The sequence below is a fragment of the Butyricimonas sp. BSD2780061689_150309_C8 genome (genome assembly GCF_015560935.1).
Taxonomy (GTDB): Bacteria; Bacteroidota; Bacteroidia; order Bacteroidales; family Marinifilaceae; genus Butyricimonas; species Butyricimonas paravirosa.
Map to the genome: position 1 here is coordinate 115,344 of NZ_JADMSV010000005.1, position 57,671 is coordinate 173,014.

A 57,671-nucleotide genomic window follows, 5' to 3' on the forward strand; every position below is an offset into this window, starting at 1 on the left:
ACCATCACTATTATACTCGTATGTTCTTTCTCCATCCGTGTATAGAATAGCGATGACTTGACCTCCGGAATATTGATATTCAAGATTCAACCTCTCACCAGAGACTTGTGTCAACAATCCCCCGGAATAGGAAAAAATATATGTATCATTCAACTTATAATCCTCCCCGCTCCCATAAACTTCATCGGACTGATAAAGAGCCACGGATGTTACCGTACTTCCGCTAAACTCCATCACGGCCTTATAAACGAGCCGATCAAAGTTCTCGTTATCTTTTATCTCCTTCTTATAAGTATCTTCCAACACCCGACAAATGACCAAATCTCCCCGTTCATCATATTCATATATATAACGAATTCGCTTATTTTTCAAATACTTATTATTAAAATCCTTCCCACTCCCAACGTCTTCCCTAGCCTTATTATACACGAAGGTTTGCGCCACCAATTCCTCATGTTTATACTCATTAGTCAATGCAAACAATTCCCTGCCAATCAAAGGAATACTATCCTTTGCATCAGCACCGTATTTATCATACAGCTTTTGAATCGAATCAGCATCAATATTCGGAATATAATCTTCCAAACTATATTTCAGTCCATTATCCACGTCATAAGAAGTCATTACAGCAAGCTTATTATTCTCTTTATCACGCACCACGACAGAATCAAGCGTTTCATAATAATAAACCATATTCATGACGTATTCTCCCCAGTGGCTATTTTTACCCGTGATCTCTTTCACACGAAATTTATTCTTGGGAGTCACTTTAACATCTACATCATCGTCAGAGTCGCTACATGCAAACAATCCTGCACCTAACAACAAATATATTATCCATTTTTTCATTTTCGTATCTACTTAAAATTCAACCCTAAACTGTCTGAGGTGTAATACAAAGAATACGTCCGAACCCTTCATATACCTGATGGAAATCTTTATCTTTCTCCAAGATACCACTACCGATGTTCATGATCGGGATAGCAACAATCTTACCTTCCTTCGTACTCTCATTGTAGATCGTAATCACCATCATTCGATTCATCGCCCAATCCGTAGTATATCCCTCACCACTAGAAGAATCTTTAAACTTCATTTTTCCCTGCCATCCTTTTCTCCAAACCATAATAGAAGTTATCTTCTCATCCGGATCTTCCACTTCATACCTCTCAAAAGCTTGCGGATTAGTTCCCTCCAAAAGTAAAGAGTACACCTTCTTATCTGTCGCATAATAAAGAACATCTTCCAATGGAGAAGAATCAAAGCCTACTGTATTCATTATTCCAGGGTATGAAGTCAAATCATACAATTTTAAAGCCGTACAGGTTGGTACATAAAGAGTTCCTCCATCAAAAGTATAGAGATACCGTTTCCCACCATCTTTTGTCTCAAATACAGTATAAATAGCATCATCTTTTCCTGGAGCCATAAACAAGGCATTCATCTTACCGACATTATTTATATCGAATGGTCCCGATCCTGTTTGTCGCACAACCTGTAATTCATTATACTCGTACGGACATTTCAAAAAACGACCATTCAATTCATCATACACATAAAGTGACCGAGTATTGGAACCTTCTATAAAACTACACCCTAATGTTGCTCGATAAGGTGAAAGATCAGAGGTTTCCAAGCTAGCTGAATAATTCTTATTTCCCCACCGGGTACGACGAGCATACACCACGTGATCCATAATCAGTAACTCATAATAAGCCGAATTGTCATACATCAAGCACATCGGTTTAAACTGCTCCTCCGGTACTGGAATAAAGAATATCTCATTATCTACCATCCCCTGTACATAATCAAACGGATCCATTTGAAGAACAGAATGATCTGTTGTTACTGTTAGAATACGATTATCATCATAGAAAGAAGTAACCATTCCCGTTGCCAAACCTTCTATCAACTTCCCGCCGTTTGTCGTGGAATACACGTTTTTGAGGATTGTATTATCTTTCTCGTTAAATGGTTGTAAAAAGTTTTCCGTAAAATTCTGCGACATGATCAAATTCAAGTCTGTATTTATCCCGTCCCTCGTGTCAGCAACAACCAGTCCTTTTCCCAAATTACTATACACAGACAAAGAGAACTGTTCGTAATTCTGCAAATTCGTCCGGTTATCCGTCACGGTAAGAATAATCGTATAGGGATTCGAATTAGGAGCCACAGACACAACCGCTTTCAATGTCATCGTGGAATCCAATACAAAAGGCATTATATCATTCCCCGAAATCTCCCACTTATAACTTAGATCCGCATCATCAGAGCCGATCTTATAAACAACCGGTTTTATTTCCAAGGTATCCAATAAAAAGGCTGACATAGAGGTAGGTACTCCCCCCATATCTATAACCAAAGGATTGATCGTTTTTACCGAATCGTTGGATTTATCGTCATAACAAGACGTAAAACAACCAACTATCGCAAGCATCAATATAATAAATCTTATTTTCATAGCATTCTGCATATTACAACACATTAGTATAAAATCTGAACCTCTTTTCCCTTACTTGGTCCATCATCATGAGTCAATGGGGTTTCATGTGTCTCGTTATACTTCTTCAATTCCCGTTTCACAACCACCTGCAAAGCTTCAAATTCACTATCGGACATCCACCAAGTATCCTGATCTGCATTTCCCGGCCAATAAGGTATTGAAGTTCTATCCGTTGCCTCCTTGATAAATTTCCACCAGCAAGTAGAATAATCTCCCCAGAAATACCTCAAATAACCATTCCAATTGGCTGGTTGAATCTCCTTCGCCGTGAACAAAACTTCCACAATTCGGCTATTGTAAGACACATCCTCGAAATCGTCATTCGGCACAATTCGCACATAAAATGCATAAACCGTATCTTGCAATGCATCAGCATACTTTAATTCCAAAGAAACAGACCCCAATTGCTCGTTAGCCGGCACGACACCTCCTATCAAACTATACAATTCTTCAGGAGCCGTATTCACCTTACTCGTATCATCCGTCACCAACTCAATTTTCACCAACCGATCAACATCTGCCGTCTTTCCAAAAATCTGAACTGGCAATTTTATCGTATCTATTTGTTTTCCGGGATAGTCCAAGAAAGAATAAGAATAATCCGATGTCGTAAAATACACACTTCCATCCGTCTCAAAAATCATGGTTTCTTCCTGATCACAGGAATAACTCATTATCCCCAAAAACACAAGTACCAGTAATCTATTTAAACTATTGATTGTTTTCATATCTACCTATTTTTTCTCATCCGTACTACTACTGTTAGGTTCTCTACCTCCCACGTTGATCTCATCCTCCGGCATCGGTAACACGTACACTTTCTCGTTAATCAACAATGAAGAATTCGGAAGCTTCGTGTAACCTAAACGTTTATAGAAATAGAACATCTGTCCTTCTCCCAAAAACTCTTTTTTCCACTCTTTTTCGATCTCTTTAGTTAGTTCTTTGGAAGCAATTCCCTCCGAAATCATTTTATCCTCAGCGATCCCCCGGTTACGACGGACAATATTCAACAATTCTACCGCATCTTTCGTTTTTCCCTGTTGGTTCAAACATTCTGCTCCCATGTAATACATCTCAGACATCCGGATTAACGGCATCATATTCGGATATTTATACTTCTCCATATCATAAAACTTACGGATACCGTATTTAGAAGATGTTTTCGTGTACAAACGGGTGTAACGATAATCGGAATTCCCAACATGATCAGCAATCTCAAACAATGTCTGAGCATATTCAGAAGTGTGGAATAACAGTCTGTTATTCGGATTGGGACTATTATAATCAGGATCAATCAAATCCCTCAATCCATCATACAACTTATGCACGTCCAACCGGAAAATATGTTCCGTAGAAAACGTCAAGTCACGTTCAATCTCTGCCTCATTATTAATCGTTTGATCTTTAATCCAATCTAAGTTCTTAATTTGAGAACGATTGTTTATAAAATTCTGTACAATTGCCAAAGCCTTTTCCCGATTACCTTCCCACATATATACACGAGCCAACGTTGCCTGCAATGCCCAATAATTAAAACGAGTCATCCGGTTCGTGTAAAACTGATCATCATTAGGCAAAGTATACGACTCATCTCTCTTCGCCGTAGACCACGGATCATACTTTTCCAACAACACCGATGCCTCCTCTAAATCCTGATGGATATATTGTAACACTTCCTCTCCTGTATTTTGTTTCGTAATTTCCTTATTATAAGACTTCACATAAGGAATACAAGCCCGTTTTTGATTTTCCGGATGGTTCTCCACATCCCCCCATCCGAACATCCGCAATAACTCAAAATGAAGAAAAGCACGTAATCCCAAAGCTTCCCCCTTAATAATATTATAGTGGGTAGGATGCAGAATATTCTCCTTATTCTCAATATTTTCAAGAATATTATTGAGATTCGCTATTGTCGTGTACGTCTGGGACCAAATATTATTAATGATCGTCTCGGCCTTATCGTACTCAAAATTTTTAATCCGGTAGTAATCTCCACCATTCTGATCAACACTATATTGCTGAGCTATAACATCTAAAAAGCCGGTTGTGAGCTCCCGCCCGTACATAGAAGAATTACTCATCAATATATAACAACCGATAATTGCATCCTTAAAACCACTTTCCGACTCAAACATGATATCAGACTTCACCTCTGTCTTTGGCTCCACATCCAGCCATCCCGAACAAGACATCGAGATTGACGTGAGTAAAACCAAAGATATTTTTATGATCGCTTTCATATTATTCTATTTAAAAAGTTGCAGACAATGAAAAATTAAAACTCCGGGCAAACGGATAAGAAGTACCCCTCTCCACACGAATGGATGACCACGTGTACACGTCATTCATATAAAAAGAAAAACGTAATACCTGCAGACCAATCTTGTTTATAAAATCGTGATTCATCATATCATAAGATAAATTCACAGAAGAAAGCGTCAATTCATTCCGGTCTTGCACGAAACGGGAAGTCGCTTGTGTTTTGATCATCTTACTCTCCCACTCATTCGTTCCCGGTTTCTGCACATTCACATATTTCAATGCTTTATAAGGCTTAATATCACCCGGATTTCTCCATCGCCCATCATACACTCTTTTGTCCACATTATAATTCAGGTCAGCATTCTCAACCAAATCTACTAATGTCTGATTATACATCTGTCCTCCAAACTGATAACGAAACACACAATTCAAACTCAATCCTTTCCACGTGTAATTAAACCCGAAGTTTCCGGAAAAATCAGGTAACTCATCCCCACAGATCACCATATCAGCTGCACTCCAGGAATTTGTCCGCTTCCCATCTTTATTTAAGAATATTTCTTCACCTGTTGCCGGATCAATCCCCAAAGACTTTACAGCCCATATAGCCGTCATGGAAACACCCTCATAATACTTTTGTACCGGGCGATTATCAAAACGATCACTAGCAATCTCGTCCTGTTTCTTGTTATATTGTTTCATTGCATCGGAGATACCAGTGATTTTATTTTTATTATGAGACACCGCAGCCGTCAACGTGAAAAAAGAACGATCTTTTATATTTCTCCAAGGTGTATAAGTCAAGTATGCATCAAATCCGGTATTTTTCACGTCACCAATATTCTCTTTCACAGAAGTAAAACCGGTGGAAGGAGGAATTGTAAAATCCAGCAACGTATTGGTTGTCTGAGAAATATAATAGTCAAACTTCAAAGTAAAATTATGGGCTATATCCACATCAATACCGATATTATAGTCTAGCTTTTCCTGCCATTTCAGATCATCATTCTTCATACCTTTCAAATAAGCACCCAAAAACTGATCATAAGTCTGATCCATGAAATATTTGTATGATGCAATTGATGCGTATGCCTCCGAACTTTGTGAACCGGTATAACCGACAGATCCTCTTAACTTCAACAAATTCAAATGTTCCCATCTATCCTTCATCCAACGTTCGTTATGAATATTCCATCCCATTCCGACACTCCAGAACTGTCCCCAACGGCTATTACTACCGAATTGACTTGATGCACTCGCCCGATAAGAACCGTCCACAAGAATACGATTGTCATAAGCATAGTTGGCAACACCCAAAAAACCCATATCGCGAGTGGTTGATTCCACCCCGGTCGGTTTCATATCTTTGGTATATTGCTTAGCAAAAATGATATTATTCATCTTATCATTAGGAAAACCTTCCGCATTATAAATATCCTCTTCAAAAGTATTTTCCGAAAGTGTATATCCAAGATTACCAAACACAAAATGCTTTCCCCACTCTTTCGACCAGTTTATATTCAAATCCCCTGTCAGAGTCTTATTATCTCCCTCGTTGATTTGATAAGAACCTCTACGGAAATAATCATCATTCGAATAAGATTTGAATTTTAGATGATTAGCCGGATAAAATTCATCCGCCTTTGTTCGTTTCTCTGTAATCCCAAAACGTCCTGTAGCCTTCAATCCCGGTCTTATCATCCATTCAATATAGGCATTATTCGTCACGTCAATATATTCCTGTTGCAAAAGAGTATTCAATGAAGCATTATACAACGGATTAGCCACAAATTCATCAGACGTTTCCTTATCTTTATCATCAATAAATTGAAGTGCAATATTCTGAGATAATAAACCATTCTCATCATAAGGAGACCAATAGGGATTCAGACGTGCATACTCGCTAAATTGTCCGTAAGGGGAATCATTACTCACATTCGATGTCACAGTCAAAATATTTCTGAAATTGAATTTCTTATGACGATAAGACACCATTAGAGAACCAGCCGTATTCACACGTTCGGAACCCTTCATTACCCCTTGTATATTATTATACGACAAATCAGCAATTACCCGTAGATCGTTACTTCCCAGTTCCACAGATAATGTATGCTTGGTTCCAACACCTGTACGTAAAGGTTTAGCTAACCAATCCGTATCCACTCCGGCCAAAACTGCCGATAAAATACGATTATATTTTTTAGGCAAACCCGTGGGATCATATTTATCACCATCATATAAACCGGCATCTTTCTCCACTTCCAACTTTTGAGCCGCATTTGTCAGATGATAGGAAGACAAATCCGGGATAGAAAGATCAACACTTCCGGTATACGACACTCGTAACTCCCCGTCTGTCGTTTTCTTGGTTTCAATAACAATAACCCCGTTTGCCGCCTTCGAACCATAAATAGCCTTTGCTGATGCGTCTTTCAAGATCGTCAAACTCTCCACCCGGTTCATATCCAAGTCCATAATTTTTTGTACCGTTGCCTCGAAACCATCCAGGATAAACAACGGGGCATTAGGGTCAGTTCCATACGTTCCTTTCAGATCGACCTCTCCACCACTCAAATTAAAAGAAGAAGTTCCTCGTAATTGCATCTTTGGATTACGGTTCGGATCCGAACCGTAATCCATATTATCAAAGATCATCAAACTCGGATCCAGATTCTTCAAACTCTGGAAAACATTCTGATTACTTACTTGCAATAACTTTTCTTTCGTCACGGAAACAATGGATCCCGTGAAACTACTTGCTTTTCGGGTAAAAATACCGTTCACGACAACCTCTTCCAAATTCTCGACATCCTCCTCCAATACCACATTGATCTCGGTTTGATTGGTTACTTTTATCTCTTGAGAAACCATTCCGATAAACGAAAACAACAACGATATTTCTTTTTGATCAGGTAACGTGATTGTGTAATTACCCTCCACATCAGTCACGACTCCGATAGTTGTCCCCTTGACCAAAATTGTCACCCCAGGAAGAGGCTCTTTCTTGGCGTCTGTTACCTTACCCGTGATACTTTTCTTTTTTACTTCGTCCTTTTTCTGTTCCAAGTCAGTTAAGTTGCGAATGATAATAGTTTGGTCAACAATTTTATATCCCAACTTCGTATCTTTCAAACAAGTCTCCAGAATATTTTGTACGGAAACATTTTTCAACTCAACCGTCAAATTAACCACTTTTGCCACATCACCATAACTATACAAACAAGTATACTCACTTTGTGCCTCGATCGTTTTTAAAATATCGATCAATGTAGCATTCGTCTTCTTAATACTCAAGAATGTTTCTTGAGATCTCACCTCGGCATTCACTTGGAATACCGCAAGTAACATGAACAACACAAAAAATTTCATAGAACGAAAGTTTCCAAGACCGGAACACCAGCCTTTGCATTTAAACTTCTTTTTCATACATTTGTGAATTAGATAAATTATTTTCCTGAATCCTTTTTCAGGGACTACGACAGGTGATATTGCCAGTATCACCTGTTTTGTTTACTGACTATTTTTTACAAAAACACTATTTCCATTGATTTCTATATCTATTTTATTGATTAATCTCAACATTTCTACTACTTGGTCTAAATCTTCATATCTTCTAATATTACCCGTAAACAGGATATCCTTCATCGATTGATTTTCATAAAAAACATTGATATTATACCACCTTGAAATCGTATTCATAATCTCTTCTAAACGTTGTTTTTCAAAAGCAAAACGTCCGTCTTTCCAAGAGCAAAACAATCCGACATTAACTTCTTCAACACTTGTTTCTCCACTATTTTTATTCAACTTCAATTGTTCCCCCGGACTTAAATAGGTATCTTTACCTTCCGCCTCGAAAGCAACTTTTCCAGAAACCAACGTCGCAGCCATAAATATCTCATCAGCATAATTCCGTACATTGAATGAGGTTCCCACCACTTTTATTACTCCTTGATTTGTATGAACGATAAAAGGAATAGTAGTATTATGAGCGACATCAAAGTAGATTTCTCCCGTCATGTACACGTCCCGGGAACTCTCGTTAAAATGTGCAGGAATTCGTATTTCTGACTCGGAATTCATTCTTAAACGACTTCCGTCACTCAATGTCAAAGCATACTCTCCACCCCGCGGTATCGTAATCGTATGAAAATGTTCCCGTTTCTCTTTTGTCGTCACCTTCTCTTCTGTAGAGAAAGTATTCACTTTTCCTGTTTCAACAAAAGCCAAATATGTTGTATCTGAAATATCCACCGTCGTTCCATCCGGACAAGTCAAGATAGCTTTCATACCACCCGGATGAATCTTTTGAGTTACCACAGGCGACGCATCCTCATTCCGCTTATTCTTGAATAAATAAAAAGAACCACCTAAAATGATTAACACTGCTATAATTCCGGCATATCGATAAAATATCAAACTCCTTTTCCGACGCTTGATACTTCTCGTTTTATCTTCAAAATTCTGATAAGCCTCCTCCCAATGATTCTGCCCGATAAAGCGTATTTTTCTCTCTAAAAAAGCCCGCGATCGATATTCCTCGTATAAAGCTAAATTTTCTGTAGATGCAGCTTTCCAACGCTCCAATTCCTTAAGATCAGCATCATCAATCTCTCCTGTCAATTCTGCTGTAATCAAATCCGCAAGCCGGGTAATCTGCTCAAATCGTTCCGTCATAATCTTTATCATTTTATCTTATGACACGAACCGATTTAAAAAGTGACAAAATTTTAAATGAAATTTATCAGCAAAAGTAAAAATGGGTGAGTTAACTTTCCCTTCAACTGTTCTTTTCCTCTCTTTTTTTGCTGTTTCACAGCATCTATCGTGATATCCAACTTCTCTGCAATTTCTTTATCACTCAATCCTTCCAAGTTCAAATTAATCACGTTCCGATATTTTTCCGGAAGTTCATCAATCGCCTGCCTCAGGCGAATAAAAATTTCTTCCTCTAGCAATGCGTTATAAAAATAATCTTCTGTAATTACCTCTGTTTTATTCCGGTAATTATCCTCTACCTTTTTATCCCGAATATAATTAAGACACTGATTTTGAACCGAACGATACAAATAGAAGCGCATATCATTGATGTGCAAGAATTTTTGCGGGGCACTCCATAGCTTGAAAAAAGTATCCTGTACAATATCCCTGGCCTCCTCTATCTCCACGTACTTACACGCAACAGAAAGCAATGCATGAAAAAACTCTTCATACAAAATTTTAAACGCCTCTTCATCTCTCTCCGTGACACGTTTAGCTAATAAAACATCATCAACATTCATCATACACTTTCATATTGCTAACACAAAGGTATGACTTTATTTTATACAGACAAGAGTCGTCCGAAATTCTCGGACGACTCTTCTCGAAATATAAACAACCACGTCCGTGTTCTTTTAACGTCTCTTTCTCTTGATCAAGAATACAATACTCCAAACCATAATCGCCAACGGGATCAACCAGATAAAACCAATCTTCACCCAAATCATGGCATCTTGAGAGATATACAGATCATCATCCGGCGGACGTACTCGATCCGTGTTAATCGGATATTCATCATAAGACAAGCTACGGAACATTTCTGTAATCATACTGAAGTTCGCACCGTTCAATCCGGCTCGACTAGTGGATAACTCTTTTACGGACAAACAGTCGGCATCACCGATAACAAAGATACGCTGTTCCGGCTTATCTTTTATAGAACGACTCAAGTAAAACATGACAGAATTAGATTTCTCCACTTCACCTATTTTAGGATTGATTGTAGACTTCTCGTTTAAAAAATCTGTTGTCTCATATTCAATCCATGAACCTTGCGGATTAGTTGCCAACACTTCTGATATTTTAAACCCTTTCGTCGTATCAACAACCTCTACCGCACATGCAGAAGGAGTTATAACGGTATAACCTCTCCTTATCAACTGATTGAAATAAAGCGATGCATTCAAAGCACCCTCTGTAATTCTCGCCGCAATAATATCATCTAGATATTGCTTGCTCGGAGCGACCAATATTCCATCCACAAAACGTAATCCCAACACCTCAACCAAAGGATTCATATAAGCCTGTCTTTTCGGCTCTCCTAAAACAATCAGATTTCCTCCTCGTTCAACAAATGCGTTATAATTCGCAAACTCTTCCGCAGTCAATGAAGATTTCAAATCGGATAGAACCAATACATCTACATTCTCCGGCACGGGTTGATCTAATGTCACTTCCTCGACCTGAAATCCTTGATTAATCAAAGAATTTCTAAATGACGGATTTTGAGCAAAAGCAGCATATCCCTTATCACTATAATCACCACAACCACGTTCACCATGTCCGGTTACAAACGCTACCATCGGAGATTTATCAACTAAAGTCTTTAAGGCTGCCGTAATCTCACTCTCAAACGGATGTACGAAATTATCTTGATAAATTCGTAAATATGCCTTTTTGCCATTATCACGTTTGAAAACCCTTACAAAACGACCATTTTCTCTTGAAAGATCATCCATCTTGCTTACTTCTTCTGCAGAAATAAACATTTCCGGATTATAATCATACCCTTCACACACTTTCACCATACGTTCCTTAAGACTCAATCCCTCATAAATTTTGTCATAATGAGCATTAGTTCCCGGGCCATAATAATAGACATAGTTGATCTTCATATCCGGCTTGAAACGCACGTAACGGTCAAACTTCTCCATATCATAATTCTTCCCTTCAGGAGATCCATTATACCAAGTCTCATCCAATAAATTCACATAAGTAGTCAAAGTTAGGCCTCCGTCCATTTTTTCCATGACCTCCTGACTATTTTCCGTTAATGTATTCCGTTTTGTCGCAGTTGCATCGTAATAGGCAATCATCATCGGACGAGAAGAAAAATAACCCACGATCAACACGATCGCCAAAACAGTCACGTAACTCGTACAACTTCTCAATGCCGAACGTTTCAATCGCTCTCCTTGTAACTTGATAAACGTGAATGCAAGGAACATAAAAATGACTAACACAAAATAAAATATATCCTTACTACATATCATCCCTTCCAGGAAAACTTTTGAACGTCCTGATATAGATAACCAATAAGTCAAATCACGAACGAAATCTATATCTTGCCCCACTTTTCCAATAAAATTCAAGACGGCTAAAACAGCCAAAGTCCCAATCGCAGCGACAACCTGATATTTCGTGATCGTTGACATAAACAATCCAATTGCAGCATAGGCACAAACAGTAAGAAAAACACCCAACAACGCTGTAAACATAAAGGGTATATCAGCATCTTTAACAGAAAACATGGTAAAAATCATCGGGATTAACAACATCACCACAAGAATCAAACCATAAACAACAACCGACAAATATTTACCTAAAACAATCTGTAAATTAGATACCGGAGAAGAATAAAGTAATTTTATCGAACCGCTACTTAACTCCCGACTCATCAACCCCATCGTCAACAAAGGTATATAAAGATACAGATTATTCAGCATCTCTGCATATACACCATCATACCCTCCAATCAGATTAACAGTTGTGTTAAATGGTTTATATCCCATTGCCAAACTGCGCAATTCATCACTAAACCCTCCACAATATGCTAACCCGGCTTGAAATGCAAACACGATCAATACCATCCAGGCAATCGGGGAGAAAAACAGAACTCTCAGCTCTGTTTTCATTATTCTCATTATTGTCCTCATGAATTCAAATACTTTTAAAATTTACCTGACAACTTAGCAAATACCTTATCCAACGATTCTTTCTCCAAAGAAATCTCTCGTAAATGCCAATTATTACGAACCGCTTCATTAACGACACGACTCACAATACTATCATCTCCTTTAAAATGAAGACGGAAACGAGTACGAGTCAATCGTTCAACTCTTTCCATTCCTTCTATTTTCAACAATTCGCTATCGCCAACCGGAGCATTATGCATAATAACCATTAATACACTCGGATCCATGTAATTATTAAATTCTTCAATAGACCCCTTGAACACCATATTGCCATGCTCGATCATCATGATATAATCACAAGCAGCTTGTACTTCTGGTAAAATATGCGTGGATATTAACACTGCACGTTCTTCTGCAATCTCCCGAATCAATCGTCTGATCTCGAGTATCTGGTTTGGGTCCAGTCCATTCGTTGGTTCATCTAAAATAACAAACATCGGATCATGAATAATTGACTGGGCTATCCCAACCCGTTGCTGATATCCTCCGGAAAGGTTACTAATAACCCGTTTACTAAAATGAGCTATACCACACTTTGCCTTGGCCCGTTCTACGGCTGCAGGAATTTCAGACTTTGGCATCAAACGAATGTCTGCACAATGATACAAGTATTCATCCACCGTCATATCTGTATGTAAAGGAGCCTTTTGAGGTAAAAATCCAATAAATTTTTTAGCTGTTATAGGATCTTTTCGTAAATTCACTCCATTAATAAAAACCTCTCCTTCAGTCTGAGTCAACACGTTACAAATAATATTCATCGTGGTTGACTTTCCCGCACCGTTAGATCCTAACAATCCAAACACTCCTTTTGTACTAATTTCAAAATTAATATCCTTAATTGCCCAATCCACACTATAACGATGTGAAAGATGCTTTACTTCAACTATTTTATTTACCATAATCCTCTTATTTTCGTTGTCTCCGAAATATTATCATGATCCCTAAAGCCGCAATACACAATGGGAATATTGCCATACATCCCCAACTTACCAATGAACGACATCCCCTAGGCAGCCTTATACTTGAATCAATGTAATCAGCTCTTCTCGTATCAATCGGGAATTCATCATAAGATAACCAACGAAACGAACCATTAATAATACTATAATTCGATGCACCTATACCTGTAAATCCTGACGTTAACGCTTCGTTTCCAATCACATCCGAATCCCCGGAGATAACAATCCGTTGTTCCTTATCCCCCACTTTCCGACTCATAGTAAGTAATAATGTGTACACATCTTTCTTTTCTTCGGCCTCCGGATTAAACACAAATTCTCCATCGACAAAATCCGTAGTTTCCTTTTCCAACCAAGCATCCTTATCTGAAATCAACACCGGAGTAACCTCAAATTCCCGAGCTTCAGAATAATCTAATGCCACAGAAGTAGGTAAACCTACCACGTAATCATATTTCTTCAGCTTTCCATAAGTTGGATATTTTTGAGCTGCTTCTTCAGTAAAGAAACCTACCGCCACCGTCGGAGAGGTATATTCATTTTCATTCACCAACACACCATCGGAAAACTTTACACCCAAGGATGATGTCACTTTATTCATATTTTCACTCCGTCCATATTCTCCCAAAATGAACAAATTACCACCTTTAGCTATATAGTCTTGTACCTTCGCCATCGCTACGCCTGACAAAGAATCCCGTAAGTCCGAGATAACCAGTACATCCACAGAACCATCAAGAGATTCTTTATCCAAATCAATCGTTCTCGTATCAAAACCATTATTCATAAGAGCTTGACGGAACCATTTATCTTGAGCAAACAAATAATATCCGCGTCCTCCATAATTATCAATTTCACGGGAACCATACCCAGCAGAAAAAGCAACTTTAGGTGCAGGAGAAGTAAAACGTTTCAATGCAGCGGATATTTCTGCCTCATCCGGATGTTTCCTATTATCATGAAACATTCTCAAAAATGCTTTCTGCCCATTATCCCGCTCCATGATACGAAGGAACTTGTTCTGTTCCGGCCCTAAATCTATAATCTTTTTCATCTCCTCCGGAGACATAAACATTTCACGATCCAGTTTATTTGCCTGACACAACAGTTCAACTCTCTCTTCGTCCGTTTTATTCGGGAAACGCCACTCTAAACTTGAATTTGTCGCCTTATCGTAATAATAAACATACTTCATCTCAATATCCGGCTTAAAACGGATATATTTCTCAAAACGTTTTAAATCATTATTTCTATTACGAGGCACTCCATTATAGAAATCTTCATCCAACAGATTCACGTAAGTCGTGATAGTCAACCCTCCCTCCAAATTTTTAATCACTTCTTGACTCTCTTGGGCCAACGTATTCTCTTTCGTATAAGAAGCATCATAATAGAATTTCGTGTAAGGAGTAGAGGAAACATAACCTAACACTAACGTTACTAATACAATTCCACTATATTTCAAGACCTTCGTCTTCAAGGGCATGATACTCTTCTCCGTGTTTAACTTCAGTATAGATAATGCCAAGAAGAATCCAATAACAATCAAGAAATAGAATACATTATCACTGGCTATCAATCCATCAATAAACGGATAAGCACGTCCGGTAATAGACAACCAGTATGTAATGTTCCGTACCAAATCATACTCCTGCCCTACATCCCCAATAAAATTTAAAACTGCCAAAACAGCTAAAGTACCGATAGCTGCAACAACTTGATATTTGGTAATTGATGACATGAATAAACCAATAGCCGAATAAGCCAAAATCAACAGATACAATCCCAACATTCCTGATAACACCAATGAATAATCAAAATTCACGATAGTTATCGCAGAAAACAGCACAAACACACCTAAAACTGCAATCAACGCAAAACCGTAAACCATCATGGATAAAAATTTACCAAAAATGATCGACGTATTTTTCACTGGGGAGGAATACAATAACTTTATTGAACCACTTTGATATTCTCTACTCATCAATCCCATAGTAATCAATGGAATATAAAGATAAATATACCTCTGTATCGGAGGTAATATTCCTCTCATCCCAGTAAAAATACCTGTGGTCACCTGCCATAATTCGTATCCCATATCCTGGTAACGTAATTGGTCTCCAAACACTTCGGCAAATGACATTCCGATCTGGAAACCGAATATCACTAAAACAAGCCAAGCCACGGGAGAATAGAACATAGAGTTCAATTCAATTTTGGCAACACGAAGGGTTGTTTTTATATTGTTATTTACTTTCATCTTACTTACTATTTTTTGTTTTTCCCGATAACTGTGCAAAAATTTCATCCAAAGAACAACGCTCAACCAGCAAGTCTTTTAGCTCCCACCCATTGGCAACACTTGCTTCTACATACCTTTCGGTAATAGCCGTATCATCCTTAAGAAATATCCGAAAACGTCCGTTTCCCAAGACCTCCACTCCTTTATTGTCGCATAACGTTTCCAATACAGTTTTATCAGGAGATTTTCCAAACTCTATCACGAAACTTTCAGGAGCCACATAATTATCAAAATCCTCCATACTACCCGAAAATACCAACTTACCATTTTCAATCATCTTAATCTCATTGCAGATAGCTTGTACTTCAGATAATATATGTGTTGATAATAAAACCGCATGATCTTCTGCTATCTCCCGGATCAGATTCCGAATATCCACGATCTGGTTCGGATCTAACCCGTTTGTCGGTTCATCCAGTACTACGAATTTCGGGTTATGCACAATGGCCTGTGCAATTCCCACCCGTTGTTGATATCCTCCAGACAAGTTTTTAATCAAGCGATCCCGAAAGTGTGTAATTGCACATCGCTCCAAAGCACGATCTACAGCCTTTCCAACCTCTTCAGCCGGCATCAATCGTAAAAAAGCCGAATGCTTCAAATACTCTTCAACCGTCAAATCCGTGTATAACGGTGGCTGTTGAGGTAAAAATCCAATATACCGTTTTGCCTCGACGGGATCCTCTCTCAAGTTAAGCCCATTGATAAACACATTGCCCTCCGTTTGATTCAAAACCCCACAAATAATATTCATTGTAGTCGACTTCCCTGCACCATTCGAACCCAACAATCCAACCACTCCATTCTCACTAATTTCAAAATTAATATCTCGTATCGCCCACTGCACAGAGTACCTGTGGGACAAATGTTCCACTCGAACAATAGAATTTTCCATACTTATAATTAATGATTTACATACAATACATCACCTATTCCACATTATAATCTCTCGCTCCGGTTGTAGAAACATCTACAATTTCACCACCCACATTAAAGACTGATTTCTTTATAATAAACGGATTATTTTTATCCCGAATATCTACTCGCATAAAATCACCATTTGCCAAACCCACACCAAACTCTTTATGATTATTCGAGTAAATATCATAATGAATTGCCGTTATTGGTGCATCAAATGTCATGAACAAACCTTCTTTATAATTAGTTGCACAATCAATATAACGTAATTCATTTCCTTTAGTATAGAAAATATATTTAGCATAATTACCTGCCGAGTTACTAGAAGTTATCAAAATCTTATTATCCTTTGTCAATTGTACCGGACTCTCCGTTTTTTTCACATATGAATTATTTATAGCTAATGCATAATAAGCAGGCGGATTAATATCCAACACAAAATCCCCGATATAAGTTTTCCCATCTTCATTATAAATCATCCTATACAACTTTAAGGTATAAGGGTTTAGCCACTCATCTCCTTTTTCGCTTATAGCTAATACTTCAGAATTTTCACCCATATCCCAAGGTGTAACAGCATGTCCTGTTCCGACAAAAGTTACCGGAAAAATGGCCCCCATTGACGCAGCAACTACTGAATGATTAATTGTTAATACCCTATGATTTTTCCGGTCATAAGCTAAGCGCTGTGAAGTCCAGTTACTTGTTTGTCCATTACCTATAAAATCAACTTCATATCCCTTACTATCTATTTCATAAGGTTCTGTCAAGAATTTTCCCCCTAAATAATTTTCTGAAAACAATCGACGAAACAAACGTCCATCTTCCGCCACCAAAAAAGTAATCCGATTGGAATAAAAAGCATCTACAATACTAAAATTCGCCGGTGTTCCATCTAAAAATTCATCTTTCAAATCACTAGCTTTTTTCAAATTTTCATTACTAACTTCATAGGCAACCTTATCAGTAAGTACTAATGTCGCTAATGAATAAACAGAAATAGAAGGAGCCAAATGGTCTAATAGCTTCCGAGGATTTCCAGGAATTATTTCTCCATTCATCTTCTGAAAAATCCCGATTGTATTCTCAAAAGTCGTATCCACCTTATTCCCATTATTTTTCTTTATCAATCGCTGATAAGAAAGTTTTGAATTTTCCCCGTCTTTAGAAAGAATCATCCAATTCCCCTTACCATATTTAGGAATAAAATTATATAACACCTTCGTCATATACCGTAGGCCTGTGGAATTTTCTATCACACTATAAGTTCCGGTCAAAAATGATGATGGATATTCAGTCAATCCTAACTTATCCATTGCCTCATTTGTTGGCACATTAAAATCTTTTTCAGTACATAAGACAACCCCATTAAGCTTCCATTCATAACTCAAATCAGCCATTCTCTCCAAAGAATCTGCAGTATTAAAACGAAAACTCCCTTTCATAATCGTTGTATCATCTTCATAACAATAAATATGATTAGGCGATTTAAACAAGAAAGTTGGAGCTGATTCCGGCAGATAGGAATAATTTCCCTCATCCTCAAAACATCCTGCTAACAACCAAGCAGAAAATAACGACAGTAATATATATTTCGTCTTCATAAAATAATCTATAAAAAAATTATAACGCAACCTCCATTGGTTCATTGTCCTCATCCAATATCACTGGATTTTGCCGTAATAACCAATTTTTAAACTCTAATGTCAATTGAATTGCCTTATCTGGATGCTCTCGTATCAACTCTTCACTCATCTCCGCTTTTTTATCAATCTCATTCAAAAACAATTTATACTTTTTAGTAGAATAATCTCCTAATAAATTGCTTGTCACTTCATCATTCCACCATGTCGGTTTTGCTGTCGCTGTCGTTAAAATTAATTTAGCCCGAGTACGTTCAACCTGTCCCAATTTCAAATTTTCATTAGGAATAATCTCCACAACTAAAGTTACTCCATTCTCCATCACCTCCAACCGAGTACTACGATGAAATTTTATATAAATCACATCTCTTATATCATTAGAATCCTTACTGATAGTATTTGTATGAAACGTGTATTCTGGATCAATTGTATATTCATCAGCATTTGCAGTTGTCTCTTCTTCAACAACTTTCAACCGAAACGTTTGGTCTTCCTTTAAAGAGTCACCGGAAAGTAATATTGCCAAAGGAGCTTCAATATTTTGTGTTCCATCAGGATAAAAGAAAAAGGAAGCCACAGTGGAATCAGCCTGAGCCAAGCCAGGATATACTTCATTTATATAAAATTTCTCAAAATAAATTTCATTTCCATCTGTAAAAACCTCGATCTCTCTTTCGTCACATGCCCCAAATACAACGACGAACAAGACTACCAATACAATATATAGTTTTTTCATCTCACTTCATTTTAAGTTTTACATTGATTGACTTTCCGGCATGGGCACAACAGCCTCTTGACGTTTAAAAGAACGTTTTATTCCTTTTCCAAAATCTACTTCTGCATTCAATCGTTTATAGAGATAGAATAATTGTCCTTCAGAAATCCACTCCCTACGAGCATCGATAATTAGTTCTTTCACAAAATCATCCCAACGACTAAAAGAAACATCATCCCAACATCCCCTCGCTTGACGAATGTCGTTTAATATTCGGGCTGCATCTGTCCAATTTCCTTTCCGAGCATAACTTTCAGCCATAATATATTGCATTTCCGTAGCACGAATAACAGGAAGAATTGTCACATTTTTACTACGCATAGCCTCATCCTCATGACAAAACCATTTACCGGAAACAGGTTGCTTATTATTAGCTAAAAATATCATTTTGGTATGCCGAATATCACTTACCGATTCATCAATTCCCTTACTGGACTTAAAAATATCATCTACTCTTACCACAAAGTATTGGGCTCCGGCTCCCTTAGATTCTTTCAAAAAATGCATACCTAAATTCAATTCTTCATAAGCCTTCTCATTATATAAAGCAAAAATCAAATTATCAACTAAACGCAAGTTAGACTTACCTTCAAAAGTCGCAAAACTATTATCTGCCCCAGACATTATCCCTGTTGTTTTAAATTCATAAAACGTGAATTTATCCCACTGACTAGCCTCATACTTAAATTTCAACACTTCATCAGCGGCCTCAAATGCCTCATCATATTTTCCTGCATATTGATAAGCTCTAGCTAGTAAAGCCGTCATCGAATAATAATTCAATCTATACCCCCGCCCTTTAAAAAAATCAGACAATGCTCTTGGAGTACTCGCCAGCGTGGTAAAAGAAGGAAATTTATTATAAAAACGAGCATCTCCCGTACACACAGCATTCATTGCAAGTGCTGAAGTATCAAAATCATAAACAAGTTCTTTTGCTTTTTCTAGATCTGCAATAACTTTATCTATACATTCATTTACAGATATTCCTGCTGGCTGAATATTGGGATATTGTTCCACATAAGGAACATAATTTGCACCATCATCACTTATTGGAGCCGGAGCAAATAACCGTAACATATCAAACTGCACCAACGCCCGACAAGCGTACGCTTCTCCCAAAATCATATTTCGTTCCATCTCTCCAAATTCAAATAATTCTGGAGTTGTATTTTCGACAAGATTTTGTATCAAATTATTGGCATTAGCTACAACATTATAAGCAGCCAACCAAGTCTCTTCTATCCGAGAAGCCACTTGAGTTTGCCCATAATCCATTTTACCATAAGCTTGATACTCTGTCATAACATTATTCTCAGGACTCAAATCATATTGTTGAGAAAAACCGTCTAACATCGCAAAAGCTAAATTTTTTCCGTACAAAGAAGCTTTTCCCATATTCTTATACAATCCGTTCAGAGTCGAACGATACCCTTCAGCTGTACTGAATATCTGTTCTTCTGTCGCCTGTGTTATAGGTTTCAAATCCAGCCAACTTTCACAAGATGAAAGAATAAAAACCGTAGCAAATAATAATAATTTTATATGTATTTTCATCTTTTTTATTTTTAGAATCTAACATTCAAGGTTAAACTATAATTCTTGGCATAAGGATAGCTGATCCCTCGTTCTTCTTTTACACTAGACCAACGTCCTAAATCATTAGCATTAAAACGTAATCCCAAAGAAGCTAAACGCCATTTACTTATTAACGTCACCGGGAAATCATACCCTATAGAGAGACTATTAAAAGATAAATAATTATAATCTTGTACAAAACGAGAAGTCGGACGTACATAAGGTTTCTCTCGAATGTCATAATAAGGAACCCGATCTCCCGGTTGCTTCCAACGTTCGGCCAATACTCGTTTATCTACATTCTTACCAGTAATATCAGCATTCTCCACCCGATTGATCAAAGTCTCGTTATAAGTCTGCCCTCCCCATTGGAAAAGGAAAGAAGCATTCAAAAAGAAACCTTTATAAGAAACATTAAAACCAAAAGCTCCTTGTGCATCTGGAGTTTCATCTCCCACAACAACTTGATCATTTGCATCCCAAGTATATGTACTAGTTCCATTTTTTTTGATAAATTTTTCTTTACCACTAGCAGGATCAATACCAGCAGAACGAACAGCATAAATAGCAGTAGTTGATGCTCCAACCGTATATCTTTTCAATGGAGCACTACGCAAATCTGCATAATAACCATAATCATTCAAATTATTATAATTCTCATCCAAAGCTTTATTATAAGCTTCCGCAGCTTTACCTAATTTTGTAATCTCATTATGGTTCGTCGCAATATTTCCAATTACCGTAACCATCCAATCTTTATCTCTATACAAAGTTGCCCTCAAGTCAAACTCAAAACCTTTATTAACAACAGTTCCAGCATTTGAATAATAAGTTGTAAAGCCTGAAGACTGACGAATTGATGTCTCATCAATCATATCTTCAGTTTCCTTATGGTAATAATTTGCTTTTACATCCAAAATTCCATCCCACAAACCGAATTCGATTCCGGCATCCAAAGTATTCGTTGTCTCCCATTTCAATTTCTCATTCCCCAAATAATAAAGATAAGAAGCCGGTCCTGTATAATACCAAGCATCACTATCCATTGAATATGTAGTTACTCCTGTATAAGAAGGAAAATTCACCTTCCCCGTACTTCCATAAGATCCACGAATTCTCAACAAAGTAATCATTCCATTATCTCTCAAAAAATTGTAATTATGAATATTCATACCTGCTCCTACAGACCAAAAGGGCGCAAAACGTTTATCTGCACCAAATTGGGATGAACCATCCATTCTCCAAGAACCATCAAAAAGATAAATATCATTATATGAATAGTTTACACTCGCTAATAATCCAAATAAACGAGAATTCGTTTCATTGCGTTTTGTTTTCTCATCCTGCTTAGCAGCAAATTCAGAGCTATGTACACTTCCCATCGGGAAACCAGTAAAAGTCATACGATTAGAGGAAGAATGTGATTCAACTGCTTCAATTCCAGCTGTCGCATTTATAAAATGTTTCTTAAATTGACGATTATACAAAAAAAGTCCTTTAGCCGTCCAATTATATCCCTCAGATAAATCCCGATCTAACTGCCCTTGTTCTTCGATTGGGAATATTTGCGAACCATGATAATACGGGTCTCGCGGATCTCTGAATGATTCTGTTTTTGTATCAGTCTTCGTTATACTAAATTGGCCTTTGAATTGCAGACCTTCAGCTAAATACCAATTAACATTAAAGTTATCTATTAACTCATTATAAGTTGACTTTCCGCTATAACTATCTAAAGTAGCTTGATACAAAGGATTGGCAACATCTGATCTTCGTGCAAACGAATAAGATTGTATCAATTTACCTTCATCATCACGAATTCGCAGATAAGGTAACATATCAACATATTGACTAAAACTACCATAAGGAGAATCCTGTGAACGTGTAGAATTATAAGAAATATAATTACGAATCTGTAACTTCTTATAACGATAATCTAAAGTTAAGCCCGCACCCATACGATCTCTATAAGAATCCTTCATAACCCCACCATTTGTTTCATACTTCAAATCGACACCGTAACGAATACTCTCAACACCCCCCTCCACATAAATACTATGCTTATGGTTAAACGCATTCCGCAATGGCTGAGCCATCCAATCTGTATCGTATCCTCTCAATACCTGTTGTAATAGATTATTATACTCCATCTCATACTCTGTTGCAAGGCTTTCATTATCCGATTCATATACTCCACACAAACGTTCCAATTCTAATTTTTCCGCTGCATTACAAACATTATAATCAGATAAATCAGGCAATTCCAACGAAAAAGTTCCATTATAACTAACCATCAGTTGTCCCGGCTTTGGAGCTATTGTCGTGATAACCACAACCCCATTTGCTGCACGAGATCCATACATCGCCGTAGCGGCAGCATCTTTCAAAATTGTAAGACTTTCCACCCGGTTCATATCCATATCATACACTTTCTGTACATCCACCTCAAAACCATCCATAATAAATATCGGAAGATTCGGATTATCCTTCAAATCCGTATGCTGCTCCTGTTTCATCTGTTCTATATCCAATCCTTTCTTCATTCCGATACTGGATTCTCCACGAATATTAAACTCCGGTAAGGCATTCGGGTCAGATCCCCACAATGAGTTTTCACGAATTCGGAAAGACGGGTCAAAAGCTTGAATCGCACTAATGATATTTTTATTATTAGTTTTCATTAATTCATCCCTCGTCACTGCCGTAGCATTTCCCGTGAAACTTGATTTTTTAATATTAGAATATCCCGTCACGACCACTTCATCCAATTTTTCCACATCTTCCTCCAGAATCACGTTAATCTCCTTCTGATTCCCAACTTTCACCTCTTTAGAAATCATTCCGATAAAAGAAAACAACAACGTGATATCTTTCTGATCCGGCAACGTAACCTTATACATTCCAGCTGTGTCCGTCACCACCCCGATAGACGATCCCTTGATCAGAACAGTCACGCCCGGTAGAGGGGCTTTTTTACTATCCGTCACCCGTCCTTTAATCGTCCTGGCCTCTTTTTGTTGATTTTGGGGAGCCTCTTTAATAATAATCATATTATTCTCGATCTCCGCCACGAAACCTGTACCAGCCAACGCTTTTGTTAACACGTCAGACAACAACACATTTTGCATGTTAACCGTGATATTTTTCACGGATTTCGTTTTGTTGTAATCGTACAAGAAGCCCATGTCACACTGGCTTTTGATCGCCACGATCAAGTCCTCGATACTCGCATTTCTTAACTCAATACTTACTCGCTGGTTCTGCGAGTGAACCGCTGCATTCAATCCAAAATTGAACACGAACAAAAAAATACAAAGGTGTTTCATCAATAAAAGAATTTTTTGACACCACCTTTTTTGAAAAGGTGTGTACAGTTTACCTCTTTTTTTCATAAATTTGTAAAATCAAAATTAAACAATCAAATAAGCTTGCCGGCTTATATGTAACAGGAGGATATTGCCGTATTCTCCTGTTTCGTTATTTATCTCATTACTTGTACTACTTTTTTATCTATAACAAACTTCACGTCACTCGTGCGCTCGATTAATCGCAACAAGTAACTGAAATCATCAAATCGTCTTAACTCTCCTGAAAATAAAACCTCTTTCACATCCTCGTTCCGGTAGAAGACCTCGAAATCATACCACCTGGACAAAGTGGACAGAATATCCTCCAAACGTTTCTGATTAAAAATATATTTACCATTCTTCCAAGCTACAAACTCCGCCACATCCACTTTTTTCTCAATCGCAATCCCGCTTTCTTTATTATACGCCACTTGCATTCCCGGTTCCAACATGAAACTTTGCTTTCCCCGCTCAAAATCGACTTTCACTTTTCCGGAAACCAGCGTTGTATAATCATTTGCCTCGCTAGCATAGCAACTAATTCCAAAACTTGTTCCCAACACCGTCACTTTCTGCTCCCCGGAATGAACAATAAAAGGCCGATCCACGTCTCGCTGTACCTCAAAATAAGCTTCCCCCTCCAAATACACCTCCCGGGAATTACTAGAAAAAACAACCGGATAGCGTAAACGAGAGGCTGAATTAATCCATACCTTTGTCCCATCTTCCAACTCGATCCGATATTCGCCTCCCTTGGGAACGCTCAGCTTATTATATACAATATCTTGAAGTACATCAGATCTCTTATTCACAGGCAGATAACTTAATAACGTGCTATCCACCTTAATTTGATTTCCTGTTTTCTCTTGTAAAGAATATTGCTGTTCCCCTAACTGATACGTGGACCCGTCCGCCATTTCCAACACGGCATTGTATTGTCCCGGAACAATTTTTTGTACCGCTACGTTTACTTTTTGTTCCGTATTTGCCCGATAGTACACGAACAAACAACAACAAAGCACGATCGCCACAGCTGCCGCAGCACTCATTACCCACATCCAACGCCGTTTCCTTTCAATCTTCCGCTGTCCTTGCACACGCTTTTCAAACACCGCCCAGACATCCTGAATCCCCCCAATCCCAACATCCTGCACATTTTCCTGTTGATACATTCTCCTCATTCGCTCGTAGTATTCCCGATGTTCCTGTCCTTCTTTCAGCCATGCCTCAAAACGTTCCTCCTCCACGACGGAAAGCTTTCCCTCGATCTTCCGATAAATCAAACTAGCTGATATTGTGTTGTCTTTCATGGTTTTTACCTTAATAACATCCCTATAACGAAGAGTCATTTATTTTGTGTGACAAAAATTTCAACTTTTTTCAGATAAAATGAAAAATATTTTTTGAAGAACTTCATCCATCTCTCGTAATACTTGTAAACAAGTCTCACTGATATATTCATTTAATTTCAAGATAAAATCAAATAAAAATCCACAATCTGTATCATTGACCTATCGTTAACCTCTTAGCGAGACACGAAAGAAACTATAACGAAAATATCCTGCAAATACCCTAACGATACAAACAAATAGAGCTATTTGTTTTTCAGAAACATATAAACCAGAATAGAGGTATCCACCTCTTCTGCAAGAATTTCTCGCAATTTTTTATACCCCCTAGACACCTGTGTACGAATCGTGTTAATCGTGATTCCTAATTCTTCTGCAATCTCATGATACTTCTTTCCTTCCAGTACATTCAATTTAATAATCAACCTGCATTGTTTCGGTAGGCTCTCTATAGCTAAATTCACTTTATCATACACTTGCTCATCAATCTCTTCATCCACATCAGGAACACTAATCATGGCCTCTGCCATCAAGAATTTATATTTATCCTCCACTTGCAAATGGCGAAGATAATCCACTGCTGCATTACGGGCAACCTTATAAAACCATGATTTTAGCTGGAAATTATCAGGTAGAGAACGACTGCTTTCAAATAATTTAAAGAAAATATCCTGTACAATATCTTTTGCAACATCCTCATCCCCAACATGACGCACAACAAACACGACAAGTGGCTGATAGTATTTTTTAAATACGATCTCATAAATTCGGGTATCTCGCCTCCGCAATCCCGAAACATACGACCGATCCTCATTTAAATTCACATCCAACTTGTTACGTCTTAACTAATCCACTATTCACAAATCAATAAATGAACGTTTAAAAAAATCGCTTGATATGAGAATATTTACCATTTTTCAGCAAGCCTATATTTATCATACCTCTCTACACCAATCATTTATCTTACCCAACTATTTCCTTGTCTCATGCAATTTAAATTCGCAATAAACGTTCATTTATTGATCTCCAAAAATATAAAATAATTCAAACCTATCAACCATCAAGCCTTATTTTTCACAATGTTCACCTTAAAAACAACACTCAACTCTCTCGATTCTTTTCCATCTTATCTTTTGTCTTCCTCCCTACCCAAGCTTACATCCTACTATTATCCCTCCCATTTCCTTTCGTTATCTCTTCGTTCCTATAGAAGCCAGTTTCAACGATAGGATAACGAACACATAGCGACAAGATGTAAGCTATAACATTGATTATAACAATATTTACCCAAAAACAAGTTAACCTACTAAATATTTTTCCTCACGCCGGATGCGGGTATTTCCAACTGATGAACAATCATTATCATACCCAGTAAGTCCCTTAAAGACGAGACAAAGACAAGATAAAAACGAGATACGAACGACTTATCTCGTCTTCATCACCTTCATGCATCCCAAAAGTCCTCCCCGTTTCTATCTATATCCCTACATAATCAAGACTTAAACGGTTTCTTTCAATATACTATAGTAGCACTTATTATTTCTCAAATAGCAAAAAGTAATTCCTTGTCCTAAGACATGAAAAAAGTGATCCGGGGAATCCCGGACCACCCAACCACCACACGGTCCATCCAAAAAGCAACATTCAACCCTACATCTGCTTTTCCAACTCGTCAAAATAATAGGTCACGTAGTTTACATTTTCCTGTATTTTCAGATTTGGAACAACAGTCCTCCCCACCGGTATAAATTCTCTCAACGCCGCTTTATCCTCTTGGGTACGGAAATAGACCGATACGGGCATTACCATCATCATCACGTCAGCATCAGAGAAAACTGGAAATGCCTTTTTACTGATTTTCAACAATTCACTGGTATTCTTTTCCTTGTAAGCATTAGCCAAGCTCACGTACGCTAACAATCGTTTTTTATCATCCGTTTTCAACGTCCGAATCACTTTCCCGATCTCCTGTACATCAGCAAATGTTGTTTTCGTGTCACGCCCCCAAACAATGGATGACAAAACACCCGTGTAAAGCATCCCTAAACGTCGGTCAACCTTTTCCTGTCCTACCTGTTGACTGAATTGTTTTCTATGCGCCAGTAAAAACCGATAATTCTCAGAATGAAACGGAGCCAAATCATTATTATCAAACAAAATCCAACACGTGGAGTCAATCTTCTCAATATCCGTCAACTGCCCGGATAAAATTCCGGCAACCTCTCTCAACCGGCGAACCTCACTCGCATCCGACAAAGCCCGTAAGTACTTCAACAAAAAATCCTTATCCCGCTCGCCTTGTTCATAGCGAACGGCTAATGTTCCTACGGTCTCCGTCTGTTTCATGGAATGTTCCACCCGTTGAATAATTCCATCAACATCCATCCCGCCAACCAACTTATCATGAACCACACCATCCGGCCGAATCAACACGAAGGTCGGATACGCCCCGATACCAAGTTTTTTTGCCAACTCTGGGCCTTCCCCCTTCTCCATGTCATACTTCACGTTCACGAAACGGGAGTTAAAAAACACTCCCGCTTTCGCTAGCGTAAAAACTTGTTCTGCCATCACCTTACAGGGACCACACCAGGAAATGTAGGCATCCAAGAAAATCCAACGATTTTCTTCCTTCGCTTTCTGCAAGGCCTCCTTGAAAGTAAGCGTCTCGAATCTTACCCCCTCTTGCGCCCACAGTAAGGTGAGGGACAAACAACACAACAACATTAAAATTATCCTTTTCATTCACTGAAAATTAACGTGTTAATCCTCGTCGGGTAATGACGCCTTGTACTTGTCAAATTCCGTCCGGTACTTATTTCCCGCAGCTTGAATATCCCAACCGTACTCCTTGAAATACTTAGTTATAATCTCGTATTTCAATGCTCTCGATTTACTATTATCCAAGTAATCCTTCTTGATATTCTCGTATGACTCCATCACGAGTAAACGTAACCATTCCGAGAAGTCCCCCTCGAAAGAACGAGAACTTCCTCCCGTGATATATCCCCCGTTCCGGCACAACTCGGCCACGGCATTTTTGTACTTGATCACGTACGGACGACTGTTCACCTCGTCTTCGTCTTCATCATCCGCATCCGGATTTTCCTCTTTCCATGCCTCCTCATCCTTGTCATACTCGTTACCCAATTTCTCGTAAGCCTCACCATCATCATAAGCCTTACCACCGGCCACGAACTCCTTCAAGGGTTCTTCCATGCGGGCCACAATCATTGAACCCAACTTTCTCCACACCTCGGAAGTCAACACGGAATCCTGATAATAATGGTTCACCGGATCTGTCACCGGAATAGCACCATCCGTGGTATTGGGCCACATCAGGATTAAGCGACTACGTCCCAACGCTTTCACGGGATAAATCCAATAAAGAGCGCCATATTGTTTCACGTAGAAAAACTCTAACGGGAAAAATGAATTGGCATACTCTTTAGATACATTACTTAGCAACGCTTCTGAATAATTTAATACTTCCGGAATCTTTTCTTCCTCCAAATTCTCCGCCCCACGCATGGCGACAATAGCATCTTCAGCCAAAATTGAATTTGTCAGTTCGTCAATACTACTAAAATAAGTACGTACCCAAACCCCATAATCATTATACATCGCTTTCACCCGGGGATCGGCATTTTCATCCGGGGAAAACATATCGACAATCCCCAAATCTTCCGTCGGTGACAATTTATTTTCCTTGTCACAACCACTCAAAAATAACACGAGAGCGGTCAACAACAAATAGATATTTCTAGCTTTTATCATGATATTCTATATTTATAAATATTAAACCAACTGTTTATCTAGGATTCAACGGCATATTGGGACTATTCAACTGTTCCGATTCCGGAATTTGCAACACGTAGCGCAAATCTCCCTGCTCCAGCGTGTACACTTGCCCGTTCTCGTATGCATGTTGAATTCTCGGTTTTCCCAATCTTCTCAAATCAAGCCAACGCATTCCACCGTCAAATGCCAACTCAACCCGACGTTCTTCCAATACTCTTTGCAAAGCAGTCTCATCCGTGAAATTAGCATTATCCAACGCAACATAATCCTCCTTCTTGATGCGGGTCACCAAAAGACGATTCAAATCAGCAATAGCCAAGTCTTTCTCGCCTGTCCGGGCATACGCCTCCGCTCGAGTTACATAAGCCTCGCTCAATTTCAACCCGATATAATAGCAATCACTTTGTTGGGTAGCAAACATCCGGTACACGGTCGGTCCCTGTTCCACGTAATCAGCACTTTCCGGATCGGCATTTGATTCGAATATATACCGCCTGTAATCGACCGTATTGGGATCACGTTTGCAGAGATTTAGTAATTCTTCTGCCGGTTTAAACCGAGTTTTGTAATAATAATACGGGTTATTGTTAGCTTTACCTCCCACGAAAAACAACACCTCATTCCGGTAATCCGTGTCTATAAACCCGTAATTATAACTGAACGCGTTCGAAATTTTATCCAACCCGTCCAAATAAGACTGGATCTCGTTCATATCAAACAAAGCTTTGGCATCAATCACGTACGAAGCCGCCTCAATTGCCTCTTCATATTTATTCATGAACAAATAAACTCGAGCCTTAAAAGCCTGCAAGGCAATGTAATCAAAACGATACTTACTCTTACTTTCCTTCCCTTGCAAATCTTTGGTTGCTTCATCCAAGTCTTTCTCAATTTGTTCCCATACCTTACCTACCACAACACGAACGTTATTCTGCGTATTCTGATGTACATCCGTAGCGCTTAATGGCATCGGAACACCGGGTTTCTCCAGATTCTCCGTTGCATAATTCTCAGCGTAAAGATTCACCAAATAAAAATAACAATAGGCACGCAAAGCATAAGCCTCACCTCTTACCGTTTCAAACAAATTTTTTTCCTCGGCAGAGGGTGTCTTTCCTGCAAATTCATCCAATACCGTGTTTGCATAAAATATTGATTGATACAACTGTTGCCAGTAACCATCCTCGGCTCCGTTATATTGATGCGTTGCCGCCCAGATAAACCACGGTTCGTATGATTTCGTTACAGCAGCCGAAGCATTCAGGTTTGCATACACGTTATCAGTAGCCAAATCGGTATTAATAAAGAAATTCGACCGCGGGTACCCACCCAATAAAACAGATTCGAAATCTTCCACGCTAACCGGTAACATACTGTTCACCGGCTTTATATCCAGTAAATCACAACTACTAAACAACGTAAGTAGCATCAACACGTGAGTATATAATATTTTTTTCATAATCAATAATATTAAAATTGCACAGATAGCGAGAACGAATATGTACGCGACAATGGCAAATACGTGTTCCCAAAAGAAACATTAGCACTACTCGTTGATCCATATTTCATGACAGCTCCCGTTGCCTCAGGATCTTGTCCTTTTAACCTCGAATCCTTCCACACATGCAAGTTATTTCCTTGTAACATAAAGCGAATGTTCTGAATACCTAAATCTCGTAGTTTTTTCAAATTCAAGTCATAACTCAAGGAGATATTCTGCAACCGCACGAAATCGCCCTTCACCGTTCTTAAATCACTGTTATTATACATCGTTCCATTTGACGGGTAGGGATAGAAAACGGCATCATCAAACTCATTCGCCTCCAGTCTCGGCACATCCGTGAACGCCTCGTCTCCTGGTTTTCTCCACCTAGAGGCCCACTCCTTAGACATATTTTGTGTTGCCTCCGGGTAAGCAAAAGCCTGTCCATCCGTCATGTTCCGTAAACGAATCACGTTTCCAAAGTTTCCAACTAACAGCACGGATAACGTCACATTTTTATACATAAACGTGTTGGTAAAACCACCTTGAACCAAAGGCATAGTCGTACCGGAATACTCCAATCCTTCAACATTATTCATCCCCTTCAGAACTTTCTCCCCTTTCTCATCATAGAACTGGGCACGTCCCTCTTCATTCAATCCGGCATATTTATATGACCACAATCCGTTAATCGGTTTACCCACGATAGCGGCAGATGCATAATCTGTCCGCTGAGCATTAGTCATAGAACTATATGTCGGGGTTGAATACGCATCCAGTATTTCATTATAGTTATAACCAAAATTGAAATTAGAGGTCCAACGGAATCCATCCATATCAAGATTTATCGTGTTTAAAGAAAGCTCCCAACCGGTATTCTTCATAGATGCCCAGTTTACAGAAACCGACGAGAACCCGGATACCAACGATACTTGTTTACTTCCAAGTAAATCAACTCCTTTTTTGTAGTAATATTCCAACGTACCGGCTATTCTACGATTAAATAGTCCGAACTCCAAAGCTAAGTTAGTAGAATAATTCTTTTCCCATTTCAAATTCGGATTCTTCGGGGCAGAAATAACCAAATAATTTTCGTTTTTAACAGCGTCAATCGTACCCACTTTCGCTACTAAATCAGAATAAGCATCTGCCACGTTTCCCTGACTACCGTAAGAACCTTTCAAGGTTAAATAAGTCAACCATTTCACGTCTCTCAAGAAGTTTTCTTCCTTCACCTGGTAATTAAACCCAACAGACCAAAGCGGTTGGAAAAGGTCATTTGTTTTCATCCCGAAACGATTAGAACCATCTGTACGAGCATTGAAACTGATCGTGTAGCGATTCTTATACGTGTAACCGGCCACCCCGAACCAGGAAACAGCCGCCGTTTCATTCAGGTTCTCAGTCCAGTAAGGAACACCTAATTTTACCATCAAATCCAATTGCAGAATTTGTTGATGTCCCCGATCATGAGCATAACCGTAAATTTGAGTAGTCTCTTCCTCATATTTAGAAGTCCGTATTTCCTGACCGACCATCACATCGAAACGGTGATCTTCGTTGATAACGGGCATATATGAAATCTGGTTACGGAAAGTGATCGAACTATTATTCGTTCCCTTACTCTGACGATACCCGCCATCGTGCCATACCGGTTCGAAAGTGGTATTATCATACATATCTTTCTGACGGGCACGAACAAAATAACTATCCTCTGTTGCAACATCCACATCAGTCGTGTTCGATTTAGAGAAAGAGAATAAACTGCTGAACGTCAAATCCGGCAATATCTTCCATTCGATATCCACGGTTCCCTTCAACCCGAAACTTTTGGATCGTCTCCAAGCTTGCTCCCGATTTTCCAAGAAGTTAAATTTCAAATCATTATAATACATGTAATTGAAATTACCATTCTCATCATAAGCATTATGAGCCCGGGTCGTGTAGATCGCCCATTCGTAAGGATTTTCACGTGAATCGGACGCAAAGAAACTCTTGTTATTACGCATATTCACGTCCAACATTCCCCCGATTCTCAAATTATGTCTTAACTTGGTGAACACCTTTGCTGCCATTGTATAGGTATCCATTCCCACGCTTTTAGCAGTTGCCTGCTCATCCATATAACTACCGGAAAGATAAAACGTCGTGGTTTCCGATCCCCCGGAAATACTAATACTGTGACGATGGGTTATCGAATTTCGGAAAAGATATTTAAACCAATCCGTATTCACGGTTTCCAACTGATTCACTCTATCCTGGAATTGTTCCCAACTCATCTTATGATCATGTACATCTATAAAATAACGTTCAAAATCGGAAACAGTACCATATTGGCCGGCACTATTGGAAGAGGCCTTTAACAACCCTTTTTCCAACATCTCCATGTTCACGTCAATACGTTCCTTGGAATTCATCATGTAAGCATCTTTCAATTTCGGACGCATACCGATCGTGATACTCCCGTTGTAAGTCACCCTAGTTTTACCAGCCGTACCTTTTTTAGAGGTGATCACGATAACACCATTAGCAGCCCGCGTCCCGTAAATAGCAGTTGCCGCGGCATCTTTCAAAACGTTGATCGATTCTATATCATCCACATTCACGCCTCCGATACCGGATGCGATCAAATTTCTATTGTTCAGAAGATCATCGACATTAGCATCCACCGGATCTTCAAGAATAATTCCATCAACCACCCATAACGGTTGAACGTTACCACTAATCGTGGATGTTCCCCGGATTCGTATTTGTGGAACGGCTCCCGGAGCCCCTGAAGTACTCACGATCGTCATACCCGGTACCTGCCCTTGTAATAATTTATCAATACTCGGCTGATTCACCATACGCAAACGGTCCATATCCACCGTGGTAATTGAAGACGTCAACTTACGACGTTCGATTTTCTGGTAACCGGTCACTACCACCTCTTCCATTTCACTCACATCCTCTTCCAACACCACGTTGATCTCCTTCTGTCCCGTGTAAGTCACCGTTTTCGTTTTCATCCCGACAAACGAGAATTCCAACACGATCGACTGTTGATCCGGGATAGACAATTTATAGGTTCCGTTTATATCCGTGGCCGTACCTAAACTGGTACCTTTCACCAGAACGGTTACCCCCGGAAGCGGAGCGTTGTCCTTGTCCACCACTTTACCCGAAATCTCCACGGATTTCACGTTCACCTGTGTTGCCGGTTTTCGAGAAACAACAATCACGTTATCGACCAATTCGTATCCGAAATTCTGTCCGAACACCAATCGAACGAAGTCGGCTACCGAGGCATTCTCCAGATCAACGGACACTTTCTTATTCACATCAATCTCCTGTTTATTAAAAAAGAAATCCTGTTTTAATTGTTTTTCCGCACTTCGGACGGCCTCTTCCAAGCTGACATCTTTTAATTTCAGATTAATAACTGCATTCTGACTGGAAGCCGTTGCCGACACGTGGGTTAACCCCACCAGCATCAGGAATATCATAACCCTCACACCATGGAATAGGTTAAAAAATCCCCTGTATGTACCGGAATGGCACAAACTAAACTTTTTTTTCATAACTTTGAATTTCAAATTAATTATTGAGGTTCTCTTTTGGAGAATCAGACGAGGGTTGTTGACGGCAATCCTCGTTTTTTCTCCTACTTACTTTTTATTGTCACTTTTATTGTTCGTCCATTTATATCAAAAATAACATTACTCGTTTTTTCCACGATAGCTAACACGTTTTTCAAATCCATATCCCGGTTAATCGCTCCCCGGAATTCATAACCTTTTGCCTCCGGAGCCAGATAAACCACATCAATATCATACCACCGTTTCAACTGACACATCAAGTCTCCCAGGGTTGTAGAAGGGAAAACAAAACGTCCCTGCCGCCAAGCCGTGAATTGCTCGACCTCCACCTCTTTCAATTCTGTTTTGCCCGATTTCAAGTTCAAAACACTCTGCATACCCGGCCGCAAAGTTACCTCTTCATGTTCTTTCTCCGAGGTAAACCGCACCTGCCCCTCCACCAACGTGGTATATATATAGTCTTCATCCCCATACGCCTTAACATTAAACGAAGTTCCCAGCACGGTAACATTCGACTCTCTCAGATGAACAACAAAACGTCGGGATGTATCTTTTCGCACGTCAAAATATGCCTCTCCCCTTAAATACACCTCCCGTTTCCCCACACCGAATTGTACAGGAAACCGTAGTTCCGATTCGGCATTCAACCAAACCCGGGTTCCATCACTTAGTTCTAATTGATAAAAACCTCCCGTCGGAACTTTCAGCGTGTTGTATAAAACTTCCGTCACGTTTTCATCCAACGCCTTTGCTTGCACGTAAGTCAATCCCTGCAAAGAATCATCTTTGATACCGGATACGCCATGATCTTGAATTTGTCGTCCGGAACCGTCCAACAGGACACGCTTACCATCTGCCAAAATCAATTCCACGTTAGCCATTTTATGCTGGGTTAAATTAACCTGTTGAGGAAATTTTTGTTCAAAAGCCCAATAGGAATCATTCCACAAATACAATACACTTAACGCAACACACAACACGACGGATGCCGCCACGGACCAGCGCATAACCAGTTGACGTTTTTTCTTCCGACTAATGGCTTGATGTAAACGTTCCCGCTCTTCTCCCTTTACTACCTCAAAATTCCAGTTCGTGTATTCCTCCCGGATCGCAACGAATTCCCTCAACATCTCCACGTGTTCCGGATCACTCATCCAAGCCTCAACCAGCCCGTTATCCAATTCATTTCGACGTGTAAGGATCTGATTAGCAAACTCTATATCTTTCTCGCTATACTTCATCTCTTTCTATTTTTCACAGCTAATACACGCACCTCTAAAAAATGGGCGACAAGAGAAATAAAGTTTTTTGAAAAAAATTCAGCATACTGGTTACAGACACCCGTCTATAACAAATAAATAACTGAACACATGAATATTACATTCCTTTTAGACACAAAAGGAGCATGATCAGATCCTCCTGCAATTCATCCCGTAAGAATTTCAAGGCGCGGGTAATATGCGTTTTTACAGTGTTCACGGTAATGTCCAGTTCTTCCGCCACCTCCTTGTACTTCTTCCCTTCCACCACACATTTTACCAATACCTCTCGCTGTTTTTCCGGTAATTGTGCCAATTTTTCCTCCAAACGCACCAATCGTTTCTCATAATCGTCCAATTCCTCATTTGCAGCCTCCAGTAATTCAGTCACGGCTTGCTCGTTACCGGTTACCACACGCAAATGCCTTAAATAATTCAATGCACAATTCTGGGCCAACGTGAACAAATAAGATTTCACCGGATAAACCGGATTTAGACGTTTCCGGTTACTCCACAACGTCAGGAAAGCATCATGAACAATATCCTTTGCCACCTCTTCATCCCGCACGTAATTAAACACGAAACCCATCAGTTTCGTGAAATGCAATTCGAACAAATCCTCAAAAGTCTTATTGTCTAAAAGTTCATTCGCCATATAGCAATTGTCATTAATACGCCCGGAACTTCGTTTTGACAAAATTAATTAATTTATTAAACTAAAAAAATAACATACCAAGATAATGATTTACAAAAAAAGAGGAATTACTGCTCGGATGCCGCAATTCCTCGATAAATACTTTAAAAATTTCATTCTACAATCAAATCCCTTCTAATTGATTCAAACGTTTTTTTGTTTCCGAATCTGAAGGAGCCGTCATGTTAGCTGTAATAATATTCAATTCCTGATCCAACAATATAAACCGAGGGATCAGTTTTATCTGAAAAACTTCCATGAACTTTTTCAAATCCTGAGGTACAAACAAATGTCCGTCAAGTTCCTCCTCTTGAATCGCTTTTATCCAAGCTTGTTTGCTTCGATCTGTCGAGACGCTCAAAAAATGAATATTTTTCCGGACAAAATCTTTCTCCAACATTTTCAAAAAAGGTAATTCTTTACGACACGGAGGACAAGTTGATCCCCATACATCAATATAAATATATTTTCCCTTGAAATTCGTTAATTTTACCGCCTGCCCTTCCACGTCCAGAAATTCTATTTCCGGAACTTTCCTTCCCTTAGCTATTTTATCCCAACGAGCATATAAATCAGCAAATACATTCCGATAACGTTCGGACTTTACCCAACGTTCATAAACAGGGGAAATCTCCGAGAAATGATCGATTCCTTTCTCTCCCACGTAGGCCATGATCAATTGATAAACAAAAAATTCACCGACTTTATCATCTTTCAGATGCTCATCAATCCATTCCAACTGAGCTTTAGTCATCAATAATAAATCAGATGGGTCTATATTCTGAGTACTCAATGTTTTCACCAACAAGGCCATGGCATCTCGATATTCCTGCAAATTCAGAAGAGTAGAATCCTCCCGAATAACACCAAATAAATAAGCAAGATATTCTTTTGAAGGTTTATAATTGTCAACCTGATAACGGTGCATCATCAAATAATAACACAATGCCAATTCATGGAGAGCATAGAGGCGTTGCTGTTCTATTCGCACAAAACGAGCATCCAAATGTAACGAATCCAAAAAACGATAACGTTCTTCCAAATAACGATTTTCCCACTGTATAAAAGCCTGCTCATCCAACTGATCAGCACGTTTCGGAACCCGAACCCGAGAATCATTCAAATAACGATTTTCTTCAGCTAAACTGCCATCAAAATGCAAAGATTCCATGGGCTCTTTCATGTCAAAAGAAAGTTTTAACACTCCACCTTCATAGATATACACCGGTATTTGTGTGTAACCACATTTCACGACACCATATCCACTTCCATATTGGTCCAGCAAAATCACACATTTACCCGTTGAATCCAAGGTTAGTTCATACCTAATCGTGTCAAATTCCAAGTACACATTTCCTTCCTCCGGATAATTCAAAAGTGTTATTCCGAATTCCGTAGTCGTCGATTTACAGCCCACCAGGGCCATAAACCAACAAATACACATCATAATGTTATATTTCATCATCTTCCTCTCCTATGGAACCATAAACACAAGTAAACGACCATTAACAAGAGCGAAAATCCCCAGAAGGTATAACGTGTTATCTTCATCCCGTCTACCCCTACGTAAAGATCATTATCCGGAGTCGCCGGACGACGCACGTCTATCGGAAACTCTCCATCTGTCAGCCAGTTAAATATTCCGAGTATAAACATCCCGTTACCGGCATTCACTCTATCCCGATTTGCCTTCATTTCGGCATTACTCATACAATCCGCATCCCCCAAAATCACGATCTTTTGCTGTTTTCCCGCAATCTCCCGGGATAAAGCTAAAGCCAACGGATAAGCTTGTTCAACCTCCCCTACATTCACGTTTAACTTAGCCTCCTCATCTATAAAATTCGTTGTTTCCACCTCGTTCCAACATCCCCGTGTTTCACTCATTAAAAGAGGTGTTATCGTAAATCCCGGCTTTTGTTCATATTTCAATCCCACACATCCCGGCATCGTGATGACTCGTCCCCCCAATGCATCAAACATATAAGACAAATTCCCAAGATCCTCTTGCGGTTTGGCAAAAACCAAATCCATCATAAAGTCTTTATTCTGCTGCACGATCTGCCCTGTCATAAATTGAACACCCAAAGATGCAATGATAGGATTCATCACGGAGGCTCGCCCAACGTCTCCCGCTATAATCAAATTACCACCTCGAGCAATATATTTTTCCAAAGATTCCATTTCCTCCGGAGAAAGCGCTGTCTGCATATCCGCAATAACAAGAATATTTACTTGTTCTGGAATTTCATCATCCAAATTAACATTTTTAATAGCAAATCCTTGATTTATCAATGCCCGTCGATAAACCCGTTCTTGAACAAAATAACGATAATCTCGATCTCCTGCTTTTTCACTATTCCGAACCCCGTGACTAGTTAAAAATCCCACAACAGGAAGCTCATCATCAACCAATTGACGAATAGCTGCAGAGACTTCTGCCTCACTCGGATAAATCCACATATCACGGAACATCCGAAGAAAAACTTTTCGTCCATTCTCCCGTTCCAATACACGCACGACATGGTTATCTTCCGATGACAAGTCAATGATTTGCTTTAGCTCTTCCGGTCTCAAGTACATATTTGTATCAAGCCCTTGTGCTACACTTAGTTTAACCATAATTTCCCGATCTGTAAGTCCCGGATTCAGAGAATAAAGTCTTTCATTTTGACTTTTATCATAGAAATACACGTATTGCATCTTTATTTCCGGTTTAAAACGAGTATATTGTTCGAATTGTCTCTGATCATACAACCTATTTCCCGGTTCGCCCGTCCAATTAAATTCATCCAGACAATTCACGTAAGTCGTCATTGTTAACCCACCCGCAGCCATATTCAGAATTTTCTGACTATTCTCTGTCAACGTTTGTTGTTTGGTCCGAGTCGCATCATAAAAACATTTTAATGAAGGACGGGCACTGAAATAGCCGATAACCACAGCAACTATCACAACTGCAGTATATTTACCCAAAGAAATCTTCCAAGGTGTCTTTTGACGAATGGCTTTCAAACGCAAAATAGAAAGAGTTAGAAAAAGAACGATCACAATCAGAAAATAAAGTAAATCTTCACTACAAATCATACCCCGCACGAACTCGTTACAACGACCGTTAATCGACAACCAATAAGTAATTTCCCGTACAAAGTCAATATTTTGCCCTATTCCCTTGATCACGTTCAGCAAAGCAAATATAGCCAACGTCCCCATAGCAGCCACCACCTGATAAGAGGTAATACTTGACATGAATAAACCAATTGCAGCATAAGCGCAAATCAACAGATAAACTCCCAGTAAGCCAGTCAAAACCATGGAAACATCCAGTTGTTTTACAACAAAAGCGGAATAAATCACGTACACGCAAATGATCCCTATCAACACCAAACCATACACCAGCATAGACAAGTATTTTCCCAAAATAATCTGCGAATTACGAACCGGAGAAGAATACAACAATTTTATCGACCCACTGCTAAGCTCTCCACTCATTAATCCCATCGTCAATAACGGAATATACAGATATAAATACTCTTGCAATGTTTTGAAAAAACCATGCATACCCGCATAAATATCAAGAGTAAGATTACCAACACCATATCCCATAGCTTTCCGTACCACATTTGCATCCACTACTCCCGTAAAAGCAAAAGAACATTGAATTGTAAACACGATTAGAATCAACCAAGCTACCGGAGAATAAAAGAGAGATTGTAACTCCGCTAAAGCTATTCTATATATAATTTTCATAAATCCCTGATTTTAATATGACTATTTCTTTTTTGATAACTCGGCAAAGATGGCATCCAACGATTTTTTTTCAACCCCAACTTCTACTAACTGCCATTTTTTCTCCACACTCGTCTCCACCAAGCGTTCCACCACGCCATTCACATCTTTAAAACTCAACCGAAAACGATGATCTCCCATTTCTTCCCCATCAACAATCCCTTCCAATTGTAACAATTCATTCAAAGGTGGAGCCTGTTTCAAAGTTACCAGCAAACTATTCGGAACAATATAATTATTAAATTCGTCTACCGTTCCGGAAAAAACCAAATGTCCTTCTTCAATCATTCGGATATGATCACAAATAGCTTGCACTTCTGTCAGCATATGTGTAGATAAAATCACAGTTCGTTCTTCCGCAATCTCTTTGATCAAATGTCGGATCTCGACAATCTGGTTTGGGTCCAACCCGTTAGTTGGTTCATCCAACACAACAAGAACCGGCTTATGAATAATAGCTTGTGCAATACCTACCCGTTGCTGGTATCCTCCTGATAAATTCCGGATCAAACGCTTTCTGAAATGGGTTATCTTACATTTTTCCATAGCTTCCTCCACGGCCTCTTTTACTGCTGCAGAAGGAATCCAACGTAAATAAGCACAATATGTCAAATACTCCTCCACGGTCAAATCAATCCGTAAAGGTGGATGTTGGGGTAAAAATCCGATAAAACGTTTTGCCTCCACGGGGTTATCCTTCGTGTTCATTCCATTTATATAAACATCCCCATCCGTCTGTCTCAACACCCCGCACATAATATTCATCAGTGTCGATTTACCCGCACCGTTAGAGCCCAATAATCCTTGAATTCCATTTTTCTGAACATCAAAACTAATTCCTTGAATCGCCCATTGCACACTATAACGATGGGACAAATTCACCACTTTTACAATAGCTTCTTCCATACAATTTAATTAAAATCTTTCATACAATTTTTACATACAATCTTTTAAACACATGAAACTCCCCAGGTATCCCAATAGTCATTAAGATACCTTTCATGATCAACAACCTCAAAAACTAAAGACACAATTAAGTAAACGAGAGAACTGGGGATTCCCAGTTCTCCAAGCACACTACTCTATCGACGTTGCATCACGTACACATCGAATACTTAACAAGTTATTTTTTGTCATACTATTCCGTACAACTTTGGAAGAATTATAAATAATCTGTCGATAATAAATCGTATTACCTCCCACCTTGGACTCGTCAATCGTTGCAGTCCAGTAGAAACCATACACACTCACGAAAGAGTACACCTCCATAACCCGATTATCCGGTATCAGATAGCCGGATAATTGCAGATTAATTCCGGTTCCTTCTATTCCCTGTTGCAACAATTCCCCTTGAACACTTCCCCGTTTTCCCGATTGTTCCAAATCACTAATACTCATTCCTAAAGCCTTTTCCAACTTTAGCCAATCATCATCCGTGGGTAATCTCCATCCTTCCGGAATTGCGGCTAGAGCCGCCTCGTAATCATACAATCCTCCAAAATTTTTATAATACTCGGCATTTCTTTTATCATTATAATACCCTTCCGGTAGTGGGGTCAAATCAGGAGCAAAAACACCTTTGTCCGGAATAAACTTCAGGTTCTCTGTCATCCACTCCAAACCGGCATAACGAACCCAATGATATTCGTTTCCATCTCGCACATCTGTATAACTTCCGGTTGCCTCTGGTTGCATACTAATTTTATTATCCGAATCATCACATGCAACACATCCAAAGAATATTACAAGTAATAATAACACATATTGTTTCATAGGTTTCATCTGTTTATTAATTAAAAATCACACCTAAATCCTCAATAATCTTTTTCAATATCTGATATTTTTTGATCACAATAGGATAGTTTGCATTTTCATTCATAAAATCTTCTTCCGGTCTGTCAAACAGCGCATTCGTGTAATCCTCCAAATCATAATTTTTAGCTTTGAAATTTACGATATAAGTATAACCGTTAAATCCATAGCCATAAGTACTTAAAAGGCCCAAATCTTTTTCCGTCGGATATTGTGCCATAAACTCTTTTACCGGCTCCTCTCCCATAATATAAGTGCTATAATATTGCGCACAGAAAGAATAAAATTCATCAAACATACTTTGGTCCAATGTTGCCACTTTATTGGCAACCATACTTTTCAACAAAGAAGATTTATAAGCCCTCTGTTCTTCATCCGTCATTTCACTGACTCCTTCGACCGCAATAGCCGTACACCGCCAACCGGCATACACATCCGGATTCTGTAACACGTAATCTTCATAATTATAAACATATTGATCAATCCTATCTACCAATAACACAGAATAAGGACGTAAACCACCCCCTAATGACGGCAAAACCAGTTCTTTAATAAACTCAACAGCTTCTTTTTTCTCCACATCTGATTTTATATATTGATATTCAAATATATTCATATTACTAGTAGACGTATTCAAACCATAATTTATATCTACCAAATGAAAAGAATATACCGCGTTACCTTCCGGATCATTTCCCAAATATTCTCTCTTCAACGTGTCATTAAAAAGAAGATAAACCTTTTCCTGGGCATAAAATTCCTTTTGCAGAGCCGCATCAGCTTCCGAGACCCCGTAAGGTTCCAGAAAATAATCGGTATCCGATTCATTTGGAGTCAAACTATCTTCTGTACAACTGAAACACACTGTAATGATCAAAATCAACCCTATTAGATGACATAATAATCGTTTCATAGCATTTAATAATTAATAGTTTCTACAACCGGACGGACACCTCGTTCATTATTCTTCATTCCCGTATTATATTCCAATACTTCTTTAGGAATTGGTAACGTGTAAGCAGCATCATTTTCTTCCAATTGATATACCACTGTTTGAACAGGAACATTTGTCCAAGACACGTATTCGAATGTCGTGTAACTTTTTCGTATCGTTTTCGTGTAGGGTTGCTTTTCACATACCATATATCTTCTCAGGTCAAACCACCGATGTCCTTCCAGACACAATTCACGTTCTCGTTCTTCTCGTATCAACTTGATTAAATCTGCTCCACTCTCTTCTGAATTAGCATATTGCTCCACGGACAAACGTTTCACTCTCAAATCATTTAATGCCTTACGAGCATCATCTTCTTTCCCTTGATAGGCCGTAGCTTCTGCTAGATTCAGATAAGCTTCTGCTGTACGGAACAAGAAATTAGCAGATAATGATGTACGGGAAAAATCAGCAATAGCACCCCCCTTCACATATTCCACGTATCCTCCGGACTCATTATATTTTACAAAATAACTCTTTCGTAAATCATTATCTTTATACAAAGCATAAAGTTCATCTGAAATCCCCAAATCTTTTGGTAAACCGGAAATCGTATACCTTATTCCCCCCATTCCCATCGTAAATATTACTTCCGGTAAAGTAGTGTCCAAAAAGAATGGGATCCCTTCCATCATATTCAAATCGCGTAAATCATCTTGTTTAGATAAGACTTTTTTCGCATAAGATTCAGCCATTTCCCAATTTTGCATATACAAATGAACCCGGCTCAACAATAAGTAAGTTGCTGTTATATCAGCCCGGTAAATTGATTTATGGACCGTTTTTTCCAAACATTTTTCAGCTTCTCCTAAATCTGCCAACACTTGTGCATATACCTCTTCCACGGTATTTCGGCCATACACTTTATCTTCTATATATTCCGTATTCTTAATTGGCACACCCAAATCATTTTTCGCTCCGGTCTTCGTGTAAGGTTTACCATATAAGTTTACCAAGATAAAATAATAAGCACCACGTAAAAAGTAAGCCTCCCCCTTGATCCTCATCACTTCCAGCTCATCTTCCTCCTTGGGTGTACTTTGTTCATCAATAGAGGCAAGTATCATATTGGCAATGTTGATATGTTTATAGATTCTATTCCAATCCGAGGATTCTTTCCGAATAGAAGTTCCTAACGCATCAATCCCCACTTGTTGCTGCCATGTATAATAACCGAAATAACGTTCTCTCGCATCCCATAAAGCTCCGCTACTAGAACTTCTGATATTTTCTTGTACCTCATCCGTCATCAAATGAATATAAGGATAATACCAACCATCCGTTCCGTAAGTATACCCCATATGTTCCGGGGCATTAGTAGGCATATACACGCTCCCCAATAATAATTCATCCAAATCTTCATATCCCCTCACGTAAGCAGTATCTTGAGAATACTCTTCCAAAAAACCGGAACAAGAGGCGAACATGAAACTCAACATACTAATAATGATATATATTCTTTTCATAATTCAAACTTTAAAATGAAACACTTACACCTACCGTATAAGTCGGTCTATCCGTCAACTGAATCTCGGCGAAACCACTCTGTTGCGGGGCCTGTCCTTTTAACTTATTGGAACAAATTGTAAAGAGATTAGTCGCCGAAAGATTTAAAGCTAACCGGGACAATTTAATTCTTTCTAATTTTTCCATCGGGAACTCATACGTTAGACTCATTGTCGAACACTTTAAGTAATTACCACTTACTACCCGGATATCGCTATAATTATACATATCCAGCGAATTATTGGCTATCGTCGGGAGCTTTTCCCCCGAAGAAGAGTAATGCGTCAAATAACAATTGGGAGCAGGAATAACCGTATTTTTTTCATCCCCTGTTTTCCGCCATCTCTTAACAAACTCTCTTCTCACATTATTTTCCGGAAGGAACGTATTAGAGTCAAATAATTTAAACAATCGTACTTTTGAACCCAAGCTATAAGCCAAGTTCATATTCAATCGCCAATTTTTATATCTTAACGTATTATTAATACTTCCGGACATCGTCGGCTCCCGGTTCCCCGTCGCTTTCAGGACACGAGTATACACATCATATTTTGTCAATCCTTCCAACTCTTCCTGACGTTCTTGCATATCGTCAAATATCGGGTAACCATTCGTTGGATTCAATCCCACGAATTTATAAGAATAAAACGTTCCTACTGGTTTTCCCTTTACCAGAGCTGTTCCATTCAAAAAATTGTTTAATTCAAACTGCTCTGCCCCGGGTAATGTTTCCATCTTGTTAAAAACATTCGAAAATGAAGTTGCCAAAATCCAGTTGAAATCACGTGTTTCCACGGGAATAATCGTTGCCGCAATACTATATCCCGAATTCTTGACATCTCCTGAATTCACCACATATTCCTCCAAACCATTTACTGTTGATATTTGCTTTGTCAAGAAAGCATCCTTTGTACGTTTATAGTACACGGAAGTCTCCATCTGTAATCTTCTCTTAAACAAAGAGAAAGTCAATCCTCCATTAAAAGAACTCGTTTTTTCCCATTTCAAATTCGGATTCGGGTACACGGAAAGTTCCGAAACCAATTCATTATAAAGTGGATCTGTCGGTAATTGTTTGATAATCATAGTTGGCGATTGGCCCTCCAACATATTTCCCTGATATCCAAAAGATGCTTTTAACATAATATAGTCAATCCAGTTTCTTTGCAACCACTCATGCTCGGAAATCGTGTAATTTCCGGATATGGACCAAATGGGTAATAACTTATCATTACTCTGGTCTCCAAATTTATTTGAGCCATCAAAACGTACGTTACCATTCAAAGTAAAAAAACTTTGATAACTATAAGAAACCGTAGCATAAGCAGAAAGTAAATTTGTCAGATTATCCGAGATCGTCGGATAGGCATTAGCCTCTAGCCAAGCCTTAAAAGCCGGGTAATCATTTAAAGTCGTTATAGAGAATTGTTTTCCTCTATCTTTATAATATCCCCTCATCGTACTACTATTTCCCTTATACTTTGTAGAACTCACTTCATACCCCACACTAGCATTAACATTATGCTTATCCTGCCCAAAATACTTGTCCAGATTCAACTGAACCCGTAGCATATAATTTCTATTCCGAGTACTATTCGTGGTCAGCTCCCCACCGAAAGGTAATGCGGACTCCGAGTCGTCTCCTTTTGCCGGGGCATCTCCATACTCGGATTGGCGTAACAAGGCCACATGATGACTTTTCTCTCCCCACCATCCCTCAATATCGGTATTTGAAGTTGAATAAGAACCCACGACACTCGCATTCAGATAATTCGTGAATTTCACGTTTAAAGTCATATTAAAAGATATTGAAGACCCTTCCTGATCATACGAACTATTTTCAAGTTCATTCAAAATATTATAACGAAAAGAATTTGCCGTTCCACCCGAATTCTGATAATAGTAATAATCTCCGTTCTCATCAAAAGCCGGAATAGTGCGACTGGTATTATAAGCATAATCCAAAGGAGCAATTTCATCTTGTGAATATTCTCTGGAAGTCACGTTACCATTAATCCCCAACGAAGTTGAAATACGAGGAGACAAATCCGCATTTAGATTCAAAGCAACAGTATAACGTTCGTTATTATTTCCTTTAATCACGTCATTGTCTTTCGCATATCCTACTGACGAGTAATAACGTACGGTCTCCGTTCCCCCTGAGATACTTACCGTATGCTGATGCGAAAACGCATCCTCTGTCAACAAATCAAACCAATCCGTATTCAAACATTCCAAATATTGTACTTGTTTCGTAAACTCATCATAAGTTAAAGCTCCTCGATAAAGTTGATTTATAAGCCCTTCATAACCGACCATATTCATTCCACCTGGGAAAGTGTATCCGGAATCTACTAAATCTTTAGAAAACTCCATCCGTTCTTTCGAGTTCATCAAATCAATCTGGCGATCCGTGTAACGAGGGCGACGTTTGTAAGACACGTTCATATTATAACTGATGATCGGTTTACCGATATGTCCTTTTTTCGTGGTAATCACAATAACCCCGTTAGCAGCTTTTGCTCCATACAGAGCCGTGGCTGCCGCATCTTTCAATATATCCAGACGTTCAATATCCTGAGGATTTAACCCGGCAATAGCATTACCGATCCGATTCACGTAATCAGGATTATTTAACTCCTCCGGACTAATATTCACTGGATCTTGCAACACGATTCCATCCACCACCCACAAAGGTTCCCGGTTACCAATCAATGTTGACGTTCCCCGGATTCTAATTTTAGGCACAACACCCACTTCCCCTGAATTACTCATAAACATCATATCTGGAATTTGCCCTTCCAGCATTTGATCTATGGATAATACTCCCGGACGCATGATCTTATCTGCATTAACAGATGTAATAGCGCCTGTCGATCTTTTGCGATTAATCGTCTGATAACCGGTAACCACCACTTCTTGCATCTCCTCTACATCATACTCCATGCGGATTCTATACGAATCCTTGTCCGGTAGCAATTTCACGTATTGAGTCTTCATTCCCACAAAAGTCACGACTAAAGAATCCACACTTCCGGTCACTTCCAATACAAACTCCCCCTTCGTGTTGGAGGCCGTACCAACACTTGTCCCTTTCAACAATACGGTCACCCCAGGAAGTGGTTCATTCGATTTATCCGTAATAACTCCTCGAATCGTCCGACTTGTTTTTCCTGCTGTCACAGTTTCAACCTTCCGAATAATGATAGACTTCATTTCAAACTTACACGTGAAAGGTTTTCCTTCAAATAACTTCTTCAACGCAACCTCAACCGTCACATCCTTCACGTCCAAAGAAACCATTCCGATCTCATTCAACTGCATAGCACTATACACGAAATCCAATCCCGTCTGCTTATTAATTTCCTTAAAAACCTCTTGAATCTTTACTTGCTCCAAATGAATGGTAACCCTCTGATCCTGTGCCATTACATCCCACGAAATCAACAACATAATCTGCAATAAAAATACCTGTAAGGTTTTACACTTCACATTTTTTAGGTATAAAATACCCCTTAAGTAAACCCATCTTCGTTTTTTTTCCATAAATTTGTCATTTACTATTTAACACTGGATGTAAACTTACATCCTATCATATACCGAGAGTTGCCCCACAACTTTCGGTTTTTATTTCACGGTAACAGTATCTCCTTGAATGCGGAACTCCACGGCGGCAGTCTCTTCCATCAGATGAAGTACATCTGAAATATCTGCAAAACGAGTAATAATTCCTGTAAATGTATGTTTTTTAATACGTTCATTAGCATAGAACACCTTCACATCATACCAGCGACTCAAGCGTTCCATGATCTCCTCAATCGGCTCATCTTCAAAAACAAACTTACCATCCTTCCAAGCAACTACTCCATAAGAGTCCACATTCTCGACCTGTATGGATTGAGTGGCCTTCGTGAATAATGCCATCTGGTTAGGCGAAAGCCTCATTTCTTCTCCCGTGGCACTTACCCGAATCCCGACTTTACCATTTACCAGCGTAGTTTTTACCGTTCCTTTCCGATAGGTATCTACATTAAATTCCGTCCCATATACTTTAACTTCCATACCTTCATCCGTGGCAACAATAAAAGGATGTACCGAATCCCGTGCTACCTCAAAATAAGCCTCTCCGGTCAAATACACCTTCCGTTCTTCTCCGGCAAAAGTTACTGGGAAACGAAGTCGCGTGAGTGAATTCAGCCAAACCTTTGTTCCATCAGCCAATTTCAATTGATAAAATCCTCCCACCGGAATTTGCATCGTGTTATACACGATCTCTTCACCAATTTCTTCCCCCTGAATCTTTGCTCCCACGTAATTCAATCCTGCCAAGGAATCATTTCGAATTCCGGATTCTTTCATTCCCTCTATAAACTCACTCCTTTGCGCTAAACACACCCTTTCGCCCGTGGACAAGATTAATTCGGCCTTCACCCCCGGAACAATTCTTTCCGTTTGAGCAATCCCTTGATCAGCTTTCATCTGGCTCCACTCGTTGAGTGCAAATCCCACAAACACCCCCACCAACAAAACAACAGATGCTGCCACAGGCCAATAATGTATTATTCTCCGTTTTCGAACTTTACCAACATATGACTGATGAATAGATTTCAAGAAACGTTCTTTCTCCTGTTGCTTACGAGTAGTAGATAATGTCGGACCACTTGTCATGTTCCATATTTTCTTCCATTGGCGAAAATATTCCCGATGCTTCTCACTCTCTTCCATCCAGCTTTTCAACTCACGGATCTTCCCCTCTGACGCTTTCCCGTCAAGTACATTCCATATTAATTGATCAATCTCATTCGTCATAGTTTCTCTGTTTATACTCCTATGACAACTTGAAAAGAAAAAACCCCTACGCTATACTCAAAAATTTACAAAGAAAATCAAGCTTAACAACCATTCCAACTCTTTCCGTAAACGAGACAACGCTTTAGTCATCTGAACCTCAACTGTTTTCACGGATATTCCCAAGCGTTCAGCAATCTCTTTATTCGACAACTCTTCCATCTTACTCAACATGAAAACTTCCCGGCAACGTTCCGGTAACTTATCAATCGCCTCCCGAAGAGCATTATTTATATCCTCTCCCAACAACGCTAACTCCGCTTCCGGTGTCTGTACGATCTCAGAAAAATAAAAATCCAACAACTCCCGATCTGCATAATTACTAACCACCTTTTGATGCTTGATCTCGTTCAAACAACTATTATAGACTGATTTATAAAGATAAGATTTTATAGACAAATGAATATTCAAACTTGCATGATCCTCGTACAACTTACAAAACGTCTCCTGCACCAAATCATGAGCCAGCTCCGTCTCCCGAACAATACGCCCCGCATAATTCAATAACCCTTCGTAATATCTGTCAAAAAGATACTCGAAGGCCTTCTCTTCCCCTTTTCGCAGGGCTTCCAACAATACGTCATGGTTATCAAAAGGATGCATATTCATTTCCATAGATTTCACAAATCTAAGAAAAAACAGAATATGCAGAGATTATTTTCTCACAAGAATTCATTATTCCCAATCAAAAATACATTTATCACACTAAAAACCAAAGATATGGCATAAAAAACATTGTCCCAATAAATTGAGACAATGTCATTTCAAATATTTAAAAAGAAATTATTCCCCAAATAATTCTATCAATTTCATATTTAACCATCCTCCCCTGGCAGCAACATCAATCACCTTTCCTTGAGGATCAATTAGAAATCCACTGGGAACAGCATTTACACCAAACGCTTGCATACATTCCTTCCCATATTTTACCCCTTTTGCCCCACAAACTTGAGTCCATTCCATCCCTTCCCTAGATACAGCACTTTTCCATTTATCCATTTCATCGTCAATAGATACACTCACAATATCAAATCCCTTTTCATGGAAACGTTTATAAGTCTCCTTTAAATGAGGAATGTCATGCCGACAGGGACCACACCAAGAAGCCCAAAGCTCCACTAGAGTATAGCGCCCCTTATGAACACATTCTGATAGTTTTTTCTCATTCGAGTTAATATCCATCACTAAAAAGTCTGGCATCATATCATGCACATACAACGGCTTGCCTATTAATTTTTTTTCTAATTGTTCGCCCATCTCGCCTGTCCGAACCTGTGAGGGGAAAAGTTCCAAAACCCGTTGAGCCTCTTCCCGTCCATATCGTTCCACCGCCAATTTATTCACGACGTAAGTTGCCACAGGAGAATCACCATGCTTACGAATAAAATCAACGCCACAATGATAAATACTATCACGCAACATATCCATTTCCTTCACACACTTGATAACATCTTGTTCAGATCCCTTACCTCGATAATATACTTGTCGGTATTGATCGAATACTCCATCAAACTTCAAATTCAATGGCTCGATCTGTTGAATGTACCCCTGATATAAATCATGCACACCAGAACCCTCGATACATAAAGAGACCGGTACTTTTTTTGCCAATTTTGAAGGCATTTCTGCAAAAGGGATGGATACCAATATTTCTGAATTCTCAACATACACGGGAATACATAAAATATTAGCCCAACCATACACGCGCCGTGTCGGATCCTTATAAAAGATGATTTTCCTTAACTCCGGTAAATTCACTTTTCCCCGAAATTCAAACCGCCCATCATGTAATTGAACACTATCATAATATTGATGTTGATCAACGTCCATCAAATAAATCCATTCGTTCTCAGGCGCCCCCGCTAATTCCCCTTTAATCACATAACCATCATTCGATTGACAACCAACTAACAGCTGTAAAACAATTATAATAAAACTCCACTTCATTTCTTTTGTCTATTATAAAAATACAACATCAGTAATTTTTCCAAATTCGTGATACACTTGTTTTGCAGGATAGTGTTCACTATCCGTCCCAACAGAACCTGTCGATGCCAGATTCAGTACCACAAAATCACACGATCCATCTTCCATTTCAAAAACAACCCCCAAACTTCGAGCCAAATCAAACTCGTAATTCTCATATCCTGTTTGCTCATTACGAGTACGAGCAAATTTCATCCGTGTAACCTTGCCTCCTTCATGCGTGTAAATAGGAGTTGCTTTCCCTCCTTGCTGTACAAAATCCAATCGATATACAGTATTCCCCGCTGAATAAAAAATAATACCGCTATAAGCAGCTGAAGAAGCAAAGCAACTATTTTCATCCAATCCTTGTGGTATGGGCAACCGATAATAATTACTCAAACTTGGATTCTTCCCGTATGACATTCCCATTGCATTAAACTCGTATACGATACAACTATCCTGCTCTCTAGTTGCTACCGCATAAGCATAAGAATAGGAGGCATTACTCTGGTTATAATTGTAACCGGATCCAACATACAACACCTTATGTTTCGGGTTCAGTTTGTTAGGATCTGCCGCAGTAGAATTATCTGTACTTTGGGGTATCGCTCCTAATTCCACCTTGTTCTCTTTTACCGGATCAAAAAGAATCGGATCAGGACCACCACTATTATTCATATGCCACAAACAACCAAAGCGATGTCCTTTCCGGTCGTACACCAAGGAAACATCCGCAACCTTTGCGGCAAGCGATATATAATAATCTCCACCAAAATTATCTTTATTCCGTGCTGGTTCATACATTTTCATTGCGGCAGGAGTCTGGTAATACTTTCCATTTGCCAACATCAATCCTCCCCGAGATCCCTCTCCATCTATCAATTCCACTTTATCCGGAGCAAAATCAACCGCATCTGCAGAATATACCATTCTTGACAGACTATCCATTTTTTCAAATTGCCTCCATTGACAATATACACCGGCCTCATCAGGAATATCCGTTATCACGGAAAACATCTGAACCTTCGAGGAACCATAATAACTACTCTGTAAAGAAACTCTTCCCAAACACAGTGGTTTCCCTTGTAAATGCTTGCCGGTTGCTTGATAATAGGCATCTTTGGTATCAACAATATTCTCCCCGATATATTCCACGGATCCCAATTCCGTTTGTCCATCTTTACTATGCAACAAAACCCAAGCCCCATCAAACGGTTTGACCAATTTCATCATTGTATTTACCGGATACTCTATCCCTGTTAACTTATCATACACGTTCAAACGAAAATAATGTTCATACTTTAAGGCCTTATCTTCCGGATCAACATGAAACTTCAGTTCCTCTGTCATACAAACCGTATCACAATCCTTTATCGTGTAAAAATTAGAATTGGTCGTTGAATGTAACCACATGAATTCTAGATTATCCTTATTTTCCTGCAAAGATTGTGATAATCTAGGCTGAATCGTGATCACCGTGTCTCCTGCAACCCGCACGGAATACATCTCATCCAACCCGACATCCAAAATATTAATCTGTTTATAATCATAATTACCCTTATCATCATAGCAGGCCGTTAAAAGTAAAACTGCCAATATGTATATAATCTGTTTCATACTTTTCTTGTTTAAAATATTACTTAGCTTGGCTAGGGAACTCTATCCACTCTCCCGTATTCTCATCTATAAACGTAGGTTTAGAGGGATCTTCTTCACAAGCTTGTTTATAGGTTTCCAAATCCGTAAACAACATATTATAATACATTGCTAACATATAACCATTGCGAAACCATCCACTGAAAGAAGTCCCACCATATTGTTCCCCGTATTGCGTGATCACGTATCTGGCCTTTGCTTCACTATATGTCCCGAAATAGTCTTTATACATTTCCCAAGTTCGGTCATCTACCCCCCAAGATTCTTTACTCACAACATCTTGTATCACTAATTCGATTACTTGACGCTCCTCCAATCCCTCTTCGAAATCGGAATTCTCGTAATCAAATGTCAATTCGACAAGACATTCTGTTCCCCGAACTGCAGGACGTTCAATAACAATTCGAAATACCGCAGAGGTCGTATCTGCATCAACATAATAGGCATCCGGGAAAAGTACATTCACAACATTCTCTTCCGATGATTTTGTTGTTAGTGCCACTTTACGCGGAACATTCGCAATATCTCCCATAATTTTCACCCCAACTTGAACCGTGTCATATCGCAAATACTCTCCTTGCTTGTTTATTCCGAAATTAAAACTATATTTCAATTCGACATCATCAGACCAATAAGGTTCTTTAAAAGTCCCCGGATTCGCCCAATTCATATCTCCAACGAAATTTATCCTAGCGCCTTGGTCATATTGCACCATTTCGTATTTGTCACAACGAACCAAAAGTATAACGACTATCACTAGATATAATATCTTTTTCATACACGTATCAATTAATTTGTATAACCAAACAAAATCTCATTCTCCGGCCAAGAGAACATATAGTTACTTTCAATCAGATTCTGTAACGGACAATTCACAAAAGTCGGCCGTCCTAAACGTTTGTAATAAAAGAACACTTGACCTTCACCATAAAATTCTTTCCGATACTCTTTTTCAATCTCAGATTGTACGGTTTGAGACGTACAACTCACCGGGTCTATTCCCCGAACCTCTCTTACACTATTTAAAAAGTTAGAAGCCTCCTCCGGAGTTTCCGCACATTCGGCTAAAATATAGTACATCTCAGACAAACGAATTAATACTACCGTATTCTGTAACGACGGCCATACATTCTCTTGCTTATATTTCAACATTCTCTTCCCAGAAGGCGTGTTCTCAAAACTAACCCCCTCACGAACTCGAAAATCATTTAGTCCATCATTCGCAACATCAAAAATTTCATTAAAAACGCTATTATCAACAATATAAGAAGTAGTTGTCATCATATTTTCAACCTGTTGATCAAATTTGTCAATATACACGGAGAAAATGATCTCTTTCGAACGCAACACATCATTTGCATTGCTCAACAATTCAAACAAATCGCTATCAATTACCTCATTAGCATATTTAGCTGCCAGTTCTTGATTTCCGGCATACAAGTACACTCGCGCCAACATAGCTTTTACAGCATACAAATTCATTCGTTTATGACGATACACGAGGAAACGATCGCCTTCCATATTACTCTCTTCCGATGTCGTGATTGGGAAATCAAACCTCAAGGGATCTGTATTTGTCAATAAAACTTCCGCTTTTTTCAAATCGGCAATAATACTATCCACTACAACATTTGAAGATTGCATTGATTGAGCGTCTTTAGTAAACTCTGTACGGTAAGCAATTCGTTTCGCTCCCGGATTTTCCTTATAAATAGGCCCATACATTCGTAACAAATCAAAATGCAAAAAAGCTCGTAAGCCTAAAGCCTCTCCTTTTATGATCTCGTAGTAATCCGGTGTCGTAAACACAGATTTATTTTTATCGCAATAATACAACAGATTATTCAGGTTAGCGATAATATTATACATATTTGACCAGATACTCTCACAATAAGACTCTACCAAAGAAGAGGGATCCGGGGCAAAAGTATAATAATCTTTCTGATTTGTTCCCTGATTATAACGTCCTCCCAACACATCCAGAAAACCATAACTCAAATTCCTTGCGTACAACCCCGTAGAGGCCATTTTTATATAGGCTCCGGTTAAGGCTTCTTTAAAACCTAATTCTCGACTAAACACTTCTTCTTCCTTCACGGTGGTCTTTGGCTCCACGTTCAACCAATCCGAGCAAGAAGTAAAGAACAGCATACTGAAACAAATGCCTACAATATATTTTTTCATAGTCTACAAATTTAAAAGACAACATTCAACGACATGGATATCTGACGAGAGAAGGGGTAGTCTATACCACGTTCCATCTTTATCGTGGAAAAACGACAAATATCCTCCATATATAATCCAAGTGTAGCAGAAGTAATCCCCACACGTTTCATCCAATCAAATTTTTTACCATCCAAGCGATACGATAAATTCACCGTAGAAAAATAGAATTCATTATCATCCATCACGAAACGAGAGCTTTCTTTCGTATCCGCTTTAGAAACATTTCCATCTATCGCCTTAAAAAACACGTGATCTCCCGGTTTTTGCCAACGATCATACAACGCCCGTCTATCCGTGTTCAACCGAAGATTAGCATTCTCCACTTTGTTAATCAACGTCTTATTAAAGGTCTGTCCTCCCCAATGATATTGCCCGGCAAGAGTTAAACTAAAACCTCTATAAGTGAAGGTTGTTGAGACAGAACCTTGAAATTTCGGTTCAGAATCTCCAAAAGGAATCTGATCCGCTGCATTATAGTCATTCGTTAATTTACCATCACGTGTCATATAGACTTCCCGTCCTGTTGCCGGATCAATACCCATTGAACGTACCACCCAGATGGTTGTTTGCGAATAACCATTTTCGTAACGAGGTAATGGATATTTCTCCCGTTTCCCCTCTAAATCTCCGGGCCTTTCATATGCCATGGCTTGTTCCATCTGTTTCTCATTCATCACTTTCAAGGCATTAGAAATCTCCTCTATCCGTGATTTATTATGCGAGCCAGTAAAAATAACTTGCCAATAAGCCTGTTTCGCCGCATTACTGTATGGCATCAAACGTAGTGTCACCTCATACCCTTTATTAGAAATCTCACCTAAATTCTCTTTCATCGTAGCAAAACCAACAGATGGTGCCATTGTATAATCCAACAACGTGTTTTTCGTGTATTTCTCGTAATACTCAAACCTAGCACTAAATATATTATGAAACATTGTGAAGTCCAACGATGCATTATAATTCCGTGTTTGTTGCCATTTCAAATCAGGATTTCCCAATCCATATATTTCTGTCCCGACAACATCCGAACTTTTATAAGTCTTCATCAAATTGGAATAAGTATACATCTGCAAAGATTGATAGGGAGTAAAACCTTGAGATCCCGTAATCCCATAAGTCCCACGCAAGACCAGCTCATCAAAAATACCCAAATTCGATATAAATTTTTCTTTTTCAGCATTCCAACGTACTCCTACAGACCAGAACGGCGCATAACGATTGTTCTCGCCGAACTCAGAAGAAGCGTTTATACTCATACTATAGTCAAAAGCATAACGTTGTTTGTAAGAATAATTCAATGTCATCATAAAAGCTAAAGCACGGGAAACACTCTCACTACCACCTGTTGTCTGATATTCCGTTCCCATGTACACTTCACTCAATTTATCATTCGGGAAACCTTTCATGGAAATAGAAGTCAAATTATTCGCACTCTCATTAATACTATAACGAGCAAAAGCAGACAGCAAATGATCCGATCCGAATGCTTTATTATAAGCGGCAGACAAACTCAATCGATAACTAGACCCCTCAGACTTGGACCAATAATAAGAACCCTTTTCTGCCGGATCTGCCACGGAATAAAAATCATTATGCTGGGCTGATTTAAAAGTTTCCACTGTGGCATCAGTACGAGATAATGTAAAATCCAAGCTTAACCGCAAATTATCAAATGGTAAATATTCAACCTTCAAAGCCTCTCGTAGATTAAAACTACGACTATCATTTTTTGAATCAAATTGAGCATTCCATAATGGATTCAACGTTGGAGTCTTATAATCTGCGATATATGAATCCCCCACTTTATGATCATCCAATACTTGCTTGACATTCCCATTCTCATCTGTTTTACGATAATAAGGATTTATTTGTGCATAATCTTGAAAACTTCCATAAGGAGAAGTCCGGGCTCCATCAGAATAATCTACAGACAATGAATTATTTATTAATATCTTACTAGCCCGGTAATTCAAATCAATTTTTCCAGTCTTTGTGTTCAAATCAGACTCTTTCATTACACCCGGAGCCCAACGGGCTCCTAAATAAATTTTATAACGTAATGTTTTATCTCCACCTTCTGCCGTCAGACCATGACGATGAGAAAATGCCGTACGAACAGGTTCAGCCAACCAATATGTATTCACCCCACTCAAAACCTCTTGTTTTATACGGTTATAATAATTACGCAAATTCACATCATTTTTATTGTCATAATAACCGGCCAACTCCTCTATTCGTAATTTTTCCTCTGCATTCATCAGATCATACACACTCAAGTCTGGCCATTCCAACTCGTAATTCCCGTTATAAGTAAAACGTAACTTCCCTGACACGGGAGCTTTTGTTTCAACCACAACCACGCCATTAGCCGCCTCCGAACCATAAATCACCGTGGCTGCAGCATCTTTTAACAAAGTGATTGACTCTACTTGTTCCGGATCTAAGTCCATAATCGTTGTTGCATCTACCCCAATCACACCATCCAACACAAATAACGGCTGATTGGGACGTGTATTTACATCACCACGCAAAACAACCACATCTGAACTTTCATAATTTCCAATACTTGCCTGCCCGCGCATCTGGAAGTCCGGTATCGCATTGGGATTAGAACCGGCCAAATTACTGGAATTCATCTTAAAACCCGGATCAAGCATTTGTAATGCTTTCAACACA

The 57,671-nt window shown here is 39.0% G+C and carries 37 protein-coding genes (2 of these 37 cut by a window edge); all 37 read right to left on the bottom strand.

The features are described 5' to 3' along the window. On the bottom strand, positions 1-849 hold the 5' portion of the coding sequence (locus I2I33_RS06915; RefSeq protein ID WP_087421807.1) for a hypothetical protein. Its footprint begins 126 nt before the window's first position; only the first 849 of its 975 coding nucleotides appear in the window; its start codon is at positions 847-849; its stop codon lies beyond the left edge, outside the window. Between the two features lie 25 nt (positions 850-874). Beyond that, positions 875-2,461: a PKD-like family lipoprotein gene (locus I2I33_RS06920; protein WP_195666776.1), complete on the bottom strand. Its 1,587-nt coding sequence runs from the start codon at positions 2,459-2,461 to the stop codon at positions 875-877. A gap of 23 nt (positions 2,462-2,484) precedes the next feature. Beyond that, the gene (locus I2I33_RS06925; protein WP_087421805.1) at positions 2,485-3,231 is read right to left on the bottom strand and encodes a DUF4843 domain-containing protein; all 747 of its coding nucleotides are present in this window, start codon (positions 3,229-3,231) and stop codon (positions 2,485-2,487) included. Positions 3,232-3,237: 6 nt separating this feature from the next. Next, the gene (locus I2I33_RS06930) at positions 3,238-4,749 is read right to left on the bottom strand and encodes a RagB/SusD family nutrient uptake outer membrane protein (RefSeq protein WP_087421804.1); all 1,512 of its coding nucleotides are present in this window, start codon (positions 4,747-4,749) and stop codon (positions 3,238-3,240) included. Positions 4,750-4,759: 10 nt separating this feature from the next. After that, positions 4,760-8,197, bottom strand: coding sequence for a SusC/RagA family TonB-linked outer membrane protein (locus I2I33_RS06935; protein WP_087421803.1), 3,438 nt, complete (start codon positions 8,195-8,197; stop codon positions 4,760-4,762). A gap of 84 nt (positions 8,198-8,281) precedes the next feature. Further along, positions 8,282-9,448 carry a FecR family protein gene (locus I2I33_RS06940; RefSeq protein WP_162613832.1) on the bottom strand — a complete coding sequence of 389 codons (1,167 nt, stop codon included), beginning with the start codon at positions 9,446-9,448 and terminating at the stop codon, positions 8,282-8,284. Between the two features lie 53 nt (positions 9,449-9,501). Next, entirely contained in the window at positions 9,502-10,056 is a 555-nt protein-coding gene (locus tag I2I33_RS06945) for an RNA polymerase sigma factor (RefSeq protein WP_087421801.1), read from the bottom strand. 111 nt (positions 10,057-10,167) lie between these two features. After that, complete coding sequence (locus tag I2I33_RS06950) at positions 10,168-12,447, bottom strand: Gldg family protein (protein ID WP_229128224.1); 2,280 nt, start codon at positions 12,445-12,447, stop codon at positions 10,168-10,170. A 35-nt stretch (positions 12,448-12,482) separates the two neighbouring features. After that, a complete protein-coding gene (locus tag I2I33_RS06955; protein ID WP_087421799.1) occupies positions 12,483-13,409 on the bottom strand; it encodes an ABC transporter ATP-binding protein in 927 nt (308 codons plus the stop codon). 7 nt (positions 13,410-13,416) lie between these two features. Beyond that, positions 13,417-15,729: a Gldg family protein gene (locus tag I2I33_RS06960; protein WP_087421910.1), complete on the bottom strand. Its 2,313-nt coding sequence runs from the start codon at positions 15,727-15,729 to the stop codon at positions 13,417-13,419. Position 15,730: 1 nt separating this feature from the next. Continuing rightward, entirely contained in the window at positions 15,731-16,666 is a 936-nt protein-coding gene (locus tag I2I33_RS06965) for an ABC transporter ATP-binding protein (protein WP_087421798.1), read from the bottom strand. Between the two features lie 34 nt (positions 16,667-16,700). Further along, the gene (locus I2I33_RS06970; RefSeq protein WP_162613831.1) at positions 16,701-18,293 is read right to left on the bottom strand and encodes a PKD-like family lipoprotein; all 1,593 of its coding nucleotides are present in this window, start codon (positions 18,291-18,293) and stop codon (positions 16,701-16,703) included. Positions 18,294-18,312: 19 nt separating this feature from the next. Then, positions 18,313-19,068, bottom strand: a complete 756-nt coding sequence (locus tag I2I33_RS06975) for a DUF4843 domain-containing protein (protein WP_087421796.1) — start codon at positions 19,066-19,068, stop codon at positions 18,313-18,315. Positions 19,069-19,086: 18 nt separating this feature from the next. Beyond that, on the bottom strand, positions 19,087-20,664 hold the full coding sequence (locus I2I33_RS06980; protein ID WP_087421795.1) for a RagB/SusD family nutrient uptake outer membrane protein: 1,578 nt from the start codon (positions 20,662-20,664) through the stop codon (positions 19,087-19,089). 11 nt (positions 20,665-20,675) lie between these two features. After that, positions 20,676-24,011, bottom strand: coding sequence for a SusC/RagA family TonB-linked outer membrane protein (locus I2I33_RS06985; protein ID WP_229128225.1), 3,336 nt, complete (start codon positions 24,009-24,011; stop codon positions 20,676-20,678). 155 nt (positions 24,012-24,166) lie between these two features. Next, a complete protein-coding gene (locus tag I2I33_RS06990) occupies positions 24,167-25,342 on the bottom strand; it encodes a FecR family protein (RefSeq protein WP_162613830.1) in 1,176 nt (391 codons plus the stop codon). Between the two features lie 284 nt (positions 25,343-25,626). Next, complete coding sequence (locus I2I33_RS06995; protein WP_239428314.1) at positions 25,627-26,205, bottom strand: RNA polymerase sigma factor; 579 nt, start codon at positions 26,203-26,205, stop codon at positions 25,627-25,629. Positions 26,206-27,031: 826 nt separating this feature from the next. Next, positions 27,032-28,126: a thioredoxin family protein gene (locus I2I33_RS07000; RefSeq protein ID WP_087421791.1), complete on the bottom strand. Its 1,095-nt coding sequence runs from the start codon at positions 28,124-28,126 to the stop codon at positions 27,032-27,034. An 18-nt stretch (positions 28,127-28,144) separates the two neighbouring features. Then, positions 28,145-29,158, bottom strand: a complete 1,014-nt coding sequence (locus I2I33_RS07005; protein WP_087421790.1) for a hypothetical protein — start codon at positions 29,156-29,158, stop codon at positions 28,145-28,147. A gap of 34 nt (positions 29,159-29,192) precedes the next feature. After that, complete coding sequence (locus tag I2I33_RS07010) at positions 29,193-30,641, bottom strand: RagB/SusD family nutrient uptake outer membrane protein (RefSeq protein ID WP_087421789.1); 1,449 nt, start codon at positions 30,639-30,641, stop codon at positions 29,193-29,195. 11 nt (positions 30,642-30,652) lie between these two features. Further along, positions 30,653-34,225, bottom strand: coding sequence for a SusC/RagA family TonB-linked outer membrane protein (locus I2I33_RS07015; RefSeq protein WP_087421788.1), 3,573 nt, complete (start codon positions 34,223-34,225; stop codon positions 30,653-30,655). An 83-nt stretch (positions 34,226-34,308) separates the two neighbouring features. Next, positions 34,309-35,484 (bottom strand): FecR family protein, encoded by a 1,176-nt coding sequence (locus I2I33_RS07020; protein WP_087421787.1) that lies wholly within the window; start codon positions 35,482-35,484, stop codon positions 34,309-34,311. Between the two features lie 136 nt (positions 35,485-35,620). Next, entirely contained in the window at positions 35,621-36,157 is a 537-nt protein-coding gene (locus tag I2I33_RS07025; RefSeq protein WP_087421786.1) for an RNA polymerase sigma-70 factor, read from the bottom strand. Positions 36,158-36,320: 163 nt separating this feature from the next. Then, complete coding sequence (locus tag I2I33_RS07030; protein ID WP_162613829.1) at positions 36,321-37,643, bottom strand: TlpA family protein disulfide reductase; 1,323 nt, start codon at positions 37,641-37,643, stop codon at positions 36,321-36,323. 14 nt (positions 37,644-37,657) lie between these two features. Then, positions 37,658-39,946, bottom strand: coding sequence for a Gldg family protein (locus tag I2I33_RS07035; protein ID WP_087421784.1), 2,289 nt, complete (start codon positions 39,944-39,946; stop codon positions 37,658-37,660). Between the two features lie 21 nt (positions 39,947-39,967). Then, positions 39,968-40,891: an ABC transporter ATP-binding protein gene (locus I2I33_RS07040; protein WP_087421783.1), complete on the bottom strand. Its 924-nt coding sequence runs from the start codon at positions 40,889-40,891 to the stop codon at positions 39,968-39,970. 171 nt (positions 40,892-41,062) lie between these two features. Continuing rightward, on the bottom strand, positions 41,063-41,767 hold the full coding sequence (locus tag I2I33_RS07045) for a fibrobacter succinogenes major paralogous domain-containing protein (protein ID WP_087421782.1): 705 nt from the start codon (positions 41,765-41,767) through the stop codon (positions 41,063-41,065). A gap of 7 nt (positions 41,768-41,774) precedes the next feature. After that, positions 41,775-42,710 (bottom strand): hypothetical protein, encoded by a 936-nt coding sequence (locus I2I33_RS07050; protein WP_118304905.1) that lies wholly within the window; start codon positions 42,708-42,710, stop codon positions 41,775-41,777. A gap of 5 nt (positions 42,711-42,715) precedes the next feature. Continuing rightward, positions 42,716-44,257 (bottom strand): RagB/SusD family nutrient uptake outer membrane protein, encoded by a 1,542-nt coding sequence (locus I2I33_RS07055; protein ID WP_087421780.1) that lies wholly within the window; start codon positions 44,255-44,257, stop codon positions 42,716-42,718. 10 nt (positions 44,258-44,267) lie between these two features. After that, positions 44,268-47,789, bottom strand: a complete 3,522-nt coding sequence (locus I2I33_RS07060; RefSeq protein WP_229782454.1) for a SusC/RagA family TonB-linked outer membrane protein — start codon at positions 47,787-47,789, stop codon at positions 44,268-44,270. 135 nt (positions 47,790-47,924) lie between these two features. Next, positions 47,925-49,106: a FecR family protein gene (locus I2I33_RS07065; RefSeq protein WP_087421778.1), complete on the bottom strand. Its 1,182-nt coding sequence runs from the start codon at positions 49,104-49,106 to the stop codon at positions 47,925-47,927. Between the two features lie 57 nt (positions 49,107-49,163). Beyond that, entirely contained in the window at positions 49,164-49,760 is a 597-nt protein-coding gene (locus tag I2I33_RS07070) for an RNA polymerase sigma-70 factor (RefSeq protein WP_087421777.1), read from the bottom strand. A 168-nt stretch (positions 49,761-49,928) separates the two neighbouring features. Next, positions 49,929-51,092 (bottom strand): TlpA disulfide reductase family protein, encoded by a 1,164-nt coding sequence (locus tag I2I33_RS07075; RefSeq protein ID WP_087421776.1) that lies wholly within the window; start codon positions 51,090-51,092, stop codon positions 49,929-49,931. Positions 51,093-51,104: 12 nt separating this feature from the next. Further along, positions 51,105-52,730, bottom strand: coding sequence for a PKD-like family lipoprotein (locus I2I33_RS07080; RefSeq protein ID WP_087421775.1), 1,626 nt, complete (start codon positions 52,728-52,730; stop codon positions 51,105-51,107). 19 nt (positions 52,731-52,749) lie between these two features. Beyond that, positions 52,750-53,547, bottom strand: coding sequence for a DUF4843 domain-containing protein (locus I2I33_RS07085; protein ID WP_087421774.1), 798 nt, complete (start codon positions 53,545-53,547; stop codon positions 52,750-52,752). Positions 53,548-53,558: 11 nt separating this feature from the next. Next, a complete protein-coding gene (locus I2I33_RS07090; RefSeq protein ID WP_087421773.1) occupies positions 53,559-54,953 on the bottom strand; it encodes a RagB/SusD family nutrient uptake outer membrane protein in 1,395 nt (464 codons plus the stop codon). Positions 54,954-54,964: 11 nt separating this feature from the next. Further along, positions 54,965-57,671: the 3' portion of a SusC/RagA family TonB-linked outer membrane protein gene (locus I2I33_RS07095; protein WP_087421772.1), read on the bottom strand. 734 nt of this gene lie beyond the right edge of the window; 2,707 of the gene's 3,441 nt are visible here — the last part of the coding sequence; the start codon falls outside the window, past its right edge — the gene reads right to left on this strand; the stop codon is at positions 54,965-54,967.

Coding starts and splice junctions, on each gene's coding strand:
- I2I33_RS06920 (WP_195666776.1), bottom strand. CDS start 2,461: ATGAAAATAAGATTTATTATATTGATGCTTGCGATAGTTGGTTGTTTT.
- I2I33_RS06925 (WP_087421805.1), bottom strand. CDS start 3,231: ATGAAAACAATCAATAGTTTAAATAGATTACTGGTACTTGTGTTTTTG.
- I2I33_RS06930 (WP_087421804.1), bottom strand. CDS start 4,749: ATGAAAGCGATCATAAAAATATCTTTGGTTTTACTCACGTCAATCTCG.
- I2I33_RS06935 (WP_087421803.1), bottom strand. CDS start 8,197: ATGAAAAAGAAGTTTAAATGCAAAGGCTGGTGTTCCGGTCTTGGAAAC.
- I2I33_RS06940 (WP_162613832.1), bottom strand. CDS start 9,448: ATGACGGAACGATTTGAGCAGATTACCCGGCTTGCGGATTTGATTACA.
- I2I33_RS06945 (WP_087421801.1), bottom strand. CDS start 10,056: ATGATGAATGTTGATGATGTTTTATTAGCTAAACGTGTCACGGAGAGA.
- I2I33_RS06950 (WP_229128224.1), bottom strand. CDS start 12,447: ATGAAAACAGAGCTGAGAGTTCTGTTTTTCTCCCCGATTGCCTGGATG.
- I2I33_RS06955 (WP_087421799.1), bottom strand. CDS start 13,409: ATGGTAAATAAAATAGTTGAAGTAAAGCATCTTTCACATCGTTATAGT.
- I2I33_RS06960 (WP_087421910.1), bottom strand. CDS start 15,729: ATGAAAGTAAATAACAATATAAAAACAACCCTTCGTGTTGCCAAAATT.
- I2I33_RS06965 (WP_087421798.1), bottom strand. CDS start 16,666: ATGGAAAATTCTATTGTTCGAGTGGAACATTTGTCCCACAGGTACTCT.
- I2I33_RS06970 (WP_162613831.1), bottom strand. CDS start 18,293: ATGAAGACGAAATATATATTACTGTCGTTATTTTCTGCTTGGTTGTTA.
- I2I33_RS06975 (WP_087421796.1), bottom strand. CDS start 19,068: ATGAAAAAACTATATATTGTATTGGTAGTCTTGTTCGTCGTTGTATTT.
- I2I33_RS06980 (WP_087421795.1), bottom strand. CDS start 20,664: ATGAAAATACATATAAAATTATTATTATTTGCTACGGTTTTTATTCTT.
- I2I33_RS06985 (WP_229128225.1), bottom strand. CDS start 24,011: ATGAAACACCTTTGTATTTTTTTGTTCGTGTTCAATTTTGGATTGAAT.
- I2I33_RS06990 (WP_162613830.1), bottom strand. CDS start 25,342: ATGAAAGACAACACAATATCAGCTAGTTTGATTTATCGGAAGATCGAG.
- I2I33_RS07000 (WP_087421791.1), bottom strand. CDS start 28,126: ATGAAAAGGATAATTTTAATGTTGTTGTGTTGTTTGTCCCTCACCTTA.
- I2I33_RS07005 (WP_087421790.1), bottom strand. CDS start 29,158: ATGATAAAAGCTAGAAATATCTATTTGTTGTTGACCGCTCTCGTGTTA.
- I2I33_RS07010 (WP_087421789.1), bottom strand. CDS start 30,641: ATGAAAAAAATATTATATACTCACGTGTTGATGCTACTTACGTTGTTT.
- I2I33_RS07015 (WP_087421788.1), bottom strand. CDS start 34,225: ATGAAAAAAAAGTTTAGTTTGTGCCATTCCGGTACATACAGGGGATTT.
- I2I33_RS07020 (WP_087421787.1), bottom strand. CDS start 35,484: ATGAAGTATAGCGAGAAAGATATAGAGTTTGCTAATCAGATCCTTACA.
- I2I33_RS07025 (WP_087421786.1), bottom strand. CDS start 36,157: ATGGCGAATGAACTTTTAGACAATAAGACTTTTGAGGATTTGTTCGAA.
- I2I33_RS07030 (WP_162613829.1), bottom strand. CDS start 37,643: ATGATGTGTATTTGTTGGTTTATGGCCCTGGTGGGCTGTAAATCGACG.
- I2I33_RS07035 (WP_087421784.1), bottom strand. CDS start 39,946: ATGAAAATTATATATAGAATAGCTTTAGCGGAGTTACAATCTCTCTTT.
- I2I33_RS07040 (WP_087421783.1), bottom strand. CDS start 40,891: ATGGAAGAAGCTATTGTAAAAGTGGTGAATTTGTCCCATCGTTATAGT.
- I2I33_RS07045 (WP_087421782.1), bottom strand. CDS start 41,767: ATGAAACCTATGAAACAATATGTGTTATTATTACTTGTAATATTCTTT.
- I2I33_RS07050 (WP_118304905.1), bottom strand. CDS start 42,710: ATGAAACGATTATTATGTCATCTAATAGGGTTGATTTTGATCATTACA.
- I2I33_RS07055 (WP_087421780.1), bottom strand. CDS start 44,257: ATGAAAAGAATATATATCATTATTAGTATGTTGAGTTTCATGTTCGCC.
- I2I33_RS07065 (WP_087421778.1), bottom strand. CDS start 49,106: ATGACGAATGAGATTGATCAATTAATATGGAATGTACTTGACGGGAAA.
- I2I33_RS07070 (WP_087421777.1), bottom strand. CDS start 49,760: ATGGAAATGAATATGCATCCTTTTGATAACCATGACGTATTGTTGGAA.
- I2I33_RS07075 (WP_087421776.1), bottom strand. CDS start 51,092: ATGAAGTGGAGTTTTATTATAATTGTTTTACAGCTGTTAGTTGGTTGT.
- I2I33_RS07080 (WP_087421775.1), bottom strand. CDS start 52,730: ATGAAACAGATTATATACATATTGGCAGTTTTACTTTTAACGGCCTGC.
- I2I33_RS07085 (WP_087421774.1), bottom strand. CDS start 53,547: ATGAAAAAGATATTATATCTAGTGATAGTCGTTATACTTTTGGTTCGT.
- I2I33_RS07090 (WP_087421773.1), bottom strand. CDS start 54,953: ATGAAAAAATATATTGTAGGCATTTGTTTCAGTATGCTGTTCTTTACT.